A 56,737-nucleotide genomic window follows, 5' to 3' on the forward strand; every position below is an offset into this window, starting at 1 on the left:
CCCCCCCCCCCCCCGCCCCGCCCCGCCCCGCCCGCCCACGATCGCGACGATCTTGCGTGGGTTGTGGGTACGACACGCAGATATCGGGCGAAGCGGCAACAGTTCGCGCAAGATCGTCGCGATCATGGGTGGGGCGGGGCGGGGCGATGTGGCCTGGTGAGGTCGGGGCGGAACGTAGAGTGGCGGCGTGGGCCTGGTGCATACGGTGGGTCTGGTGCTGCATCCGCAGCGTGACTCCGTGCCCGCGATCGACACGATCATGGCGTGGGCGCGCCGCCGTGACGTGACCGTGCTCGGGCTGCCCGACGAGGTCGATCGCATCTTCTGCGGGGCGGTCGCCGTCGATCCGCACGAGCTGGCCGAACGCTCCAGCCTGCTGGTGAGTCTGGGCGGGGACGGCACGATGCTGCGCACCATGCGGCTGGGCGTGGGCCGGGCCACGCCGGTGCTCGGGGTGAACCTCGGGCGGCTCGGCTTCCTGCCCGAGATCGACGTCGACGGGCTGCCGGCGGCGCTGTCCGCGATCGACAATCAGCACTACTCGGTGGAGCCGCGCCTGGCGGTGCGCACCACGCTGCCCGGCGGCCACGAGGTGACCGCGTTCAACGACATCGCGCTGTGCCGCATCCCCGGCGACGGCCTGGCGGGAGTGGCCATCACCGTCGAGGGGCACGCGTTCGTACGGTATGCCGCCGACGCCGTCATCGTGGCCACGCCCACCGGCTCGACGGCGTACGCCTTCTCCAGCGGCGGCCCGATCGTCTCCCCCACCGTGAGCGCCGTGCTGGTGACGGCCGCCGCCGCGCACTCCAGCTTCAACCGCGCCCTGGTGCTCTCCGCCGACGAGGCGCTGGCGCTGCAGGTGCTGCCGAACAGCGGCCGGCTCGCGGTGGAGGTGGACGGCCGCGTCGACGGCCACGTCGAGCCGGGCGACCGGCTGGCGATCACCGCGCTCGCCGACGCCGCCCGGGTGGTCCGGCTGGGGCTGACCACGTTCTACGAGCGGGCCCGGCGCAAGCTGCAGGTACGCGGCAGCGCCGAGGTCGACGGGCCGGCCGGCGCGCCGCTGTCGCATACGGCACCATGAGCGGCGTGCTGATCCGCCGCGAGACACCCGCCGACGTCGACGCCATCCGCTCGGTCACCGAGGCCGCGTTCGGGCCGCAGTACGCGCCGGCGCCCGCACCCGAACCGGGGCTGGTCGACCAGTTGCGTGCCGACGCCGGGTGGCTGCCCGCGCTGTCGCTGGTCGCCGAGGTCGACGGCGAGGTCGTCGGGCACGTGGTGTGCACCCGGGGCCGCGTCGGCGACGCCCCGGCCCTGGGCCTCGGCCCGCTCAGCGTGCGCCCCGACCACCAGCGGTCCGGGGTCGGCAGCGCGCTGATGCACGCGGTGCTCGGTGCGGCCGACGCGCTCGGCGAGCCGGTGGTGGCGCTGCTCGGCGATCCCGGCTACTACCGCCGCTTCGGCTTCCGGCAGGCCGAGGAGTGCGGGGTGCTATCGCCCGAGGCCGAGTGGGGGGTGCACTTCCAGGCCCGGCCGCTGAGCGGGTACGACCCGGCGGTACGGGGAGTGTTCACTTACGCGGAACCGTTCCTTCGGCTGTAGGCGATTAAGATCGCCACGAGGGATGCGCCGGAGGTGACCGTGAGCGACGAGCAGCAGCAGGCAGGCGTCGCCTGGGCGTGGACCGCGCCGCTGCGCAAGGCCGCCTCCCGGATCCGGCCGACCGGCCCGGCGGGCCCCGCCGACGACGACGCCGCGACCGGCGGGACCGTCATCGACTGCGCGGTGTACGTCGACGGCCGTCGCCGGCCGGGCGCGTGCGATTACGACGACGCCCTGGCGACCGTGCGGCAGACCCCCGGCTCGTTCCTCTGGCTGGGCCTGCACGAGCCGAGCGAGGCCGACTTCGCCCCCGTCGCCAAGCGGTTCGGGCTGGACGAGCTGGCGGTGGAGGCGGCGACCACGCGCCGCCAGCGCCCCAAGATCGAGCACTTCGCGGACGTGACCCTGTTCGTGCTGCGCACCACCCGGTACGTGGAGCACTCGGTGCTGACCGAGAGCTGCGAGGTGGTGGAGACCGGCTCCGTGGTGCTGTTCATCGGCGCCGGCTACGTGATCACGGTGCGCCACGGTCCCGCTGGGCCGCTCGGGCCGGTGCGCGCCGACCTGGAACGGCGTCCGGACCGGATGGCGCAGGGCCCGTGGGCGGTGGCGCACGCGGTGGCCGACCGCATGGTCGACTCGTACCTAGAAGTGGCGGTGGCGTTCGAGAACGACATCGACGAGCTGGAGGACCACGTCTTCGCCCCGCAGTCGCAGAACCGGGCCGCGCAGATCTACCAGCTCAAGCGGGAGCTGATGGAGTTCAAGCGGGCGGTCGCCCCGCTGCAGCACCCGCTGGCGGCGCTGATCGACGACAAGGAAGGGCTGCCCAAGGAGATCCGGCGCTACTTCCGCGACGTCAACGACCATCTGCTGCGGACGGTGGAGCGCATCGTCGCGTACGACGACCTGCTCAACTCGATCCTGCAGGCGCGGCTGGCGCAGCTGTCCGTCGACCAGAACAACGACATGCGCAAGATCGCCGCCTGGGCCGCCATCGCCGCCGCGCAGACCGCCATCGCCGGCATCTACGGCATGAACTTCGACTACATGCCCGAGCTGCACTGGAAGTACGGCTACCTGATCGTGGTGGGGCTGATGTTCACGGTGGCGGCCCTGATGTACCGCGCCTTCCGCCGCTCCGGCTGGCTGTGAGACGACCGGGGCGGCGCGTGAACACGCACCGCCCCGCGGGAACCGCTCAGCCGACCCGGTAGGGCCGCATCATCTCGTTGTCCTCGTGCTCCAGCAGGTGGCAGTGCCACACGTACCGCCCGGCCAGGTCGAACGTGGCCTTCACCCGGGTGATCTCGCCCGGCAGCGCGATCACGGTGTCCTTGGTGCCGCGCTCGCCCGGCTCCGGCGGCCGCCTGCCGTCCACGCCCCGGCCCAGGATCTCGAACTGCACCAGGTGCAGGTGGATCGGGTGGGCGTCCTGGCTGAAGTTGTGCAGTTCCCAGATCTCGGTGGCGTTGAGCTCGGGGTTCTCGGTGATCGGGTGGTCCCAGTGCATCGGCATCGCGTGCCCGTCGGGGCCGACCGTGCCGAGCATCAGCTCGATGGACTGGTCGTGGCCCAACTCCTCGTCGAGGCTGAGCCTGCGGGTGTTGTCCGCGGGGCCGATCGGCTTGATCCAGGGCAGGTCCAGGTCCTCCGGCGGCGTGCTGCGGTCCTTGCCGGTCAGCCGGCCGACGACGAACCGCATCACCTGGCCGGTGGTCGCCGGGTCGGCCGGGTTGAAGGTGCCGTTGTAGGGCTCGTCCGGCCCCTCGTTGATGAGGTAGAACTCGCTGCCCTCGCGCTGCCCGGTGAAGTCGAGGATCACGTCGGCCCGCTCGGCGGGGCCCATCAGCAGCTGCTGGAGCTTCGCCGGCTTGGGCAGGAAGCCGCCGTCGTTGCCGATCTGCCAGATCGGCAGGGCGGCCGGGGCCGGGCGCGGCGCGAGCGGGTCGGTGGTCACCTTCATGATCAGTACGCGGCCGTTGCAGCCGTTGAGGAAGCGCAGCCGGTAGCGGCGCGGCTCGACCGCCAGCTCCGGCCAGGTGTTGCCGTTGACCATGATGGTGTTGGCGAAGAACTCCGGGTTCCAGATCGGCGGGAACGGGCCCTCTGGGATGTACGGGCCCGCGTCGTCGGCGAACGCGCGGCTGGCCGGGTAGAACAGCGAGCCGTCGGCGTTGAACGAGCGGTCCTGCACCACCACCGGGATCTCGTAGTAGCGGGTGCCCGGCTTGTCGCCGAGCTGCGGCGCGGGGCCGGGCAGCACGCCCCGGGGCAGGTCGCCCTTGCCGCCGCGCAGCAGGTAGAAGCCCGCGAGTCCGGCGTACACGTTGACGCGGGTCACGCCGAGCGTGTGGTCGTGGTACCACAGGGTCGAGGCGCGCTGGTCGTTGGTGTACTGGAAGGTCGCCGTGCCCGGCTTCCAGGCGGCAGCCCCGTAACGCTGCTCGAACTCCGCGCCGAACTCGTCGTAGAACGTGCCGACCGTCGCGTACCCGGCCGGGATGTTGCGCGCCTTCGGCAGGTACCACGCCTCCGGGTAGCCGTCGCTCTCCTCGTGGGAGTGGCCGCCGTGCAGGTGCGTGACGATCGGCACCGGCCCCCGGTACGGCCCCGGCGTCGAGGTGAACGTGGGCCGGGTGTCGCGCCCGGCGTCGCCGCCCGGCGGGTTCGCCCAGTGCAGGGTCGGGTCCACCGGCAGCAGGTGCGGGCGGAAGTCGCCGTACGAGTCGACCAGGTCGTTGACCCAGGTGACCCGCACCGGCCGGTCCACCCGGGCCTCGATGGTGTCCGACGGGCTGCGGAAGCTGCGCGGCTTGGAGACGTCGCCATAGCCCCAGACAGTGGTCTGCGGCAGGTTCGACGGCAGGATCTGCTGCCGGAACTGGCGCACCCCGATCAGGTAGCGGGCCAGGCCGCCCTCCTCGCGGTGTGCCGGCGGCATCACCGACGGCACCGCCAGCGGTGTCACGTACTTGCGGATCTTCGCCGGGTCGAGCGTGCCCGCCCGGCCCTGCCCCACCGCCCAGGCCCAGCCGGCACGCTGGGAGAGCACCGTGGCGGCACCCGCGGCCGCCGTCGCCTGAAGAATCCGCCTGCGGTCGACCATGTCGTACACCCTCCGCCGCCCCCGCGCGGCGTTCACGAAGCTGCGGCGGGGCGTCGGGCGCCCCGCGAGACGCCGCCCCCGTGCGGCGCCTGCCAGGAGGAACGACCCAATCGACCTTGGGACACGAGCCGGGCGGCGTCCCGGACCGGCGAGCGCACCGCCGGACCGGGACGCCGCACCGGTCAGCTGACCCGCAGGTCGTCGATCACCCAGTACCAGTTGTTGCTCGCGTTGTAGTAGCGGAACTTCACCGTCATCGAGGTCGCCCCGGCGGGCACGGTGACGGTCAGCGTCTCGGCCTTGGCCCGCGCGTCGGCCGAGTAGCGCTTGACCAGCTGGTTCGCGCCGCCGTTGAAGGAGACCAGCACGTCGCCGGTCTGCCCGCCCTCCTGCAGGTAGTGCGTGACGTAGCGCAGCGTCTTCACCGTCCCGGCGGTCACCGGGTACGCGGGCGAGACCAGTGTCGAGTCGAACGACGCGCCGCCGGAGCGGTCGTCGAACTCGTCGGAGTCGGCCACCGCGAACACCCCGCGCAGCCGCAGGCCGTTCTCCCGGTTCTGGCTCGACTGGGTACGGCTCCAGAACTCCTCGTTGGTGAACGACCAGCCGCGCCACTCGTTCACGCCGCCGGACGGCATCGCCGAGCGGTCCACCGACCAGCCCGCCGGGGCGGTGTGCGTCCAGCCCTTCACCGTGGCCGGGATGCCGGTCTCGTGCGAGCGGGCCTGCAGCGAGCCGTTGAGGGCGTCGAACGGGTCGGTGGCGCGGACGTTCAGCGGCTTGGCGTCGAGGTTCCAGGCCGGGTTGGCGGCCACGCCCAGGTGCGCGAACACGGTGCCGGCCACGTCGGACAGCCGGGTGTCGACCGGACGCAGCCCGGCGGCGTGACCGGTGCCCTTGGCCAGCACGAACGTGCGCCGCTCGGCGTCGACGCCGCAGCCGCCGTGCCCGCCGGACGGGTTGTTGTGGCCGTGGTCGGTGGTGACCACGACCAGCCAGTCCTCGCTCGCGTACGTCGGCCGCGCCGCGATCGCGTCGAGCATCCGGCCGAGCTGGGCGTCCTGGGTCTCGATCGCGGTCCGGTATGCCGTGCCGGTGCCGACCGAGTGCGCCACCACGTCGGTGTTGCCCAGGTAGACGAAGGCCGCGTCCGGGTCGTTGTTCCGCAGGTGGTTCACCGCGTCATTGGTGACCTTCACGTCCTCGCCGGCGTAGCCGTTGGCGTCGCCGTTGTAGGTGATCCGGGTGTCGATCGCGGAGCCGAACGTGCCCTGGGTGTGCAGCACCGCCCAGTCCAGGATGGACAGCGTCGAGTACGCCGGGTCGGCCTGCTCCAGCCGGGTCAGGAAGTCGGGGTAGGCGCCGTACTGCTTGCCACTGAACGTGTTGTCCTTGACGCCGTGCTTGTCGGGCATGACACCGGTGGCGATGGTGGACCAGCCGGGCCCGCTGGACGAGTTCGCCACCGGGTTGCAGTAGAGCAGGCTCTCGCCGAGCGTGCCGGCGGCGGCCAGCGCGTCGAGCCGCGGCGCGTTCGCGTCGACGACCTTGGCCCAGTTCAGCCCGTCCATGCCGACGACGAGCACCTTCGGGGTGAGCGCGGCGGCCTGGGCGGGCGGTGCGGTGAGGGTGAGCGCTGCCGTGGCGGCGGCTGCCGCGAGCGCTGCGACGGCTCGGGTGCGGGGGAACGGCGACACGGGTCGACCTCCGATCGGGACGGTATGTCCAGATCAGAGCGTCACCCGGTGAACGTTCGGCGACAAGGGCCGCCCGTTCGGACGACGCCGCCGTGAAAGGCCGACGCCGCCGCGAGTTCCGCCTGCTACCGGACCCTGAGCAGGTCGGGAAGCTTGCGCATGTCGTGGAACACCACGGTGTCCGGGCCGGTTAGCCAATCGGCCGGTGTCACTCCCCCGGCGTACGCCAGCACCCGCATGCCCGCCGCCCGCGCGGCCTGCACCCCGGGGCGGCTGTCCTCGACCACCACGCAGCGCGCCGGGTCCGCGCCCATGCGCGCTGCGGCGTGCAGGAACAGGTCCGGCGCGGGCTTGCCGTTGGCGACCTCGGTCGCGGAGAAGATGCGGCCCTCGAAGCGCTCGTAGAGGCCGGTGATGCCGAGCGTGTTGCGCATCTTGTCGTGCCGCCCGCTGGAGGCCACGCAGGTCGGCAGCGTGATCGCGTTGAGCGCCTCGACGATGCCGGGCACCGGCACCAGGCCCGCCTCGTGCGCGGCCAGCTGGCGCGCGACGAACATCTCCGGCCACTGCGGCAGCGGCCGGCCGAGCTTCTGCTCGATCACCGGCACCATCGAGGCCGCCGAGCGGCCCACGAAGTGCTCCAGGATCTCGTCGTCGGTCAGCGGCCAGCCGAGCTCGGCCAGCATCTGCGAGGCCACCCGGATGGCGATGGTCTCCGAGTCCACCAGCACGCCGTCGCAGTCGAAAATGACAAGATCCACCGAATCGATCACGGCTGGACCCTACCTCCCGGTTCAGCCGCGTCCCGCATCAGCAGTGCCCGGTCCCACCCCGTGCACGGCCGGGTTCGGCCGCCGACCGCACCCGCCAGGAGCGGAAGTCCGCGAAGCGGACGAGCGACCGGCGGGTAAGGGAGGCTGAGAGGCCGAACCCCGCGCCCGCGGAGGCGGGCGCCAGCAGCTAAGCCACGAAGTTGTTCTGGACGAAGACGATGACCATCGCGCCTTGCAGCGCCAGCATCACGGTGGTGTACACGCGGTCGAAGTGCACGTTTCGGCCCATTCTGGCCAGCACCATGAAGGCCACCGTGCACTCCAGGGCGTAGCGCCAGGTCGAGCTGAGCGGGTAGTGCATGTGGATGGGGTTCGACAGCGGCATCAGGATGATGATCGCCGCGAAGATCACCAGGTACGCGTGGTCCGCGCCGAGCTTCCACGGGCCGACCAGGGCCAGCACCAGCAGGACCAGCACGGCCAGGGCCGTGGTCAGGTTGACGATGTTGCGGACCGCGTCGGGGTGGTAGATCGAGTCGCTGCTGCCGATCAGCTCGACGACGTCGCCGATGACGGTCCACGGCGGCGTGAAGCCCGACCGGAACCACGCCTTCTGCGCGTCGAGGAACTGCAGCGCGTTGCCGAAGGTCTGGTGGCAGTACAGCATGTACGCGCCCAGCCCCGCCGGGATCAGCACCACGGCCAGGGCGTCGCGGTCGAGCCGGAACCCGGTCGGCCACGGCAGGACCAGCCCGAGGCGCTGCCGCATCCGGAACGAGAAGCCGCGCTGGCGCAGGTACTCGTAGACGAACGCCGCGCCGAGCATGACGCCCGCCATCCGGGTGGCGCTGGCGTACCCGGCGAACATCGCCGCCCACCACCAGCGCCCGCGGCGCATGTTGTACAGCGACGCCAGCGCCAGCGCCACGAACAGCGACTCGTTGTACGCCGCCACCAGGTAGAACGCCGTCGGGAAGGCGAGCAGGTAGACGGTGGTGCGCCGGGCGTCCTCGGCCCCGATCATCTCGGTGGCCAGCCGGTGCACCAGGATCAGCGCGACCAGGCAGGCCAGCGCGCTGACGATGAGGCCGGCCTCGAAGGCGCCTCCGGGCAGCAGCGGATTCGCCGCCCGCATCGCCATCGGGAAGAGCGGGAAGAACGCGGTGCTGCGCGAGTCGGCCTCGTACCCGGAGTCCGCGATGATCACATACCAGACGGTGTCCCAGTGGTTCCACGACTGGAGCAGCTGGCCGAACGTCGACGGGACCGGGCCGGCCTTGCTCTCCAGCCCCTCGGTGGGCAGCCAGGCCACCGCGGTGACCAGGAAGTACGCCAGCAGCCCGGCGGCCCAGGCCACGAACCCGGTGACGACCGAGGGCCGCCACCGCAGCCAGACGGCCTGGCGGCCCGGCTGCTCCGCCGCGTCCGCCCCGTCGTCCGATGACGAAGCGGGCGAAACGGTCAGGTCGTCGGCAGGGGGAGCCGTGTCGCCGAGTGCGTCCGCGGGGCGGCGGCGCACCGGAACGAGCCCAGGTCCGGGGGAGTCAGACATAGGCAGGAATAGTAGTCGCGGGCGACGGAACTCACGTGGCCCCGCGTTCGGTGTCACCGGCAGCTGAGACACGGTACGGTTGTCCACCATGTCCGCCTTCACCCCCGGTCTGAAGTTGCACGACCGCTACCTGCTGGACCGCCGCATCGGCAGCGGCGGCATGGCGGAGGTCTGGCAGGCCCATGACCTCGTGCTGGGCCGCCCTGTGGCGGTGAAGGTGCTCGCCGGCCCGACCGCCGCCGACCCGGCCCTGCGCGCCGGGGCGCTGCGCGAGGCCCGCTCGGCGGCGCAGCTCACCCACCCGCACATCACCGCCGTGCACGACTTCGGCGAGGTCACCTTCCCCGACGGCCACGTCGAGCCGTACCTGGTGATGGAGCTGCTGACCGGCGAGTCGCTGGCCGAGCTGATGGCCCGCGGGCCGCTGGGCTGGGCGCGGGTCGCCACGATCGGCGCACAGGTCGCCGGGGCGCTGGCCGCCGCGCACGCCCGGGACGTGGTGCACCGCGACGTGAAGCCGGGCAACATCATGATCACCCCGACCGGCGCGAAGGTGCTCGACTTCGGCATCTCGGCGATGACCGGCCTGCCCGACGCGACCGGCGTGCTCGTCATCGGCACCCCCGCGTACGCGGCCCCGGAGCGGCTGCGCCAGAAGGCCGCCGACCCGGCCGCCGACGTGTACGCCCTCGGGGTCCTGCTCATCGAGATGGTGACCGGCCGCCGCCGCAACGCCATCGAGTCCTGGGAGCAGTTCGAGGCCGAGCACGCCCGCGCGCGGCCGCTGCCGGCCCTGCCCGGGGTGCCACCGGCGATCACCGCACTGATCGCGGCCGCGGTGGACCCCTCCCCCGCGCGCCGTCCACGCGCCGCGGACCTGGCCCACGCCCTGGGCGGTCTGTCGGTGCCGACCGCGTCCGCCCCGGCAACCGCTGTGGCCGGGCCCAGCCCGACGCTGCTCGCCCCGACCGGCGGCGCGATCGCCGGTGCGGCCCGGGTGCCCGCTCCGGCGACCCGGGTGCAGGCCGCGCCGAAGGTCAGGTCCGCGCCCCCGGTGCGGGTGAAGCGCAGCCGCAAACCCCTGCTCGCCGTGATGCTGGTGATGGCAATCATCCTGGTCAGCGGCGTACTCATGATCATGTCGGCGCTGCGCGAGCCGCTCGATGCGACCGCCACCCCGACCAAGTCGCCGAACCGGCCCGCCCGGACCACCGGCGCGCCCAAGCCCAGCCCGACCCCCGAGCGGGGCGGCCCGTTCCAGGCGGTGCAGCTGCTGTCGGACCTCAACGACGCCGTGCAGAAGCTGCGCGACGCCGAGGTGATCACCCCGAAGCAGCGGACGGAGCTGACGAACGGGCTCAAGAACATCTCCACGAAGATGCTCCAGGGCGATTGGGAAGAGGCGCGCAAGCGGGCCGAGAACCTGCAGAAGAAGGTCGAGGGCTGGGCCGCCGACGCCGAGGACGACGCCAAGGAGGCGTACGAGCCGGTGCAGAAGCTGCTCGACGAGCTGGAGAAGCTGGCCAAGCGCAACAGCTGACGCGGCCGCCCCGGCTCAGCGCGGCAGCGCGCGCTGCAGCTCGGCCCGCAGCGCCGGGGTGAGGATCTCCCCGGTCTGCTTGGCCAGCCGTGCCATCTCGAAGCCGACCACGCCCAAGTCGGCGTCACCGTCGGCGACCACCGCCAGCACCGAGCCGTCCCGGATCGCCATGGTCAGGTAGTAGCCCCGCCCCATCTCGATCACCGTCTGGCGCACCTCGTCGCCGTCGGACAGCTGCGCCACGCACCCGGCGATGCCGATCAGCCCCGAGGTGACCGCGGCCAGCTGGTCGGCGGTGGCCCGGTCGAGGTCCGCGGAGACCGCGACCACCAGCCCGTCCGAGGACGCCACGACGGCGTGGCGGGCCCCCGGCACCCGGTCGGCGAATCCGGCGACCAGCCAGTTGAGGTCCTGGGCCGGTTTGCTGAGCGTCGCAGTGGTCATGGCTCCCCCTTGATGTCGTCCGGTGGCGCCGCCGCGCCGTCTCCGGCCTGGCCTCGCCGTACGCCCTCGTACAGCCGGGTCAGCGTGGCGGCCGTGGCCGCCGGGTCGGGCTCGGACCGGCGCTGCGGAACGCGCGGCGGTTCAGCGGTGGCCGGCACCGCGGCGGGCGGCTCCGGCGGGTCCGCGGGCTCGGCGAGCAGCGCGGCCGGCAGCTCGACAGCCGCGCGCACGCCGCCGTTCGGGCACAGCTCCAGCCCCACCCGCACGCCGTGGCGCGCCGCGAGGTGGCTCACCACCACCAGGCCCATCCGCTCGCTGACCGCCACGTCGACCTCGGCGGGCACGGCCAGCAGCGCGTTCGCCTGGGCCAGCGCCCGCTCGCTGAGGCCGATGCCCTCGTCGACGATCTCGACCAGCGCCCCGTCCGGCCGGGCCTGCGCGCTCACCCGCACCGCCGTGTGCGGGGCGGAGAAGGCGGCGGCGTTGTCCAGCAGCTCGGCCAGCAGGTGGCCGATGTCGGCGGCGGCGTGCCCGGCGATGTGCAGCGAGTCGTCGACGTCGGCGCGGACCCGCTCGTACTGCTCGATCTCGGAGAGCGCGGCCAGCACCAGCGCCGCGAGCGGCACGCCCTCGCGCCACCGCCGGCGCGGCTCGGCCCCGGCGAGCACCAGCAGGTTCTCGTCGTTGCGGCGCAGCCGGGCGGCGAGATGGTCCAGTTTGAACAGTGCCGCCAGCCGGTCGGGATCGCGCTCGTCGCGCTCCATCTCGTCGAGCAGTCGCAACTGCCGCTCCACCAGGATCTGCGAGCGCCGGGCCAGATTCGTGAAGATGCCGTTGACGGCACGCCGGGAGCGGGCCTGCCGCAGCGCGAGCGCGACGACGCTGCGGCGCGCCTGCGCCAGAGCCGCGCCCGCCGCGACGAACCCGTCCGCGTCACCGGCCGCGGCCGGTGGCGCGGCCGCGTCCTCGTCGATGTCTTCGCCGTCACCGGCGCGCAGCCGCTCGAAGGTCACCGGCACGTCCTCGGCCAGGGCGAGCGCGTCCCGCCGCAGCCGGTCGACAGCGGCCGCCAGCTCCCGGCGGGCGGCGAGCGCGCCCCGGATCAGCGCTGCCAGGATCAGCACCGCGCCGACCCCGATCACGCCCACCCAGCGCCAGGCGACGTCCTCGCCGTGCGCGGCGCCGTCGATCCGGAGCTCCACCAGCTCCTGCCAGCTCAGCGCATCGGCCACGGCCCAGGCCAGCAGCGCGCCGGCAGCGACGGCGAAGGCTGCCACCGGCAGGGTGACCGCGGCCGCGAGACCGGAACCGGCCTGCCTCTCGCGCGTGTCGTCCGCCACCGGCCCCTCCCCTGCCTCGGCTGAACCACCGCCACCGTTGGTGACTCGCGGTATGTTACCCGTCACACAACGAAAAGTGGATAGGTGAGCGCGAATGTGACACCCCGGCTGGTGAGGCTTCTGGACAGTCGCGCGCGACGCCGGTACGGTTACCGCCATGACTTCCAACCGCAACCTGTGGTGGCGCGCCCGACCGGCGGCCATCGACACACGCGGGTAGGCAAACCCACACCGCGGCCGCCTCGACGAGGCGGCCTTTGTTTTATCGGTCGCCCGGCGCACGGCCACCCGAACCGGGAGACCATCGATGAACCTGCTCCACGATCTGCTCGGCGCGCCCGACCCGGGCCCGTTCGCGCTGCTCCGACGCGAAGGTTCCGAGCACCTCGAGGTGCTGCGAGGTCCGCTGTCCACCGTGGCACGGCTGGCCGACATCCCCCTGCCCGAGCACGCGGACGGCGACGAGGCCGGCCCGCGCACCCTCGCCCTGGTGCCCTACCGGCAACTCGCCGAGCGCGGTTTCGACCGCATCGACGACGGCACCCCGCTGGCCTGCCTGACCGTCGAGTCGTACGACCGCATCCCGCTCGACGAGGCCCTCGCGGCGCTCCCGGACACCGTGCCGGACGTCACCGACCTGGGCTTCGACATCGACGACGCCGCCTACCGGGAACTGGTCTCCACGGTGCTGCGCGACGAGATCGGCCACGGCGCCGGGTCCAACTTCGTCATCCACCGCACCGCCCGCGCCCACACCGACGCCGACCCGCGCCTGCTCGCCGGGGCCGCGCTGCGCCGCCTGATCTCCGGCGAGCGCGGCGTGTACTGGTCGTTCCTGGTGCACATCCCCGGCGAGGGCGGCCGCACGCTGGTCGGCGCGTCACCGGAACGGCACGTCAGCGTCGACGACGGCCTGGTGATGATGAACCCGATCTCCGGCACGCTGCGCCATCGCGACCTCGCGCCCGGCCCGGACGGGCGGGAGACGCTGCTGAGCTTCCTCAGCGACCGCAAGGAGATCAACGAGCTGTCCATGGTGCTCGACGAGGAGCTCAAGATGATGGCCGTGGTCGCCCAGCGGGGCGGCCAGGTGCTCGGGCCCTACCTCAAGCACATGACCCACCTCACCCACACCGAGTACCTGCTCGCCGGCCGCACCGACCTGGACGTGCGCGACGTGCTGCGGGAGACGATGTTCGCCCCGACGCTGACCGGCAGCCCGATCGAGAACGCCGCCCGCGTCATCGCCCGCTACGAGACCACCGGCCGCGCCTACTACGCCGGGGTGCTGGCACTGCTGGGCCGCGACGCCGACGGCAGGCAGACCCTCGACGCGCCGATCCTGTTCCGCTGCGCCGACATCGCCGCCGACGGGACCATCGCCGTCAAGGCGGGCGCGACGCTGGTACGCGACTCCACCCCCGACGGCGAGGTCGCCGAGACCCACGCCAAGGCGGGCGGCGTGCTCACCGCGCTCGGCCTGCGCACCGCGCCGGCCGCGCACTCCGCCGCCGACATCAAGGAACTGGCCGCCGACCCGGCGGTACGCGCCACGCTGCTGGCCCGTAACGAGCGGCTGTCCCGGTTCTGGCTGACCGAACGCGCCCCCGAGCCGGTGACCGGCCTGCTGGTGGGCCGCACCGCGCTGATCGTCGACGCGGAGGACACCTTCACCGGCATGCTCGGGCACGTGCTGCGCTCGCTGGGCATGCGGGTCACCGTCCAGCCCACCACGGCCCTGGGCGGGCTCAGCTCGTACGACCTCGTGGTGGCCGGGCCGGGCCCCGGCGACCCGGGCGACGACACCGACCCGCGCGTCGCGGCGCTGGGCCGGGTCGTCGAGGAGCGGCTGTCGCGCCGCGCGCCGCTGCTCGGCGTGTGCCTGGGCCACCAGGTGCTCAGCCGCCGCCTCGGCCTGCCGATGCACCGCCGCGACGTGCCCTACCAGGGCCTGCCGTGCGACATCGACCTGTTCGGGGTGACCCGCCGGGTGGGCTTCTACTCCACCTTCACCGCGGTCGCCACCGCCCGCACCCTTCCCACCGCGTACGGCGAGCTGCAACTGTCCATCGAGGACGGCACCGGATTCGTGCACGCGCTGCGCGGGCCGGGCTTCGCCGGCGTGCAGTTCCACCCTGAGTCGGTGCTCACCGAGCACGGTCCGGAGCTGCTCACCGAACTGGTGACCGGCATCTTCACCCCGGCGGCGGTCGCCTGAGGCAGAGTTATCCACAGATCGCGTGAGGGGCGTTGTGCCGCCCCTCACGCGCTGCCACTCTCGAAGCCGTGACACAGCTGACGAGCGATCCCGCGCGGACCCTGCGATTGGCGGCGGACCTGGAGTCCCTGGCCACAGCCTTGCACCGAACGGACACGCCACCACTGAACCGTCCGTCCGGAATGGATGCCGACGTCGCCGCGGCCCATCTGGTCACGGTGCGCGCGGCCGCCGACGCGCTCGCGGCGCTCGCAGACGGCCTGCTCACCGACGCCGACCGGCTGCTGCTCGTCGCGGCGACCCACCGGCGCGCCGAGGAGCAGTCCACCGCGACCCTCGACCGCCTCCGGGAGCCCGCGCGCCCGAGGGGCATCTGGTGACCCGCCGCACGCCCTCCCGGCGTGTCCGGTGAAGCCCGACGCGTCGGCGGATTCGCCGTCGGTGCTGGTGATGGCGTTGCCGCCGCTGTGGTCGCTGCCCGTGCACCAGACGCCGCTGCTGGCCGCCGCGGCACGCTGGCGCTCCTGCGCGGCGACGGCCGGGCAGACCGCCGACGGACTGGCCGGAGCCACCGCCGCGAGCGCCGGTTGGAGCGGCACGGACGCCGTGGCCTACGAGGACCGCCGCAGGCAGCTGGCTGACGGGGCCGCGCTCGCGGCAGAGCTGGCGCTGCGCTCGGCCATCGCGCTGGAGACGCTGGCCGGGCGGGTGTCATCGGTGCAACGCCACCTGGACGAGTCCCTGGCCCGGGTCGCCGCGACGGTGCCGTGCCAGGGCGGCGCGGAGCGAGTCCTGTTCTTCGCACACGGACCGGCACATGCCGCGCGGGTCGACACGGCCGCAGGCGAGGCCGCCGACCTGCGCGGAGACCTCGCCATGGCGACCCGCCAGGCCGAAGCCTCGCTGGCCGCCGCCACGGCGGGCTGGCAGCGGCTGGCCGCCATGTTTCCGCCCACCACCGAGACGCCGACTCCCGAGCCGTCGGAGACGGTCGTGGTGCGCGCCGACGGGGTGACGCTGGTGAACACCGGCGCGAACGACGACGACGTGCTGGTCACCGTCGACGCCGCCGGGAGGCCGCTGGTGCTGGTCGGCGGCGAGACGGTGGCCGCGGTGCCGGACGGGCGGCTGGTGGTGCGCACCGGGGCCGGGGACGACCTCGTGCGGGTCGAGCCCGCGGTCGCGGCGGCGGTGACGGTGCTGGCCGGGGCGGGCGACGACCGGGTCGACGGTGGGGACCTGCTGCACGGCGCGGGCGGCGCGGACACCCTGCTCGGCCGAGAAGGCGACGATCTGCTGGTGGGTGGCGACGGCCGGGACTACCTCGACGCCGGGGCCGGAGCCGACACGGCCGACGGCGGGCGCGGCGACGACACCGTGTACGGCCTGGGCGGCGACGACACGCTGCGCGGCGGCGCGGGCCGCGACCACCTGTCCGGCGGGCGCGGCGACGACCTGGTGATCGGCGGCGACGGAGACGACGTGCTGGTCGGCGGCGCGGGCACGGACCGGCTCGACGGCGCGGCCGGGGTCGACCGCGCCTACCGCGACCTGACCGACCCGGCGGGCGACGCCGAGTTCTGGCACGTCGCACCGCAGGTGACGCCCGGCGGCGGGATCACGGTCACCGGCTCGCCCGAGTTCGTCGAGCGCGTCGAGTCCGATCTCGACCTGCTGCGTGCCTCGCCGGCCGGCCGCCGCATGCTGGCCGAGCTGGACACGGCCCTGGCCGCCGGTGACGGCTGGCTGCCCGGCGACGGGCCGGACACGCTGGAGGTCAGGGAGCTGCCGTCCGGCACGGGCAACGGTTTCGCGGGCGTCGCGCCCGGCGACGCCGACCGGCACGTCATCGAGTACGAGCCGGGTTTCCAGGGGCTGCCCGGCGACGCGCCGCCCGTCGTGGTGCTGTACCACGAGCTGGCGCACGTCTGGAGCGACCTGGCCGGCCACGAGCGCACCGGGGCGCACTCCCGCGACGACGTGATGTGGGACGGTTCGCGCTGGGTGCCGGTGCCCGACCGGGAACGGGTGGCCGTCGGCCTGCCGATCGACGATGACGGGGATCCGACAACACCCGAACGGCTGGATCCGCATCACCCGTACCCGCTGACGGAGAACGCGCTGCGCGATGAGCTGGGCGTATCCGGCAGGCAAACATACGGCACGCCACGCCGCCCTGCGTGACCCGGCCGCCACCGTCTGCTATGGAGGTCCAGCCGATTGCATCCGGACGCCATAGTTTGACACAGTGTGCGCGCGTTGATCGCAACGCGACGTTGTGGTGGTCAGGGGAGGAACAAACATCATGATGGGTCCACAGCACGCGCTGTCCGGCGCGGCCACGTGGCTGGCCGGGTCCTGGGTGGCCGCGCAGTTCTTCGACTACCCCCAGTCGGCCACCACGATCGCCGTCGGCGCCGCGGTGTGCGCGGGCGGGGCGCTGCTGCCTGATCTGGACATGTCCGGCAAGGTGACCAAGGGCCAGGGCGGCTCGACCGTCTCCCGCAGCTTCGGCGTGGCCTCGCTTTTCGTCGCCGAGGTCATCGAGAAGATCTCGGTCGGCGTGTACACGGCCACCAAGCTGAGCAAGGATCCCGACCGGCACAACGGCCACCGCACGCTGACCCACACGCTGCCGTTCGCGGCGCTGATGGGCTTCGGCTCGATCTGGCTGTGCACCCGGTACGGCCGGTGGGCCGTGATCGGCATCCTGTTCTTCATGTTCGGCTTCGCGCTGCGCGGCCTGTTCGACAAGTGGGCCGACCGGGCCGGCTGGGTCATCGTGACGATCACCTCGGGGGCCGCGGCCTACTTCGCGTTCAATTTCCTGCCCAGCGAGAACCGCGGGTATCCGATGATCGGCCTGGCGGTGGGGGTCGGCTGCATCGTGCACCTGATGGGCGACATCGTGACCCGGGCCGGCGTGCCGATCCTGTGGCCGATCCCGACCGGGCGGCGCATGTGGCGCATGATCGGCCTGCCGGACACCTTCGCGATCGAGGCCGGCAGCAAGGTGGAGACCACCGTGCTGCGCACCGTCTTCACGGTCGTCTCGCTGGTCGCGGGCGCCGGCCTGCTGGCCCCCGCGCTGCTCAAGCGCTTCGACATCGAGATCTGACCCTCACTTCGCGTCGCCGTAGGAGTCCACGACGGCGACGGTGAGCGGGAACCGCACGGGCGAGCTGCCGAACAGCAGCTCGCCCGTCGCTTTGGCACCGGCCTCCAGGGCGGCCACGACGAGGTCGGCCTCCTCGTCCGGGCAGTGCACGATGACCTCGTCGTGCTGGAAGAAGACCAGCTCGGCCCGGCGGTCCCAGAGCCGGGCGCGCAGCGTGGCCAGCAGCGACGCGGCCCACTCGGCGGCGGTGGCCTGGATGACGAAGTTGCGGGTGAACCGGCCCCGCGAGCGGCCCGACGCGCCCTCGTCGGCCCACGACGACTCCAGCGCCGACGGCGGGCAGGTGCGGCCCAGCCAGGAGCGCACCAGGCCGCCGGTCTCCCCGGTGCGCGCCGCCGCCTCGACGTACGCCCAGGCCTTCGGGTAGCTGCCGCGCAGCGCCGCGATCGCCGGGGCGGCCGCGCCGCCGGTCTGCCCGTACATCGCGCCCAGCAGGGCCAGCTTCGCGGCGGCACGGTCGCCCTTGAACGCCTCGGCGGCCAGCACGGCGTAGAGGTCCCCGGCCGCCGCGGCGCGGGCCAGCCCGGCGTCACCGGACACGGCGGCGAGGATGCGCGGTTCGAGCTGCCCCGCGTCGGCGACGACGAGCCGCCAGCCGGGATCGGCGCGGGCCGCGCCGCGTACCGCCTTGGGGATCTGCAGCGCTCCCCCGCCCCGGGTCGCCCAGCGCCCGGTGACCACCCCGCCCGGCACGTACGCGGGCCGGAAGCGCCCCTGCCGCACCCACTGCTCCCGCCAGCTCCAGCCGTGCGCGGTCCAGATCCGGTAGAGCTCCTTGTACTCCAGCAGCACCTCGATGACCGGGTGGTCGACCGCCTTCAGCACCCAGGACCGGGTGTTGGGCACCTCGATGCCCGCCCGGCGCAGCGCCTTGCGCAGCTCGGCGGGCGAGTCCGGGTGCAGGCCGGGGGCGTTCAGCAGCTCGGCGATCCGGCCCGACAGCTCGGCCAGCCGCCGCGGCGGCCCACCCACCGGCGACGGCTCCCCCAGCAGCCCGACCAGGATCTCGTCGTGGGCGCGGGCCTGCCACGGCATACCGGTGTGTCCCATCTCCGCAGCGATCAGCGCGCTCGCCGACTCGGCCGCGACGAGCAGCCGCATCCGCGCCGGCTGCTCGACGGCCGCGATCCGGGCGAGCTGGTCGCGGTACACGGCCGCCAGCGCGTCCAGCGGGTCCACGCCGTCCGGCACCGCCGCCGGGGCGGGGGTGTCCCCGAACAGGGTGCCCTGCAGATCACCCGGCGGCTGGGCCGGACGGGCCGCCTGATCTGCGGGCACCGGCGCCCCGACCAGCCGCGCGTACGCCGCCGCGGCCGACCGCGGCTCGCCGTACCGCCCGGCGTACCCCAGCAGCAGCGTCTCGGCCAGCTCCATGTCATGGCACCGCCGGACCCGCACCCCCGCCGCCAGCAGCGGACCGTAGATCTGTTCCGTCGACCCCCACAACCACCGCGGCGCGCTCCCCCGCTCCCGATCCGCGACAGCGGCGGCGAGGTCGTCCACGGCTTCGACGGGCCCGCTCGGTGCGCCCGCGGCGTCCAGCGACCGCAGCAGCCCCCCGCCGCTGCCGTCCGCCACCACCGCGATCACCGTCACGCCGCCCATTCTGCTGCCGCCGCCCGACATCCCGAGCGAAGGAAGGGCACCTTCACATCGCCATACGTTGTAGAAGGTGCCCTTCCCAACCAGCCTTCCCACCTGCCGCCGCGGCCGCCCGTCGAAGATCGCCGTTTCAGGTCATGATCCGCGGCCGAACGCCAGATCATGACCTGAAACAGCGATCACGGCCAGCCGCAACCCGCGCCGGCGAGCACGGCGAGCACGGCCAACCCCGTGGCCGTGACAGGCGTAGCGATTGCGGCTGGGCGCGGCGGGCCTCAGCACCCGGGGACCGGGATTCGCCCCCGAAGGCGGCTCAACGCGGATATATAGGACGTATGACCGCATCGGAGCCCGTGTTCGACCGGATCGGCGCGACCTACAGCGAGGCCTTCGCGGACCGGCCCGGCCAGCTCGCCGCGGGCCGGTGGCTGCTCGACCGCCTGTCCGACCGGCAGCACCCGCTGGTCCTCGACGTCGGCTGCGGCTCGGGCACCCCCACCGCCCGCCAGCTCATCGACGGCGGCTGCCACGTCGTCGGCATCGACACCTCACCGGTCATGCTCGAACTGGCCCGCCACACCGTCCCCGAAGCGATCTTCGTCGAACGCGACCTGTTCGACCTCGACGGCCTCCACCCCACCCAGCAGCGCTTCGACGCCGTGGTCGCCTTCTTCTCCCTGCTCATGCTCTCCCGAGCAGACATCGACAAAGCACTCGAGGACATCCACCACGTCCTCGACCACACCGGCTACTTCGCCCTGGGCATGGTCGAAGGCGACTCCGACCACCTCATGAGGGACTTCCTGGGCACCCGGGTCCCCCTCACCGCCTACCCCCGCGAAGACCTGAGACACCTCCTCAACCGCCACGGCTTCACCGTCGAAGACCTCGTCACCGACCTCTGGGAACCCGCCCTCCCCACCGTCGACGCCCAACCCCAAACCCACCTCTACGCCTACTGCACCGTCGCCCGCCCCTACTGAAAGATCGCGACGATCTTGCGTGAGCTGTGGGTGATCCGCCCGGAATGAGCGTGTCGTACCCACAGCTCAAGCAAGATCGTCGCGATCTTGAGCGAGCGGGCGAGCGGGGGTGCGGGGGGTGCGGGGGTTACTTTACGGCGCCGGCGGTTAGGCCGGACTGGATCTGGCGCTGGAAAATGGTGTAGACGATGATCATCGGGATGATGGCGATCGACAGGGCCGCGAAGAGGGCGGGCCAGTCGGCCTGGTAGCCGGCGGCGGTGGAGATGTTGGCGATGCCCTGGGTGAGGAGCCATTTCTCCTGGCCCTCGGCGCCGCCGGGGAGCAGGGAGACCGGTAGGACGTACTGGTTCCACTGGCCGATGATGTTGAAGATGGTGATGCTGATGAGGCCGGGCTTGGCCATGGGCATCATGACGCGGAAGAAGAGCTTGGTGTGGGAGGCGCCGTCGATCATCGCTGCTTCGGCGACCGCGTTGGGGAGGGTCTTGAAGAAGGCGGCGAGGAAGAAGACGGTGAAGGGCAGCGAGTAGGCGATGTACACCAGGATCAGGCCGGTGTGCGTGCCGAGCAGGCCCAGCTCCTGCACCACGATGTAGAGCGGGGTGAGGGCCAGGTAGACCGGGAAGGCCAGGCCCGCGATGAACAGGAAGTAGATGAACCTGTTGCCGACGAACTCGTAGCGGGCCAGCACGTAGGCGGCCATCGCGCCCAGCAGCATGGTGCCGAACGTCGAGACCGACACCACGATCAGGCTGTTCAGGAAGTACGTGCCGACCTTCGCCTCGGTCCAGGCCCGGCCGAACGACTCGAAGTCCCAGTGGCTCGGCAGCGCGAACGGGTTGCCGATGAAGATCTCGGTGTTGTTCTTGAACGCGGCCAGGAACGTGAAGATCAGCGGGTAGATGATCAGGATGGCCCAGACGGCGAGCGCGACGTGGGACAGCTTGTTCAGGACGCCGGCGCCGGAGCGCTTCTCAGACTTGTTTGCCACGACAGACCCCGCTCAGTGCTCGACCGCGTTGCGCTTGCCGCCACGCAGGGACAGCACCGCGAAGATGATGGTGAAGACGGCCAGCGCCACGCCGAGCGCCGACGCGTAGCCGTAGTCCGACTCCCGGATTCCGGACTTGTAGATCTGCACCGGCAGCACGGTGGTGGCCCCGTCCGGGCCGCCCTCGTCGATGGAGAGCACCATCACCAGCGCGAACGCGTCCATGGCCAGGATGCCCAGGTACACCCAGGCGACCTTCACGGTCTCCATGAGCAGCGGGATGGTGACCCGGAAGAAGATGGTGACCCGGCTCGCGCCGTCCATCACGGCCGCCTCGTAGATCTCGGCCGGGATGCTCGACATGCCCGCGGCGAACAGCACCACGTAGAAGCCGACCGCCTGCCAGACCAGCACGCCGAGGATCGACCAGAGGCCGTACTCGGCCATGAACGGCACCGGGTCCACGCCGAACAGTTCGAGGAACCGGTTCAGGACGCCGCTGCCGTCCGGGGCGTACACCCGGCCGAAGATGACGCCGACGATCACGACGGCCAGGACCTGGGGGAGGAAGAACACCACGCGGTAGAACTTCGACCCCCAGACCCCGGTCATCATGCCGCCGCGGGTGCCCCCGCCCATGTTCAACAGGAACGCGAAGAACAGGGCGAGGGCGATCGTGATCACCGGCAAGGTGACCAGCAGGAAGACGTGGTGTCTCGCCGCCAGCCATACCTTGTCGTCGTCGAGGAGCTTCTGGAAGTTCTCCAGGCCGACGAAATCGAAATTCGGGGACAGGCCGCTCCAGTTCGTCATGGACACCTGGACCGCCGCGGCGATCGGGCGCAGGACGAACATGCCGTAAAGGGCGAGTGGGGCGATCAGGAACCCGATGACGAACGGGTATTTACCTTGCCGCATGATCAACTACTCCGGCTTCGGGGGGATTAGCGGGAGAACTTCTTCTCGGTCTTGTCAGCCGCAGCCTGCATACGGTCGCAGAACTTGTCGGCGGTGCCACCCTGGAACATCAGCTCGTTGGTGGCGGCGCGGCACTCGTCGTCCAGGTTCTTGTACCAGGCGTCCCAGCGGAAGCTGAAGTTGGCCGCACCGGCCGCGGTCAGCGCCGCGTTGGCCGAGGTCAGACCGGGCGAGAGGGTCAGGCCCTCGGCCGCGCCGGTGACGACGGTCAGCGACTTGGTGAGCTCGGTGAAGCCCTTCGCGCCCGCCTTGGACAGCATGTGGCGCAGGTACTCCTTGCCGCCCTGGACGTTGCCGCCCTTGCTGGCGACGAAGTACATCTCGCCCGCGGCGGCGTAGAGGCCCGTGGCCGGGAGCTTGTCCGACGCGGTCGCGCCCGGGATGGCGGCGACCTGGTAGTCGAAGCCGGCCGGGGTGTCCTTGGACTGCTCGTTCTCCAGCCAGGAACCCGACGGGTAGAAGCCCACCTTGTACTGGTTCTGCTGCAGCTGCACCTCGGTGTGCTTCAGGCCCAGGTGCGCCTTGTTGCCGTACTTGGCGCCGATCTCGCCCCACAGGGTGGCGGCCTGCTTGACGGCGTCGTTCTTCCACGCGTTCGGCTCGAGGTTGTCGATCGCCTTGAGCACGTCCGCGCCACCGATCTTGGCGGCGGTGGTCAGGATGACCAGGTACTGGTAGTAGGCCGCGTTGGCGCCCGCGTACGAGTACGGGGTGATGCCCTTGGCCTTCATCTTCTCCAGCAGCGCGGTGAAGTCCGCCCAGGTGGTCGGCGCGGTCCAGCCGTTGTCCTTGAACAGCTTGCCGGAGTACCACAGGCCGAACACGGTGTAGGCGTAGTTCAGCACGTACGGCTTGCCGTTGAAGGTGCCCTGCTCGATGGTGCCCGGGATCAGGGTCTCACCGACGGTCTTGCCGGCGATGTCCAGCGACGGGGCGGCGAACAGGTCGCTCAGGTCGGCGACCTGGCCGGCCTCGACGAGCTTGCCCTGGTCCATCAGCTTCGAGCCGGCGTTGTTCACCATGTCCGGCGGGGTGTTGCTCGCGAAGCGCGGCTGCAGAGCGGTGGAGACCTCCTGCGTCGAGGAGTACTTCACCTCCGACTTCGGGAACTTCGCCTTGTACGACGGGATGTGCACGTCCGTGGCGTACTTGGTGCCCAGACCGCCATCGAAGATCACAACCTCGACCGGAGTCTCGGTCGCGACACCCAGGGGGTTCTCCGCGGACTTCGTGCCGGTCGCCGAGGTGGAAGGCTCCTCGGTGCCGCCGCCGACACAGGCGGAGAGCAGACCGGCGGCGGGGGTGGCCAGCAGGCCGACGGCCGCAGTCCGGCGCAGCACGCTGCGACGGCTCAGCTCCGACGGGCTGTCGGTGTGGTTGGACATCATTGTCTCCTCAGATTCGGGTCGCTGAGATAGTGACTCGAGGGTGTGGTGAGGCGGTGCCTGTAGCAGTCGCGGTCACGGGCGAACCCGTGGCCACGGCGGACCCGGCCGCACCGGGGATCAGTGCGGCACCACACCGGGCGGCGTTGCCCGATGTGGTGTCGGCCCAGTGCTCGATCGGGTCGAGCACGGTCAGCGGCAGCACGGCGCAGGCGGGGGCGGTCACAGCTCGCCCTCCTTGCTCTGGCCGTTGCTGAAACGGTGCGCGTCCACCGCACGGGCGGTGCGCTGGAACGCGGCGTGGGAGCGGTCGTGGGTGCGCTGGGCTACCGCGATGTAGAGCAGGTCGAGCACCACCAGCTGCGGGTGGCGCGCCGACAGCGCGTCCGGGCGGAACGAGGTGGCCTGGCTCGCGGTGAGCAGCACGATGTCGGCCAGCTCGGCCAGCGGCGAGCGAGGGAAGCCGGTCAGCGCGATGGTGACCGCGCCGTGCGAGCCGGCCTCGGCCAGCATCTCGACCGTCTCGCGGGTCTGCCCGGTGTGCGAGATGCCCAGCGCGACGTCGCCCTCGCGCAGCAGCGCGGCGCTGGCCAGGCCGTTGTGCACGTCCGGCCAGGTCCACGCGGCGATGCCGATGCGGTGCAGCGAGAACTGCATCTCGGCGCCGACCAGGGCGGACCCGGACGCGCCGTAGATGTCGACGCGGTTGGCCGAGGAGATCGCGGCCGCGGCCCGCTCGACCTCGGCTAGGTCGAGCATCGCGGCGGTGTCGCGCATGGCCTGGGTGTCGGCCGCCATGATCTGCGCGAGTACGCGCTCCAGCGGGTCGCCCGGCTCGATGGCCCGGCCGATGTCCTCGGCCCAGCCGGCAGATCGGGCGGCGCGGCCGGTCTCGCCGGCGATGGCCAGGCGCAGATCGGCGTAGCCCTCGAAGCCCAGCGCGCGGCAGAAGCGGGTGATCGAGGCGGGCGAGGTGCCGGAGCGCTCGGCCAGCTCGACGATGGTGGCGCGGGCGGCGCCGGCGGGATCGGTCAGCACCTGCTCGGCGACGCGCTGCAGTGCCCCGGTGAACTCGGGCAGCTGCGCGCGTACCCGCACCAGCACGCTGTCCGGCCGGTCCAGGCCGAGCCGGGCGTGCGGGATCTCCAGCGGGGCGGACTGTGCCGCCGCGACCGGTTCCACGCGCTCCACCACTGACTTCTCCTACTGACCAGGTCCCGAACAGTTAACCGAAAGGAAGTTAACTGTTAGTGGTAAAAGTTCTTACTGACGACCCCCTCTTGTCAAGTCCACGGGCAAACTTTTTAAAGCTGTTACCTGGCGATGCTGCCCGGCCCTTGCTCACGGCGGCCACTACAGGGAGCATGAATGCCGCGAAGGCCACACCAGCGTTGACCGTTTGGATGAGGTAAGAGGTGACATGTCGGACAAGCTGGTACTCGGGCTCGACGTCGGCGGAACGAGCACCCGCGCCGTGCTGGCCACCGCGGACGGGCAGCGGCTGGGGGCCGGGCGGGCCGGCGGCGGCAATCCCACCACCCACGGGGCCGCCGCACTGACCGAGCTGACGGCCGCGATCCGGGCCGCGCTGGGCGACACCGCCCCCGAGTCCGTCGCCGGAGCCGTGCTCGGCATGGCCGGGTACACCAAGCTCGGCGCCTCCCCCGCGCTGCGGTCCGCGTTCGACCAGGCCTGGACCGGCCTCGGCCTGCGCTGCGAACCCCAGCTGGTCAGCGACGTGCTGGCGGCGTACGCGGCAGGCACCCCGGAGCCCGACGGCACCGTGATCGTGGCCGGCACCGGCGCGGTCGCCGCCCGGGTCCGCGACCACCGGCTCGACCACGTCGCCGACGGCCACGGCTGGCTGCTCGGCGACCTCGGCTCGGGCTACTGGCTGGGCCGCGAGGCCGTCCGCGGCGCCCTGCGCGACCTGGACAAGGAACGCCCGCTGGGCGCGCTGGCCGCGGGCGTGCTGACCGAGCTGCTCGGCACCGACACCATCGCGCCGCGCCGCCGTGACACCGCCGCCGGCCTGGTCCAGGCCGTCGTGGCCGAGTCCCCGATCGCGCTGGCCCGGCTCGCGCCCCTGGTGCTGCGCTACTACGACGCCGACGACCCGGCCGCCGTGGACGTGGTCCAGCGCGGCGCGGCCCACCTGGCCGACACGGTGGCCATGGTGCGCGCGCCCGGCGAGACCACCGTCCTGGTCCGCGGCGGCGGCCTGCTCACCAACGACACCCCGCTGGCCGCCGAACTGGCCGCCGCGATCTCCGTGAGCTGGCCCGCCACCACGCTGCGCCCCGCCGGCGACGCCGCCGCCGCGGCCGCCTGGCTCGCCGCCCTGCCCACCGCCCCCGACCCCCGCACCCTCCACTCCCGCCTGCTCACCTCCGCCTGACCGGACCGCGGCTCGCAAGATCGCCCGACTTGCCGGGCAGGTGGTCGACAGGCCGGTCAAGATACGCACGGGTGCCGGGCAAGCCGAACGATCACGACCGGGCGCGACGCGAACGCGGGACGGACACGGGGCACGCGGCGAGCGGGCGGGTGCGCCCGGTAACCTGCTCCGGTGCAGGTCTGCCAGTTCGCCCCCGAGTCGTCGCGATGACGGACGTGAAGGTCCGGGCCGCCGGCGGCTCCCGCTGCGGCAGCTGCGCCGAAGCGCTGTACCTGACCGCCCAGGTGCCGTTGCCCCGCTCCAGCCGCACCCGCACCGTCGGGCTCTGCCCGCAGTGCGACGCCGGCCGCCCCGAGACCCAGGGCCTGCTGGCGTACTTCGCCGAGCACCCGCAGGTGCGCCCCGAGGACCTGCACCGGGTCTCCGAGCTGGTCGGACGCTGGCTGGAGGCGCTCACCGAACGCGCCGACCGGGACAGCTCGCTGGCCGCCGACGTCGAGGCGTGGTGGGCCGGCCGCGCCGGCTGACCCGCCCGCGACGCGCGAGCCCGGCGGCCGGGTCCGCCACACCGGCGAATACGGTTGCCGTGGCCGCGGCCGCGGGTTAAGAACCTCCTATGGTGACTTTGCGAACCGGCGTCGAGGGTGACTACGACGAGGTCAACCAACTGGTCCAGCGTGCCTTCCTCAACGACACCGCCGGGCGGGAGTGGGACGAGGAGCGGGCTCTGTTCGAGCCCGGCCGGTCCGTGCTCGCCGTGGACGGCGAGCGCGTCGTCGGCCACGTCGGCACGTACACCCGCAACCTGACCGTGCCCGGCGGCGTGCTGCCGGCCGGGTTCGTCACCGTCGTCGCCGTCGCCGGCACGCACCGCCGCCGCGGCCTCGCCTCGGCGATGCTCACCCGCCAGCTCGGCGAGATCCGCGACCGCGGCGAGGCGCTGGCGTTGCTGTGGGCCAGCGAGGCGGGCATCTACGGCCGGTACGGGTACGGCCTGGCCAGCCGCCGCCTCAGCTTCGAGATCGACCGCCGCGAGGTGCGCGTCGACGGCTCCCGCTTCGACAAGTCCCGCCTGGACGGGCTGCGCCTGCAGGCCGGACCCGCCGCCGCGCACCGAGCCCAGGTCGCCGACCTCTACGAGCAGGCCCGCCCGGCCCGGCCCGGCTTCGCGAGCCGCGACCCGCGCTGGTGGGACTACCGGCTCGCCGACCAGGCCTGGCATCGCGGCGGGGCCGGCCCGCTGCAGGCCGTCGTCTGCCTCGACGGCGACACCCCGGTCGGGTACGCCCTCTATCGCTTCCGCTCCAGCTGGAACGACAGCGGGCCGAACGGCGAGGTCGGCGTCATGGAGACGGTGGCGGCCACCCCGGCGGCGTACACGCTGCTGTGGGACTACCTGCTCAACGTCGACCTGACCCGCACGGTCGGGCTCTGGCTCGGCGCCCTCGACGAGCCCTTGCAGTACCTGGTCAACGACCCGCGCCGGCTCGGCATGCGGATGGGCGACGGCCTGTGGGCGCGGCTGCTGGACGTGCCCGCCGCGCTGCGCGCCCGGCGCTACGCGGCGGAGGTCGACGTGGTGCTGGAGGTCGTCGACGAGGTGCTGCCCGGCAGCGGCGGCGTGTTCCGGCTGCGCGGCGGCCCCGACCACGCCGCCTGCGAACCCACCGCCGACCAGCCCGACCTGCGCCTGGACACGGCCACCCTGGCCGCGGCCTACCTGGGCGGCAACAGCCTCGGCGCGCTCGCCGCGGCCGGCCGCGTCGACGAGCTGCACCCCGGCGCCGTCGCCACCACCGCCCCCGCCTTCACCTGGACCCGCGCCCCACACGGCATGGAGATCTTCTAACCCCTCCCTCCCCGCCCCGCCCGCCCGCCCCACCCCGCCTTCAATAGACGTTGGCCTATCTCATCGAATCCGGGTGCCGGATTTTCGCTGTAATAGGCCAACGTCTATGCAAAACGGGGCGGGTGGACGGGAGGCGGGTCGGGGCGGAACGTCGGTGGGTGTCGGGGTGGGCTGCCAGGATGGGGGCATGCTGTTCGCCGGGATCGCCGCGACGTCGGCCGCCGTGACCGCCACCTCGGGCCGCAAGGCGAAGGTGGAACTGCTCGCCGGGGCGTTACGGGAGCTGGCGGCGGGCGGTGACCCGGTCGAGATCGCGGCCGGCGCGGCCTACCTGAGCGGTGAGCTGCGGCAGCGGCAGATCGGGGTGGGCTGGGCGGGGCTGCGCGAGCTGCCCCCACCCGCCGAGTCGGCGACCCTCGACGTGCGAGCGGTCGACGCAGCCCTGGAGTCGATGGGGCTGATCAGCGGCCAGGGTTCGCAGGCGCGGCGGCGCGCGGCGGTGGGCGCGCTGTTCGGCGCGGCCACGGCCGACGAGCAGCGGCTGCTGACCGCGCTGATCGGCGGCGAACTGCGCCAGGGCGCGCAGGCCGGGCTGCTGGCCGACGCGGTCGCGCTGGCCGCCGGGGTGCCCGCCGCGGTCGTGCGAAGGGCGCTGCTGCTGTCGGGGGACCTGAAGGCGGTGGCGGCGACCGCGCTGGCCGAGGGCGAGGCGGGGCTGTCGGCGCTGCGGTTGTCGGTCGGCACGGCGCTCGCGCCGATGCTGGCCCAGTCCGCGCCCGACCCGGAGCAGGCCCTCGCGGCGACCGGGGCGCCCGCGGCGGTGGACGCGAAACTGGACGGCATCCGCATCCAGGCGCACCGCGACGGCGACGAGGTCGCCGTGTTCAGCCGCAGCCTGGACGACATCACGGCCCGGGTGCCCGAGATCGTGGCCGCGGTGCGGGCGCTGCCGGTGCGCGCGGTCGTGCTGGACGGGGAGGCGATCGCGGTCGACGAGCGCGGGCGGCCGCGCCCGTTCCAGGAGACGTCGGGCCGGGCCGCGCAGCGGGCCTCGGGGGCGCTGACCTCGTACTTCTTCGATCTTTTGCACCTGGATGGCACGGACTGGATCGACGAGCCGGGCACGGCGCGCTGGGCCGCGCTGGACGCGATGCTGCCCGCCGCGATGCGGGTCGAGCGCACCCTCGCCGAGACGCCCGAGCAGGCGCGGCAGGCGTTCGCCGCGGCGCTGGCGGCCGGGCACGAGGGCGTGGTGGTGAAGGCCGCGCAGGCGGCGTACGAGGTGGGGCGGCGCGGCGCGGGCTGGGTGAAGGTGAAGCCCCGGCACACGCTCGACCTGGTGATCCTTGCCGCCGAGTGGGGCAACGGGCGGCGGCGCGGCTGGCTGTCCAACCTGCACCTGGGGGCCCGGGATCCGAACGGCGGCTTCGTGATGCTCGGCAAGACGTTCAAGGGTCTGACCGACGCGATGCTGGCCTGGCAGACCGAGCGGCTGCTGGAGCTGGCGGTCGAGCGCGACGACTTCCAGGTCACGGTGCGGCCGGAGCTGGTCGTCGAGATCGCGTTCGACGGGGTGCAGCGCAGCACCCGCTACCCGGGCGGGGTGACCCTGCGCTTCGCGCGGGTGCTCGGCTACCGCGAGGACAAGAGCGCGGCCGAGGCCGACACCCTGGATGCGGTACGCGCGCTCGGCGCCGCCGAAGCCGACGCCTGACCTGGCACGAGGGCCGTGCCGGAGGCCCCCGGCACCGCCCTCGTTGATCATCCGACGCGGACGCCCCGCGCTCACTCCTCGGGAACGATCACCCACATCGCGATGTAGACGATGAACTGGGGTCCCGGTAGCAGGCACGACAGCAGGAACAGCAGTCGGACCAGCCAGGCCGGCAGGTTGAAGCGCAACGCCAGACCGGCGCAGACACCCGCGATCCAGCGTCCGTGGCGGGGCCGGTACAGCCGCCGAGCCGTTGAGGCCATCTTGGTCAACTCCCCGAAGAGCGGTGCGGCGTGTTCGCCGCGGCTGTCTTCGACGGTAGAGGGCGGGGTCACCCCCGCCCTCGGTCCGCAGATGGATTCACGCTGGTCGTGGCCCGTACGGGCGTCCCCTATGGCGCGGCTGTGCTAGGACTCACTTCATCTGGCCGGCGGTCAGGCCGGACTGCACCTGGCGCTGGAAGACCGCGTACACCACCAGGACCGGCAGCATGGCCAGGGTGAGGCCGGCGAACAGCCGGGAGTAGTCGCCGCGGTAGCCCTCGCTGATGGCCAGGTTGGCCAGGCCCTGGGCGAGCACCTGCTTCTCGTCCGAGGTGATCAGGACGACCGGCAGCAGGTACTGGTTCCAGTGGCCGAGGAAGTTGAAGATGCCGACGCTGATCAGGCCGGGTTTGGCCATCGGCAGCATGACCCGGAAGAAGGTCCGGAACGGCCCGCACCCGTCGATGTAGGCGGCCTCGGCCACCGCGTCGGGCAGGGTGCGGAAGAACGCGGTGAGAAAGAAGACCGTGAACGGCAGCGAGTACGCCGTGTAGATCAGCATCAGGCCGGGCAGGGTGTCCCGCAGCCCGACCCCACCGACGATCTTGAACAGCGGCACGAAGGCCAGCACGACGGGGAACATCATGCCGCCGACGAACACGAAGTACACCAGCCGGCTGCCCAGGAACTTGTAGCGGGCCAGGGCGTACGCCGCGGTCGCGCCGAGCAGCATGGTCAGCGTCAGCGACCCGAGCAGCACGATGCCGGTGTTCACGAAGTACTGCCCGATGTGCCCGTGCGTCCAGGCGCGGGCGAAGTTGTCGAAGCGCAGCGCGCTGGGCAGCCCCCACGGGTCGCCGAGGATCTCGGCGTCGTCCTTGAACGAGCTGAGCACCACCCACAGCAGCGGCAGGGCCGTCAGCAGCCCCCACACCACCAGGAAGGCGTGCGAGAACACGTTGAGCGTGCCGTCGAGCGCCTTGCGGCCCCGGCCGGGCTCCCCGGTGACGTTCTGGCCTGGGCGGTCCACCTGGGCCGCCTGCGGCCCGCGCTCGGCAACGGCAGTCTGCTCGCTCATGAAAGCTCGATCCTCTCGCGGCGGGTCAGGCGCAGGGACAGCACGGTGACGCTGAGGGTCACGAAGAACATCACGACGCCGATGGCCGACGCGTAGCCCCACTTGTAGTCGCCGAACGCCTCGGTGTAGAGCCGCAGGCCGACCACGTCGGTGGAGAAGTTCGGGCCGCCGCGGGTCATCACGTGGATCAGCGCGAAGCCGTCCAGCGCCAGGATGGCCAGGTACACCCAGGCGACCTGGATGGTGTCCCAGAGCAGCGGAATGGTGATCCGCACCAGGGTGTTGAGCCGGCTCGACCCGTCGAGGGCGGCGGCCTCGTAGATGTCGCGCGGCACGGACTGCATGGCCGCGCCGAACAGCACCACGTAGAAGCCGACATTCGCCCAGACCATGACCGCGAGCACGGCCCAGAAGGCGTACGCCGGGTCGCCGAGCCAGACCTTGGCCAGCCCGTCCAGGCCGACCGCGCGCAGCGCGGAGTTGACCAGGCCGCTGCGCGGGTTGTAGACCTCGGCCCAGAGCACGCCGACGATCGACACCGACAGCATCTGCGGCGCGAAGTAGATGACCTTGTAGAGCCCCGAGCCGCGGACGCCGGTGACCGTGCTGCGCCCGCCCCGCCCCCCGACGTTGAGCATCGTGGCCAGGAACAGGCCGAGCGCGATGGTCAGCAGCGGCAGCAGCACCAGCAGCCACAGGTTGTTGAGCAGGGCGTTCCAGACGTACTCGTCGCCGACCATGCGCTTGAAGTTGTCGAATCCGACGAACTCGTACGCCGGCGACAGCCCCTGCCAGTCCGTCATCGCGATCAGGAACGACTGGGCGTACGGGGACACCACGAAGTAGCCGTACAACGCCAGCGGCGGCAACAAGAACGCTGCCAGCAGCGGATACTTCCCGTGTCTCACGTCGTGCCCTCCTCGTCGAGTGCGGTTCGGCGCCCGCCACGCCCGTGGTGCGCGTGGCGGACGCCGAGGTCAGCGCGTCAGGCGCTGCGCTTGTACTTCTTGAAGGTGGTGTCGGCGGCGATCAGGTCGGCGCCCTTCTGGCAGGCCGCGAGGAACTCGGCGGGCGTGGTGCGCCCGGAGAAGAACTCGCCGCAGGCCGCGTCGACCAGCTCGCGCTCCAGCTTGCGGTAGTACACGTTGTAGACCCAGTTGAAGCCGTTGCTGCCCGAGTCGGCCAGCGCCTTGACGGCGGTGGTCAGACCGAACGGCAGGGTGGCCCCTTCGGCCGCCCCGGCCACCACGGACAGGCTGGAGACCTTGCCGGTGAAGTCCTTGGCGCCCTTCATGGACAGCATGTGCCGCATGAGCTCCATGCCGCCGCGCTCGTTCTTCGCCTTGGCGGGCACCACGAACGGCTCGCCGGCGGTGCCGCGGATGGCGGCGAACGGCAGCTTGTCGGCCGAGCCGAGGCTCGGGGTCGGGGCGACGGCCATGTTGAAGCCCTCGGGGGTGACCGCCTTCTGCTCGCTCTCCAGCCAGGAACCGCAGGAGATGAACGCCGCGTTGCCCTTGCACCACTCGGTCTGCGACTGCTTGTGGTCCAGGCCCGGGGAGCCTTCGAGGATGTACTTGTCCTTGACGATCTGGTGCCACGCCTCGGCGGCGGCCTTCATCGCGTCGGAGGTCCACGCGCCCGGCTCCAGGTTGTCGATCGCCATGGCGACCTGCGGCCCGCCGAACTTGATCGCCGTGGAGATCACCGGCCAGGACATGTACCGCGGGTGCTTGCCCTGGTAGGTCCACGGCGCGATGCCGGCGGCCTTGATCTTCTTGCACAGGGCGATGTGCTCGTCCCAGGTCTTGGCGTACTCCCAGCCCTTCTCGGTGAAGAGCTTGCTGGAGTACCAGATGCCGTAGACGGTGTACGCGTAGTTCAGGACGTACGTCTTGCCGTCGAAGCTGCCGCTCTCGACCGTGCCGGGCAGCAGGGTCTCCCGCACCTTCTTGCCGGGCACGTCCAGGCTCGGCGCGTCCAGCAGCGGGGTGAGGTCGGCGAGCGCACCCTGGGCGACCAGGCCGCCGAGGTCGATCTGGCCGGCGCCGGAGTTGTTCACGAAGTCCGGCGGGGTGCCGTCGACGAAGCGCGGCTGCAGCTCCTTGTTGATCTCCACCACGGCCGAGTGCTTGACCTCGGCCTTGGGGTAGGTCTCCTTGTACATCGCCTGGTGCGCCTTGGCGTAGTCCTCGCCGAAGCCGCCGTTGAAGATGACGACGTCGAGCGGGGCGTCTTCCTTCACGCCCAGCGGGTTCTTGTCGCTCTTGGTGCCCTCGTATTTGCCGGACGTGTCGCCGGAGGTGTCGTCGCCGAGCGCGCAGCTGCTGAGCAGCCCCGCGGCCGGACCGGCGAGGACGCCCGCCGCGGCAGCACGCCGCAGCACCGTACGCCGGGTCAGGTCGGACTGTGCCATTCCCACTCCTTGCCAGAGACGGTCTGGTATTTCCCTACAAGTTTCGGCCGTGTTCTGAAGGATTCTTACGGCCACCGTCGTCACTAGGCAAGATGTCGCCGCAGAAACGTTACGCAGACTTTCTACAGAACCCCCATAATTCGCCCCCAGGCGTTCATGACCCGGAGATCATCCGTTCACACACCCCGGGGCGGTGAAAGTTTTCACCACTCCCGCCACCCGTACATGGCAGAAGCTCCGACCGTCTCGCCGGAGCGGCACGATCGGAGCCGCGGGGGCAGATCCTCTCACATACACGTAGCCCCGTCCATGCAGCTCAGGCGGCATGGACGGGGCTACAGCCCGAACGTCAGTGCTGGGTCGGGAAGCCCAGGTTGATTCCGCCGTGGCGCGGATCGAGCCAGCGGCTGGTGACCACCTTGCCCCGGGTGAAGAAGTGCACCCCCTCCGCGCCGTGCGCGTGGGTGTCGCCGAACAGCGAGGACTTCCAGCCGCCGAAGGAGTAGTACGCCATCGGCACCGGGATCGGCACGTTCACGCCGATCATGCCGACCTCCACCTCGTGCTGGAACCGCCGGGCGGCCCCGCCGTCGTTGGTGAAGATCGCCGTGCCGTTGCCGTACGGGTTGCCGTTGACCAGCGCCAGCGCCTCGTCGTACGAGCCGACCCGGACCACGCTGAGCACCGGCCCGAAGATCTCGTCCGTGTAGATCGACATCTGCGGCGTTACCTGGTCGAACAGCGTGGGTCCGAGGAAGAACCCGGATCCGTCGGCATCGGGCCGCACGGCGCGCCCGTCCACGACCAGCTTCGCGCCGGCCCGCTCGCCCGCGTCGACGTACGACGCGACCTTGTCCCGGTGCACCTTGGTGACCAGCGGACCCATGTCGCAACCCCGGCGGCCGTCGCCGGTGCGGATGCCCGCCACCCGCTCGGAGATCTTGCCGACCAGCTCGTCGCCGACCGGATCGACGGCCACGACGACCGAGATCGCCATGCAGCGCTCGCCCGCCGAGCCGAAGCCCGCGTTGACCGCCGCGTCGGCGGCCAGGTCGAGGTCGGCGTCCGGCAGCACCACCATGTGGTTCTTCGCGCCGCCGAGCGCCTGCACCCGCTTGCCGTGCGCGGTGCCCGTCTCGTACACGTAGCGCGCGATCGGGGTCGAGCCGACGAACGACACCGCCTTCACCTGCGGATGGGTCAGCAGCGCGTCCACGGCCTCCTTGTCGCCGTGCACCACGTTGAACACGCCGTCGGGCAGGCCCGCCTCGGCGAACCACGACGCCAGCAGCACCGACGCGCTCGGGTCCTTCTCGCTCGGCTTGAGCACCACCGCGTTGCCACAGGCGATCGCGATCGGCGCGAACCACAGCGGCACCATCGCCGGGAAGTTGAACGGCGTGATCACCGCGACCACGCCCAGCGGCTGCCGGATCGAGTACGAGTCCACCTCGGTCGACACGTTCTCGCTGAAGAAGCCGCGCTGCGCCGACGGGATGCCGCAGGCGAACTCGACCACCTCCAGGCCGCGCTGCACCTCCCCCGCCGCGTCGGAGAGCACCTTGCCGTGCTCGGCCGTGATCGCCGCGGCCAGCTCGTCCCGCCGCTCGTGGATGAGCTGCCGGAACGCGAACAGCACCGCGCTCCGCTTGGCCAGCGACGCGTCCCGCCAGGCCCGCGCCGCCCGGTCCGCGGCGCTCACCACGACACCGACGTCGGAGGTCGACGCGAAGTCCACCAGCGCCGCCACCTGGCCGGTCGCCGGGTCGTACACCTCGCCCTGCCGGGTCGCCCCGTGCTCCCAAGGCTTGCCGTCCACGAAGTGGGTGATGTAACCAGTCATGCCCGCTCCTCGCTGCGCTCGTCTCCGGCATCGCCGAAGCAGCCGATTCGCTCGACAAGCTCGCTCATGCTGTCACCGCCTGCTGATGTGCCGCCGCCAGTGCCGCGGCGAGGATGTCCAGGCCCTCCTTGGCCTCGGCCTCGGTGAGGGTCAGCGGCGGGCCCATCCGGATCACGTTGCCGTACAGGCCGCCCTTGCCGACCAGCAGGCCGTTGGCCTTGGTCTCCTCCAGCACCCGCAGCGCCAGCTCGGGCGCCGGGTCCAGGGTGCCCGGCCGGACCAGCTCGAACGCCAGCATCAGGCCCTTGCCGCGCACCTCCGCCACGATCGGGGAGTTCAGCCCGCGTACGCCCGCGTGCAGCACCTCGCCCACCCGGGCCGCGTTGGACTGCAGGTCGTGGTTGAGCAGGTAGTCGAGCACCGCCTGCCCGGCCGAGGCGCTGATCGGGTTGCCGCCGAACGTGTTGAACGAGATAGCGGACAGGCAGTCCATGATCTCGCCGCGGGCCACCACGCCGCCCAGCGTGAAGCCGTTGCCGATGCCCTTGGCGAAGGTCAGCATGTCCGGCACCGCGTCGTGGGCCTGGTAGCCCCAGAAGTGCTCGCCGGTGCGGCCCCAGCCGGTCTGCACCTCGTCGGAGACCCACAGGATGCCGTGCTCGTCGAGCACCTCCTTGATGGCCTTGAAGTAGCCGTCGGGCGGCGCGACGAAGCCGCCGACGCCCTGGATCGGCTCGGCGATCAGGCACGCGACGTCGCCGGCGGTGGTGGTGGCCAGCACCTCGCGCAGGTCGGCCACGGAGCGCTCGATGTACTCGGCGTCGGGCAGGCCCGCGAACACCCCGCGCAGCCGGTCGCCGGAGTGCAGGTAGCTGACGTTCACCGGGGACAGCGAGGTCGCCGACCAGCTGCGCTGGCCCGTGACGGCGAGCGCGGCGAAGCTGCGGCCGTGGTAGCTGTTGCGCATCGCCAGGATCTGGTTGCTGCGCCGGTACTGGGTGGCCAGCAGCAGGGCGGTGTCGTTGGCCTCGGTGCCGGAGTTGGCCAGGAACACCTTCGGGTTCGGGATGCCGGACACCTTGGCGATCTTCTCGGCCAGCTCGACCTGCTTGCGGATCAGGTACAGCGTCGAGGAGTGCGCGATGCCCTTGTCGAGCTGCCGCCGCACCGCGTCGGAGATCTCCGGGACGTCGTATCCGATCATCGTGGTGAGCACGCCGCCGAAGAAATCAAGGTACGTGCGCCCCGACGCGTCGGTGACCCGGCAGCCGGAGCCGGAGACCAGCTCGATCGGGTCGGCGTACAGCGGATTGATCCAGTTGGGCATGACGGCGCGGTGGCGGTTGAGCAGTTCGTCGGTGCTCATGGGCTAACACGTCCTTCGGCGGGCGGTATCGGCTGTGTGTGAGATCACCCTGGACGCTCCCAGCTCCGGGAGCCCTGGGCAAGCTACATCGTGCCAGCCGCCGCCGTGTCGACCTGACAGATCGTCAAGCCGGGAGGGTACGCGCAGTGCTGCTCGCCTAAGAATCGAAGGTTTGGTGTCAGCCCCGCAACGCGTCCCTCGCCAGCAGCGCCACGTGCAACGACAGGCACACCTGCACCGAGTCCAGGTCCACTCCCAGAATGCGCTCGATCCGGGCCAGCCGCTCGTAGAAGGCGGGCCGGGACAGGTGCGCCGCGCCCGCGGCGATCGACTTGTTGCGCCCGTGCTCCAGGAACACCCGCAGCGTCGGCAGCAGCGCGTCCCTCGGATGCTCGGCGTCGTACGCCAGCAGCGCCCCGAGCTGTCGCTCCACGAACGTCTGCAGCCGCGGCTCGTCCCGCAGCAGGTGCAGCAGCCCCGGCAGGCCCACGTTGGGCAGCCGGTGCACGTCCGGGCCGGCCGGGTCGTGCCGGGCGGCCTCGGCCACCTGGCGCGCCTCCACCAGCGAGCGCCGGGCCTCGCGCAGGCTGTCCACGCCCGAGCCGGCCGCGATCAGCAGCGTGTCCGCCCGTCCCCGGCGCAGCGCGGCGGCGAAGGCCTCCAGCGCGGGCTCCTCCTCCCCGCGTACCGCCAGCAGCGCGCCTACCGCCCGGTCGTCGACGGCGCTGGTCAACCCGGTCTGCTTGGCCTCGCGCAGCGCCTGCGAGGCGGCGTCGGCCAGGTCGCGCAGCGCCGCCTGGCCCGCCTCGGTGCCCGCGGCCAGCGACTCGTCCCGGTGCCGCACCACCACCCCGACCAGGCGGCGGCGCTCCAGCTGGATGCCCAGCGCGGCGGCCCGCAGCGCCACCTCCGACACCGGCAGGCTGTGATCCAGCAGCGCCGACAGCAGGGTGCCGTGCAGCTGCCGCTCCAGCCCCTCGGCGTCACGCCGGATCAAGCGGCCCAGCGCGAGCGTCGAGGCCGCCCGCTCCAGCAGGATGATCAGGCGTGTCGGAGGCGTCGCCGAGGGCGCGGCCAGCCCGGCATCAGGCTCGTCCCACGAGCCGTCCGGCCCCTGCGCCGTGGCGAGCGGGGCGTCCACCGGGCGGCCCGCGGCCGTCCCCGAGGCGGGCCAGCGCAGCAGCAGCCGCCCCCAGTCCTGCCCACGCGCCCCGACCGGGGTGACCAGCCAGCCCGTGTCCGGGTCGTACCCGGTGCGCCCGCTGCCCGACGGCTGCGCCTTGACCCGCCGGGAATGCTGCTCCCAGCCGTCCAGGAGCATCTCCGCGCGGTCTCCGGCCGCGTCGTAGGCCAGAACCTGGCGGGCCAGGTTCTCCAGCACCACGGGGCAGCCGGCGAGCTGCGCCGCCTGGTGCACCACCTCGGCGGGCTCCGCGCCCTCCACGCTCAGCTCGGTGAACCGCTGGTGGATCTGCTCGGTGGCGCGCAGTTCGGCGAGTTGCGCGTCCACGATCAGCGCGTGCACGGCCTCGGTGATCTGCACGAACGGGGTCGGCCGGCGCAGCTCGACGAGCGGCAGGCCGGCCTTCTGCGCGGCGGCCGCCATCACCCGCGGCACGCTCGCCGTGTACCGCCGCCCCAGCTCCACGATCAGCCCGGACACGCCCACCTCGGCCAGGTCGTTGACGAACGCCCGTACGCCCGCGTCGTCGGCGGGCAGGCCGATGCCGGTGGTCAGCACCAGCTCGCCGCCGCGCAGCAGGGTCGCGATGTCGGGCACCTCCGCCGAGTGCACCCAGCGCACCGGCCGGTCGAGCCCCGACTCCCCCGCGACCAGCCGCGGCGCGCCGATCCGCACCGGGTCCAGCGCGATCACCTCACGCACCGTCGGGAACACCGCGGTCACCGCGGTCCCGCCGCGGCGTCACGCCCGGCACGTCTGCAACAGCTGGCCATTCCCCGACCTCGACAGCCCTATGGTCCGTTCAGCCTAACCACGCCGCCGAGCCGCACCGGCCACCCGGTCACGAAGCCGCGGTCTCCGCCTGCTCGTATCGGCCGGCCAGGTGGCGCAGCAGCACCAACGGGAACACCCCCAGCGCGGTCAGCGGGACCGCGCACCAGAGCCCCAGGCCGCCCTGGTACACCGACAGCCCCGATGCGGCGACGGTGGCCGACCACCACACGTCGGCGATCGCGATGCCCAGTAGCAGCCGGCGCGGCGCACGAGCACGCCACGCCGGCTCGTCCTCCTGGCCGCCTCGGCGCCGATCCCACCAGGCCGACGCCGTCCCGACCGCCGCGAAGAAGACCCAGACGGAGAGGAACATCCGCCAGCTGAAGGGGCCCGGCTCCGAGCCGAGAACGGCGATCAGCGCCACGAGCGACAGCTGAATCACCCCGACCAGGGCGAGCACTTCCACCGGCACCGCCCACCAGCCGATACGCCGCCTGAGCCGGGTCAGCACAGCGTCGTCCCGCTTCGGAAGATCATGGCGCGCAGTGTAGGCGCCGACCAAAACAGATCTTGCGCGGAACGGGCGGCAGCCGGGGTCAGGCGGGGTCGTCGCGGGTGAGTTCCCAGCAGGCGACGGCCGTCGCGGCGGCGACGTTGAGGGAGTCGACGCCCCGGCGCATGGGCAGGCGCACCCGTACGTCGCTGGCCTCCAGGGCGTGCCGGGACAGGCCCGGCCCCTCCGCCCCCAGCAGCAGCGCCGGGCGCAGCCGCTGGGTGTCGGTGAGCCGCTGCATCGGCACCGCGTCGGCCGCGGGGGTCATCGCGAGGATCGTGTACCCCGCGTCGCGCACCTCCGACAGCGCCTGCGGCCACGGATCGAGCTTCGCGTACGGGATCGCGAACACCTCGCCCATGCTCACCCGCACGCTGCGCCGGTAGAGCGGATCCGCGCAGGTCGGCGACAGCAGCACCGCGTCCACCCCCAGCGCCGCCACACCCCTGAAGATCGCCCCGATGTTCGTATGGTTGTTGATGTCTTCCAATATGACCACGCGCCGGGCCGCGGCCAGCACCTCCGAGGCCGCGAGCGCGGGCTGCCGGTGGAAACTCGCCAGCACGCCCCGGTGCACGTGGAACCCGGTGACCTGCTCCAGCACCTCCGGCTCGGCCCCGTACACCGGCGCGCCGTCGAGATCGGCGACCTGCCCCGCCCGCTTGGCCTCGACCAGGAACGAGCGCGGCCGGTAGCCGGCCCGCAGCGCGCGGCGCAGCACCAGCTCGCCCTCGGCGATGAACAGCCCGTGCGGCGGCTCCCAGCGGGTACGCAGCTCGACGTCGGTCAGCGCCCGGTAGTCCGCGATGCGTTCGTCGCCCGGATCGGTGATCAGTTCCACGTCCCGATTCTGCCGTCCGGGGCGGCACGGCCCGGCGGCGACACCGCGCTTGGGGCGATCAGGCCCGCCGGAAGGTAGGATCGGCCACCGCCGCCCGTCCATCGGCCGTCTGCCCTGACTCGCTCAGCCGGTCGGACGTCCCCAATCCTGAGGTATCGATGAAGAGCACCGCTCCGAAGATCACCGTGGTCGTGCCCACGTACAACGAGCGCGACAACCTGCCGAAGCTCGTCGACCTGCTGGCTGCCCTGCCGGTGGCGAACCTGCACGTGCTGGTGGTCGACGACAACTCGCCGGACGGCACGGGCGAGGTCGCCGACAAGCTGGCCGTCGACGGGCCCGTCCCGGTCACGGTGCTGCACCGCACGGCCAAGGACGGGCTGGGCCGGGCCTACGTGGCGGGCATGACCCAGGCGCTGGACGAGGGCGCGGACATCGTCATCCAGATGGACGCCGACCTGTCCCACCCGACCACCGCGATCCCCGCCATGCTGCAGACGCTGGCGGACACCGACGCGGCCGTGGTGCTCGGCTCGCGCTACGTCACCGGCGGCGCGGTCGCCAGCGACTGGCCGTGGCACCGCAAGGCCCTGTCGGCCTGGGCCAACTTCTACGTCAACGCCATCCTGCGGCTCCGGGTCAAGGACGCCACCGCCGGCTTCAAGGCCTGGCGATCCCAGACCCTGCGCGCGATCGACGTCGCCTCGGTCCAGAGCAACGGCTACGCCTTCCAGGTCGAGATGAACCACCGCGTGGTCCGCCAGGGCCTGCGCATCGCCGAGGTCCCGATCCGCTTCGAGGAACGCGAGGAAGGCGTCTCCAAGATGAGCCTCGGCGTACAGATCGAGTCCGCCCTGGTCCCCTGGAAACTCCTCCTGGGCCGCAACCCGCACTGATCCCCGTGACACCAGAAGGGCCGGCAGCCTTCGCTGCCGGCCCTTCTGCGTCACTCCAAGATCCCGACGATCTTGCGTGAACTGTTGGGAGTTTGTCCGGTTCGCCCGTGTCGTACCCACAGTTCGCGCAAGATCGTCGCCGCGTGGGGGCGGCGAGGGCCGTTACTCCTTGGGGAGGCGGCTGGTTTCGATTTCGATCTCCTTGACGGCGGCGGCGGCCGCCTCGGCTACGCGCTGGGCCTCGGCCTCGGCTTCGGCGCCCGACTCGCGGGCCGCCTCGGCGGCGGCGGGGTCGGGGCGCAGGCCGCCGAAGGTGGCGGCGATGCCGTCGAGGGCCTTGGTGAGCTCGACCGGGACGATCCAGAGCTTGTTCGAGGCGCCGGCCGCGATCTGCGGGAGGGCCTGCAGGTACTGCCAGGCCATCACCTTGTTGTCGGGCGAGGACACGTGGATGGCGTCGACGACCAGCTTGATCGCCTTGGCCTGGCCCTCGGCCTGCAGGATGCGGGCCTGCCGCTCACCGTCGGCGCGCAGCACCGCCGCCTGCTTCTCACCCTCGGCGGTGAGGATCTGCGACTGCTTGTGGCCTTCGGCGTTGAGGATCGCGGCGCGGCGGTCACGCTCGGCGCGCATCTGCTTCTCCATGGAGTCGCGGATGCTCGGCGGCGGCTCGATCGCCTTGATCTCGACGCGGGTCACCTTGACGCCCCAGCGGCCGGTGTTCTCGTCGAGCACCGCCGACAGCTGCCGGTTGACCTCCTCGCGGCTGGTCAGCGAGCGCTCGAGGTCCATCGAGCCGATGACGTTACGCAGGGTGGTGACGGTCAGCTGCTCGATCGCCTGCAGGAAGTTGGCGATCTCGTAGGTGGCCCGCACCGGGTCGATGACCTTGAAGTACAGCACGGTGTCGATGGAGACCACCAGGTTGTCCGACGTGATCACCGGCTGCGGCGGGAAGCTGACCACCTGCTCGCGCAGGTCGACCTTGGTCCGCACGGCGTCGATGAACGGCACCAGGATGTTCAGACCGGGGGTCAGCGTGCGGTTGTACTTGCCGAGGCGCTCGACCACGTCGTTGCGCTGCTGCGGCACGATCTTGACCATCTTGATCAGCGTGATCAGGACGATCAGCGCGATGATGGCCACCAGCGCGGTGATAAAAGTCTCCATCAATCCCTCCAGACCAGCGCGGTCGCGCCGTCCACTTTCACTACCCGGACCCGGTCACCCGGGACATATGTCTTCGTGGCGTCGTACGGCCGAGCCCGCCAGAGCTCGCCGCCGATCTTGACCAGGCCGTTGTCGGCGTCGACCCGCTCCACCACGAGCGCGTCCGCGCCCTCGGTGACCGCGAGCCCCATCGAGGCGGCATCGGCATCCTGCCGGAACCAGCGGTGCTTCATCCAGGGGCGCACCACCGCCAGCGAGAGGACCGACACCCCGATGAACACGATGCCCTGGATCCAGCCGGGTGCCCCGCCCAGACCCACCAGCGAGGCGACCAGCGCGCCGGCGCCCAGCATCAGCAGCACGAACGTGCCGGTGAAAAGCTCCGCGATCACCGCCACCGCTGCGAGGAGTAGCCACCACATCCAATCTTCCACGTGCTGATCGTGTCACGCGCACGCCAGTGTTGGGGGGTGTGGATCTCCTCGTCCGTTCGGACAGATCCGGAGGTACGCCCAGCCAGCCGGGGTAACGCCTTGGCCTGGACGCCGTTGTCCGCATAGGTTGTCCAGCGCAGTTGGCAGCGTTCGGGGTGCGGCGGCACCGGCGGGCGCACAGGGTGGAGAGACGATGACGCTGAACACGCAGACCGCGGCCCGCTTCGACGAGCTGGTCGCCGGCGCGCAGGCGCAGGGGCGTACCCCCTGCCTGGTGGCGGCCGTGGTGCGCGACGGGCGACCGGCCCACCTCGCCGTGGCCGGGACCGATCCGGCGACCGGGGCGGCGCCCACCGGCGACACCCAGTTCCGCATCGGCTCGATCAGCAAGACGCTGACCGCCGTGCTGCTGATGCAGCTGCGCGACGAGGGCGCGCTCGCCCTGGACGACCTGCTCTACCGGCACCTGCCCGGCACCCCGGTCGGCAGCGCCATCACCATCCGCCAGCTGCTCGGCCACATCTCCGGCCTGCAGCGCGAGCCCGACGGCCTCTGGTGGGAGCGGCACGACGGCCCCGACCTGGACACCTTCCTCGCCGCGCTGACGCCGGACAAGCTCGCCTACCCGCCGCACCGCGCCTACCACTACTCCAATCTGGCGTACGGGCTGCTCGGCGCGGTCGCGCACCGGCTCACCGGTCTGCACTGGACGGAGCTGGTCACCAAACGCCTGCTGGAGCCGCTGGGCATGACCCGCACCAGCTACACCGAGGTCGAGCCGTTCGCCCGCGGCTACGTGGTGCACCCGTGGCACGGCACGCTGAACGAGGAGCCGCGCACCGACGCCGGTGCGATGGCCCCCGCCGGGCAGCTCTGGTCCACCGCCGACGACCTGCTCAAGTGGGCCGCGTTCCTGGCCGAGCCGGACCCGGCGGTGCTCGCCCCGGCGACGCTGGCCGAGATGTGCGCCCCGGTCGTGATGACCGACCTGGACGCCTGGACCGCCGGCCACGGGCTCGGCCTCGAAGTGACCCGCAGCGGCGAGCGCATCTTCGCCGGGCACGGCGGGTCCATGCCCGGCTACCTGGCGCACCTGTGGACGCACCGGCCCAGCCGGACCGGCGTGGTCACCTTCGCCAACGCGTACACCCTGCACGGGCAGCGCATGGCCGACCTGAGCCGGCAGCTGCTGACCGAGGTCCTCGACGCCGAACCGGAGCGCCCGGCGCCGTGGCAGCCGCAGCCCGCCGGGCAGCCGCACGAGCTGGAGGGCACGTGGTGGTGGATGGGGCGGGAGTTCGCCGCCCGCTTCGACGCCGACGCGGGCGAGCTGGTCTTCACCCCGGTCACCGTGCCCGGCACCCCGTGGCGGTTCACCACCGAGGGCGCGGACGTGTGGCGCTGCCACAGCGGCAGCAACGACGGCGAGGTGATGCGGGTCCGCCGCGACGCCGAGCGCACCCCGGTGGAGCTGGACATCGCCACGTTCCTGCACACCCGGCAGCCGTGAGCGGCTACTCCGGCGCGGTCACGAAGTCGATGAGCCGCTCGACCGAGTTGACCAGGGGCGTCTCCAGGTCGTGGTAGCTGTCCACGCGCGACAGCAGCCGCCGCCAGAACAGCGCGGGCTCCTTCACACCGAGCGCGGCGCAGATGCCCTCCTTCCACGGGTGCCCGTACGGCACCACCGGCCACTCCTCCATGCCCAGCCGCGACGGCTTCACCGCCTGCCACACGTCCACGTACGGGTGTCCGGCGATCAGGCAGTGCGGGCTGTCCACCGCCTGCGCGAGCCGGGCCTCCTTGGTGCCCGTGACCAGGTGGTCCACCAGCACGCCCAGCCGCCGTCCCGGGCCGGGCGCGAACTCGCGCACCGCGGCGGGCAGGTCGTCGACGCCGTGCAGCGGCTCCACCACGACCGCCTCGGCGCGCAGGTCGTCGCCCCAGATGCGCTCCAGCAGCTCGGCGTCGTGCAGGCCCTCGACCCAGATCCGGCCGGCGCGGGCCACCTGGGCGCGGGCCGGCCCGGCGGCGACCGAACCGGACGCGGTACGGCGCGGCTGCGCGGGCGCCGCGGAGGCCTGCGGGCGGCGCAGCGTCACCACCGTCCCATCCAGTAGGAAGGCGGCGGGTTCCAGTGGGAAGTGCCTGCGGCGGCCGTGGCGGTCCTCCAGGGTCACCGCGCCGTACTCGAAACCCACGATCTCCCCGCAGAACCCGCTGCCCGCGTCCTCCACGACCATGCCCAGCTCAGCGTCGTGTTCGGGGGTCACCCGGCGAGGCTTGCGGCGGTCGAAGGAATCGAGCACATCATCGCTGTAGCGCATGCGACGGCACCCTAGTCCCCGCGCGCGTCGCGCGCTCAATGACGCGCCGGTCCGGGACAAACCCCAGGAACAGCACGTACCCTGGTCGGCATGTCCCCCGCAGCGCAGGTGACCCTGACCACGCGCCGGTCCGCCCGCTTCGTCGCGTGGACCCGGGCCTGGCGCGCCGGACTGGTGTCCTTCGACGAGATCCTCGACGACCTGACCGCCGAGGAGGAGCAGCACGTGCGCGACCTGCCCGGCCAGTGGCGCGAGGAGGTCGAGCTGCGCGAGGCCCTGCCCGCGCTGGCCAAGCTGCACCCCGACGAGATCCGGCTGGTGCTGCCGGTGCCCGGCGACCCGCGCGGGCTGCCCGGCCCCGGCCCGTTCACCAGCCACGCCCTGGTCAACGGCGAGGGTGTCATCGCGAGCCGGCTCGGCCTGGTGCCCGAGACGCGGCAGCACACGTCCGGGTCGGGCGTCACCTTCACCACCGTGCTGTGGCGGGCGTTCGAGCTGCCCGAGGCCCCGAGCGCGCACCTGCCGGGCGTACGCGAAGCCGACGGCGCGCTGAGCCTGGCGCTGACCGAGACCACCACCCGGCTGGTCCGCCTGGACGTGGCGCAGTGGCGGCCCGAGCTGGCCGGGGCGCTGCAGGCGCTGCGCAAGCCCGACGCCGAGACCGACCTGCCCCCGGGCTACGACCCGCGGGCCCGGCGGCTCTACGCCCGCGCCTGCGTCGTGGACCGGGTGCTGACCCTGGCCGGCCAGGCCGCCCCGGGCGGGGCGCTGAACAGCTTCGAGGCCCAGCAACGCGACGAAGCCCTGCGCCCCCTGGCCGCCGCCTGCCGCGCCGCCATGGTCGCCGCCTGCAACGCCCCCTTCGAGGCGTGACCCGACCCCGATTTCAATAGACGTTGGCCTATCACATCGAAAATGATCGCCGATTATTCAGCGTGATAGGCCAGCGTCTATGCAAGGCCGGGCGTGTGGACGGTCAGCGGGCCGGGGTGTCGGGCGCGTCGGCGGGGACCGGGGTGAGCGGCTCGACCTCGTCGATCAGGTCGGCGACGGAGCTGATGACCCGCGACGGCCGGTACGGGTACCGCTCCATGTCGGCCTTGGTGGCGATGCCGGTGAGCACGAGGATGGTGTGCAGCCCGGCCTCCAGGCCGCACAGCACGTCGGTGTCCATCCGGTCTCCGATCATCGCGGCCGACTCCGAGTGCGCGCCGATCTTGTTGAGCGCCGAGCGCATCATCATCGGGTTCGGCTTGCCCACGAAGTACGGCTCGATGCCGGTGGCCTTCGTGATCAGCGCGGCGACCGAGCCCGCGGCCGGCAGCGCGCCCTCGTTCGACGGCCCGGTGGCGTCCGGATTGGTGCAGATGAAGCGGGCGCCCTTGTTGATCAGCCGGATCGCCGTGGTGATCGCCTCGAAGCTGTAGTTGCGGGTCTCCCCCAGCACCACGTAGTCGGGCTCGTAGTCGGTCATGATGTAGCCCGCCGCGTGCAGCGCCGTGGTCAGGCCCGCCTCGCCGATGACATACGCCGTGCCGCCCGGCCGCTGGTCGGCCAGGAACTGCGCGGTGGCCAGCGCCGACGTCCAGATCGCCGACTCCGGCAGGTCGAAGCCCAGCCGGGTGAGGCGGGCGTGCAGGTCACGCGGGGTGTAGATGGAGTTGTTGGTGAGGACCAGGAACGGCATGCCCGACGCCCGCAGCCGCCCGATGAACTCCGGCGCGCCCGGCACCGGCTCACCCTCGTGGACCAGTACGCCGTCCATGTCGGTCAACCAGGCGGCGATCGGCTTGCGGTCGGTCATCGGGTTCCCTCTCTGTTGCTGCGCGCCGGCGGCGGGCAGCAGTTGCTCGCGCAGACATCCCAGTGCCCGAGCCTACCGAGCGCGGCCCGGGAGCGGTCCCCCGGCGGCGTCATCCGCTCCAGCACGAGGTCGCGCACCATCGCCACGAACCGCGGGTCGGCGCCGGGCGTGCCCGCCCGCACGAACCCCAGGCCCAGCCGGCGCGCCGTCGCCGCGGCCTCCTCGTCGAGGTCCCACAGCACCTCCAGGTGGTCGGACACGAAACCGATCGGGCTCACCACGACCTGGGTGACACCCTCCTTGGCCAGCACCTCGAGGTGGTCGTTGACGTCCGGTTCCAGCCACGGGATGTGCGGCGCGCCGGACCGGCTCTGCCAGACCAGGTCCCAGGACAGGCCGGGCGCGCCCCGCTCGGCGACCAGCCGGGCGGTCTCGCGCAGCTGGGCCTCGTAGCGGCCGCCGGACGGGCCGCTGGACTCCGCCATGGACACCGGGATCGAGTGCGCGGTGAACACCAGCCGGGTGCTCGCGTGCTGGGACGCGTCGAGCGTCGACAGCGCCGCGGCGACCGCGTCGGCGAACGGCTCGACGAAACCGGGGTGGTCGTGGAAGTGGCGCAGCTTGTCGACGACCGGGGCGCGCGGCCCGACCGCGGCCCGCGCCGAGGCGATGTCCTGCAGGTACTGCCGGCACGACGAGTACGACCCGTAGGCGCTGGTCGCCAGCGCCACCGCGTGGCCGATGCCGTGGTCGCGCATCTGCGCCAGGGTGTCGGCCAGCATCGGCCGCCAGTTCCGGTTGCCCCAGTACACGGGCAGGTCCACCGCGTTGGCCGCGAAGTCGGCCCGGATCGCGGCGACCAGCTCGCGGCACTGCTCGTTGATCGGCGACACCCCGCCGAAGCGCAGGTAGTGCTCGGCGACCTCGGCCAGCCGTTCGGGGGGTACGCCGCGGCCCCGCGTCACGTTGTGCAGGAACGGCAGCACCTCGTCGGGGTGTTCCGGACCGCCGAACGACAACAGCAGGAAGGCGTCGTACATGCGTAAAAGGCTAGATCCCCACCCGGACCGCCCACACATCACCCACCCGCCATCCCACCCACGTCACAGAACGCGGGCCGCCAGGACCTGGGCCGAGGCCCAGACGCCCCAGGCCGCAACTCTTAAAGAGCTGCGGCCTGGGTGACGTCCGGAAAGCGCAACTCTTGAAGAGTCGCGACAGCAGTTACGCGCCGAGGGCGTGGTAGCCGCCGTCGACGTGGATGATCTCGCCGGTGGTGGCGGGGAACCAGTCGGAGAGGAGGGCGCAGACGGCCTTGGCGGTGGGCTCGGTGTCGGTGAGGTTCCAGCCCAGCGGGGCGCGCTCGGTCCAGGACTCCTCGAACTTCTCGAAGCCGGGAATCGACTTGGCGGCCATCGTGCGCAGCGGGCCGGCCGACACCAGGTTGCTGCGGATGCCCTGGTCACCGAGGTAGTTGGCCAGGTAGCGGGAGGCGGACTCGAGGCCGGCCTTTGCCACGCCCATCCAGTCGTACACCGGCCAGGCGACGGTGGCGTCGAAGGTCAGGCCGACGATCGAGCCGCCGTTGGGCATCAGCGGCAGGGTGGCCATGGCCAGCGCCTTGTACGAGTACGTCGACACGTGCACCGCGGTGGCCACGTCCTCCCACGGCGTCTGCAGGAACGTGCCGCCGAGCGCGGTGGACGGCGCGAAGCCGATCGAGTGGACCACGCCGTCGAGCCCGTCGACGTACCCGCGCACGTTGTCGGCCAGGGCCGCCAGCTGCTCCGGGTTGGTCGCGTCCAGCTCGATGACCGGCGCGGTGACGGGCAGCCGCTTGGCGATCCGCTCCACCAGCGACAGGCGGCCGTAGCCGGTCAGCACCACGGTCGCGCCCTGCTCCTGGGCGATCTTCGCGACGTTGAACGCGATCGACTGCTCCGTGATCACGCCGGTGACCAGGATGCGCTTACCTTCGAGCAGCACGTCTACTCCTCATTCGAAATCTTGTCGAGCACGGTGGTGAAGGGCGGTCAGTGGCCCATGCCGAGGCCGCCGTCGACGGGGATGACCGCGCCGGAGATGTAGCCGGCGGTGTCGCCGGCGAGCCAGGTGACGACGCCAGCGATCTCGTCGACCGCGGCGATGCGGCCGGCCGGGATGGCCTTGCGGATCTCGGCCTTGCGCTCGTCGGTGAGCTTGTCGGTCATGTCGGTCTCGATGAAGCCGGGGGCGACCACGTTCGCGGTGATGTTGCGGGTGCCCAGCTCGCGGGTGATCGAGCGGGCCATGCCGACCAGGCCGGCCTTGCTCGCCGCGTAGTTGACCTGGCCCGCGCCGCCGTACAGGCCGACCACCGAGGAGATGAAGATCATGCGGCCCCAGCGTCCGCGGACCATCTTGGTCGAGGCGCGGCGGGCGCAGCGCCACGCGCCGCTCAGGTTGGTGTCCAGCACCCGGCCGAACTGCTCCTCGGACATGCGCATCAGCAGCGTGTCGTCGGTGATGCCGGCGTTGGCGACCAGCACCTCGACCGGGCCCAGCTCGTTCTCCACGGTGGTGAACGCAGCGTCGACCGCCGCGGGGTCGGTGACGTCGCAGGTGACGCCCAGGATCTCCGGGGCCAGCGACTGGTCGAAGGTGCCCCGGTGGGTGATCGCCACACGGTCGCCCTGCTTGGCGAACGCCTGCGCGATCGCCAGGCCGATACCGCGGTTGCCGCCGGTGACGAGGACGGTACGAGACACGGTCACTCCTTCGCGATCAGGTTGTTCCGCCTGAGCCTAGGACGCCGCGCGGAAGGCGGCCGGTACGGGGCCGTGACTAAATCCGACTATAATCTTTGTGGGATTCCCACAGACTGCTCCGTCCGGGTGGACACGGAAACCCTGCCGGTACGGCTGATGCGGATCACGATCGCCCATACGGTATGATCACGACGTTTGCGAGCTGGATTTCGGCCTAAGGAGGTGATCGCTATGCGAGATAGCGATCCTCCGAGTCATGGCCGGGTCCTGCGAGCCGCAGTGCGCTGACCGCGCCAGAGCTCTCGCATCCCCACGCGCTCTCCTTCCCACCGAGCCGGTGTCCGCCACCGGCTGGGAGGCCTGCGCCGTGACCTGGTCATGACTCACACCCGCGTGTCCCTGTAGTTGCCTGCACAACACAGTCACCGGAGTACGTCATGAGCCGTTACCTCGCCCCACTGGGCTTCACCCTCGCCGCGACCTGGGTGGTGGCCATCTTCGTGCTGGTCGGCGCTCGCTGAGCGCCACCGGCCCGCGCCCGCGACGAGGCGGGCGCACCCGGACCCCGGCTGCCCGTCAGGGCAGCCGTGACGTCCAGAGCAGGCTGAGCGCGCCCGCGCCGAGGCCGAGCAGCAGCGCCGCCCCGGCGAACCACTGCGAGACCTCCTTGGGCACCGTCTTGTGGCCGATCGACGAGCCCATGTCCTGGTACACCTGGGTCAGCTCGGCCGCCGACGCCGCCTCGTAGAAGAAGCCGCCGGTCGTCTCGGCCAGCTCGGCCAGCGCCTGCCGGTCCACCGGCACCCGCTGCAACTGCCCGGCGATGTCCACCATGCCGGCGTCCGTGCCGAAGGCGATCGTGGTCACCGGCACGTTCGCCTCGACCGCCGCGACGGCCGCGTCCTCGATCGCCCGGCCGTAGGTGCGGTAGCCGTCGGACAGCAGCACGATCCGCGCCGGTGGCGGCCCCTCGGCCCCGGCCCCGGGCACCGCCTTGATCGCGTCCAGCGAGGTGTACACGGCCTCGCCGGTCGCGGTGGCCTCGGCCAGCTCCAGCGCGTCGATCGCGTCGGTCACCGCCGCGCGGTCCTTGCCCGGCGAGACCAGCACGTTGGCCGACTTCGCGAACGACACCAGCCCCAGGTTGTACGAGCCGGGCAGCTCCTGCACGAACTGCTTGGCGGCCTCCTGCGCCGCCTCGATCCGGGTCGGGGTCACGTCGTCGGCCTGCATCGACAGCGACACGTCGATGGCCAGGATGATGGTCGCCCGCTCCAGCGGCTCGTCGACCTCCACCGAGGGCCGTGCCAGCGCCGTCACCAGCGAGAACAGGCCGGCCAGGAACAGGCCGGCGGCCACGTGCCGCCGCCAGCCCAGCCCTCGGGGGGCCAGCGAGCGCAGCAGCTCCAGGTTGCTGAACGGCAGCGCGGTGTCCCGCCGGAACCGCCGCAGCAGGTGCCGGGCGGCGTACGCCCCGGCCAGGGCCAGCACCGGGATCAACCCGAGCAGCCACATCGGATCCAGGAAACGGATCATCGGCTCCCCCCGCGGGTACGGCGGTGTCGTTGCGCGGCCACGAACCGCACCAGGTCGAGCAGCCAGTCGGAGTCGGTGCGCAGCCGCACCTGCCGCGCCCCGGCGGTGCGCACCGCGTCGGCGATCAGCTCTCGCTGCCGCGCCGCGGCCTGGGCATAACGGCGGCGCAGGTCGCGGTCGCCGGTCTGCACCTCGTGCACCGCGCCGGTCTCCGGGTCGCGCAGCTCCAGCACCCCGGCCGCGGGCAGTTCCAGCTCGCACGGGTCGAGCACCTCGACGGCCAGCACCTCGTGCCGGGCGGCGAGCTTGCGCAGCGGCCAGGCCCAGCGCTCGGGCGGGTCCAGGAAGTCCGAGATCACCACGGCCAGCCCGCGCCGGCGCGGCGGGCTGTTCAGCGCCTCGATCAGCGGCGCGAGGCTGTCGGCAGGATGCTGCGGGACACCACGCTGCCTGCCACGCCACCGCGCGCCCGGCGGGCGTCCGGGTGCCGTGGCCCGTGCCGCGCCGCCCTCGTCGATCAGGCGCGCCACCGTACGCAGCAGCCCCTGGGCCTCCCGGCGGCCGGGCCGCGCGGGCCGGCGGACCAGCTCGGGGCCGCCCGCGTTGATCACCGCGCCGACCCGGTTGCCGCCGCGTACGGTCAGGTGGGTCATCGCCGCGGTCGCCGCGAGCACCAGGTCGCGCTTGAGCATCCGGGCGGTGCCGAAGTCGAGGCTGGGCGACAGGTCCACGGCCAGCCAGGTCTCGAGCTCCCGGTCGGCCACGGTCAGCCGCACGTGCGGGACCGTGGTGCGGGCGGTGACCGGCCAGTCCATCCGCCGTACGTCGTCGCCCGCCCGGTATTCCCGCGACTCACCCGCCTCGCTGCCGGGCCCGGGCAGCAGGCCCAGGTAGTCGCCCTGCAGCAGGCCGTCGAGGCGTCGGTTGACCAGCAGTTGCAGCCGCCGCAGCGCCGCCTCGCCGCCGGCCCGTTCCGGCGCGGTCGCGGTCATGGCCGCGCCCCGCCTGCGCCGCGACCGCTCATGTTGCCTGCTGCCGCGGGGCGACCGAGGGCAGCGGCACCGCGGCCAGCACCCGGGCGACGACGTGGTCGGCGGGGATCTCGTCGGCGAGCGCGTCGTAGCTGAGCACCAGCCGGTGGCGCAGCACGTCCGGGGCGATGTCGAGCACGTCCTGCGGCAGCGCGTAGTCGCGCCCGCGCAGCAGGGCCAGCGCCCGGGTGGCCCGCACCAGGCCGAGCGAGGCGCGCGGGCTGGCGCCGTACTGGATGAGGCGGGCGACGTCGGGCAGCCCGTGCTCGGCCGGGGCGCGGGTGGCCAGCACCAGGCGCACCGAGTAGTCGACCAGTGCATTGTGGACGAACACCTGGTCGGCGCGTTCCTGCAGGCCGAGCAGCGCCTCGGTGGTGAGCACCGGCACCGCGCGCGGCGGCGCCACGCCCATCCGGTACACGATCTCGCGTTCCTCGGTGTCGGTCGGGTAGCCCACCAGCACCTTCAGCAGGAAGCGGTCGCGCTGCGCCTCGGGCAGCGGGTACACGCCCTCCTGCTCGATCGGGTTCTGGGTGGCCATGACCAGGAACGGATCCGGCACGGTATGGGTCACCCCGCCCAGCGACACGTGCCGCTCGGCCATGACCTCCAGCAGCGCCGACTGCACCTTGGCCGGGGCCCGGTTGATCTCGTCGGCGAGCAGGAAGTTGACGAAGACCGGGCCCAGCTCGACGTCGAAGCGCTCGCTGCCGGTGCGGTAGATGCGCGTGCCGACGATGTCGGCGGGCACCAGGTCCGGCGTGAACTGCACCCGCGCGAACGTGCCGCCGACGACCGTCGCCAGGGTCTCCACGGCCAGGGTCTTGGCCACCCCGGGCACGCCCTCCAGCAGGCAGTGCCCGCGGGCCAGCAGGGCCGTGAACATGCGCTCGATCAGCCGGTCCTGGCCGACGATCACCTTCTTGACCTCGAACAGGGCGCGTTCCAGCAGCGTCGCGTCCTGCGCGGGCGTGGCGGGCGCGGCGGGCACGGCTTCGGCGCTGCCGACGAGCGCGGGGCCGGTGGCGTTGTCGTAGGCGATGGGCTGCACCACGGCTCCTCGTTACCGACGGGTTGCTGACCTGCCCCAGCCTCGCACGAACAGCCGACTTATGCGGCATAGTGCCGTTATTACGGCGAAACCATCAGTGGTCAGCGCCCGCCGGTGTCGGCTTTTCATTTCATCCGAACGGATGCCCCGCCACTCTTCCCTCCGCGCCCGGCGCGTGGTTAATATTCGTGCGTTGCCGGGCGGCTTCCCCCGTGGCCGCCCGGCACGCCAAACACAGTCCGAGCCCCGCTCGGGCTTTTTTGTTGCGCGGGTAGGCTCCACGACGTGATCGAGGCCGAGGCTCCCCTGATCTGCTCGCGCAAGGGCTGCCGCGCCGCAGCCGCCTGGGAGCTGCGCTGGAACAACCCGAAGCTGCACGATCCGCAGCGGCGCAAGACCTGGCTCGCCTGCGACGAGCACCGGCAGACCCTGGCCGACTTCCTGTCCGCGCGGGGCTTCCTGCGCGAGACGCTGCCCCTGACCTGATCGTCTATCGTCGAAACGTGACCGAGCCGCGGCTGGAAGCACCACGACACACCGCGGCGCGCAGCGCCCTCGACCCGTGGCCGGGCGAGGTCACCTGGCGTCCCGTCTCACCGCGGCTGGTCGCGCTGGAACTCACCCGGGTGTCGATCAGCACCGCGATCATGCTGGCGGTGTGCGGCGTGATCTGGGCCTTCACCGGTTCGAGCTGGGCGCTGGTCGCCGCCGTCGCGGTGCTGGTGCTCACCGTCGTGCGGGGCGTGGTGGCGGTGCGCGCCGCCCGCTCCTACGGCTACGCCGAGCGCGAGCGCGACCTGCTGGTCCGGCACGGCCGTATGGTCCGGCACCTGTCCATCGTCCCGTACGCCCGCATGCAGTACGTCGACGTCGTCGCCGGCCCGCTGGAGCGCTCGTTCGGCCTGGCCACGGTGCAGCTGCACACCGCCGCGGCGGCCTCCGACGCGACCATCCCCGGCCTCGAACCCGCCGAGGCCGCCCGCCTGCGCGACCGGCTCGCCGCACTCGGCGAGGACGCCGGTGAGGGCCTGTGACCGCACCCGCCGGCCCGCCGGAGCAACCCTTGCCCGCCGCCGTCGAGCGGCCGCAGGCGATCGCCCGGCAGCGGTTGCATCCGCTCAGCCCGGTGCTCAAGAGCGTGCGCACCCTGTTCCTGGTGGTCGCCGCCGTGTCCTGGCGCGGCCTGCAGAACCTCGGCCCCGACCTTTACGCCCTGGTCCTGCTCGGCCTGCTGGTGCTGGTGCTGCTCTACTCCGCCGTCGCGTGGCGCTTCACCGGCTATGAAGTGGTCGGCCGGGAGCTGCGCATCCACGAGGGGGTGCTGTTCCGGCGCACCCGCGCGGTGCCGCTGGAACGGCTCCAGGCGATCGAGGTGGTGCAGCCGGTGCTGGCCCGCCTGGCCGGGCTCGCCGAACTGAAGCTGGACGTGGCGGGATCGGGCAAGGCCGAGGCGCCGCTGGCCTTCCTGCCCCTGGCCGAGGCCGACGTGCTGCGCACCCGCCTGCTGGCGCTGGCCAGCCGGACGTCGGCGGCGACCGCCGAGACGGCCCCCGCCGCGACCGAGCCGGACGCGGCGCAGCCCGAGCAGGCCGACCTCTACCGGGTCGACAACAACGAGGTGATGGTCAGCCAGTTCCTGACCCCGCCGGTGATGTTCACCCCGCTGGCCATCCTGTACATCATCGGCCAGCTGGCCTTCAACAGCGACTTCGGCGTCTTCGCGGTCGCCAGCATGGTCACCGCCGTGGCGGGAACCATCGGTGCTCCAGTGATGCGCATCCTCAACTTCTGGAACTTCCGGATCGGCCGGGCCGCCGACGAGCGCCTGCGCATCCGGCACGGCCTGCTGGAGACCCGCAGCCAGGTGGTCGCCCCGCAGCGCATCCAGTCGCTGACGGTGACCTGGCCGCTGCTGTGGCGTGGCAAGGGCTGGCTGCGGGTCACCCTCGCCGTCGCCGGGCAGAGTTCGGTCAACGCCGACGGCCGGCAGAGCCGGGCCGAGACCGACCGGCTGCTCCCCGTGGCGACCGTGGACACCGCGCGGGCCCTGGTGCCGCTGGCGCTGCCCGGCCTGGACATCAACGCCCTGCCGCTGTCACCCGTGCCGCACCGGGCCCGCTGGCTGGCCCCGCTGCGCCGCCGGGTGCTGGCCGCGGGCCTGACCGAGCACGCGTTCGCCACCGTCGACGGGCTGACGACCCGGCAGCTGACCGTCGTGCCGTACGCCCGGATCCAGAGCGTGCGCGTCACCGAGGGCCCCTGGCAGCGCCGCCTCGGCCTGGCCACGGTGTACGTCGACGTCGCGGGCGCGACTCCCGCCGCGGCCGTGCACCGGCCGCTGGCCGAGGCCTTCGCCTGGGCGGACGACCTGACCACCCGCGCCCGCGCGGCCCGCGCAGAAGTGTAAGTCGACTTACTATAAATCGAGTTATACTTCCTTCCGTGCCGACGAAGCCCGCCGTGGCGAAACCCCGCGAACTCTTCGACCGTGTTCACGAGTGGGACGCGCTCAGCGGGTTCGTCAGCCAAAAACGGCCCGGAGCGGCCTTGGGACTGGTCTACGGCCGCCGCCGGCAGGGAAAGACGTTCCTGCTGTCGCAGCTCGCCCGCGCCACCGGCGGCTTCATGTTCACCGCCGCGCAGCAGGCGGCCGAGCAGAACCTTACCGATCTCAGTGCCGCCTACCACCAGTTCACCGGCGGTACGCCGGCTCAGTTCACCGGCTGGCCCGACGCGATCGACGCCCTGCTGCGCCTGGGCGAGCGTGGCCCGGCCACGGTGGTGCTCGACGAGTTCTCGTACCTGCTCGACAGCGTCGACGGCATCGCTTCGCACCTGCAGATCGCCTTGGAGCCGCACCACCGCGGCGGCCGCAGTCAGGCCCGCCTGATCCTGTGCGGCAGCGCCATGACCACCATGCGCAACGTGCTCGGCGGCACCGCGCCACTGCGTGGGAGGGCCTCGCTGGAACTCCTGGTCCACCCGCTCGGCTACCGCGAGGCCGCCGCCTTCTGGGGAGCGCGCGACCCGGAGCTCGCGTTTCGTATCAACGCGCTGGTCGGCGGCACCCCCGCTTATCCGGCCATGTCGGAGACCGCGCCGCACACGCTGGCCGAGTTCGACGACTGGGTGGTCGATCGGCTGCTCAATCCCGCTTCGGTCATGTTCCACGAGGGTGACGTCCTGCTCCGCCAGCAGACCGAGATCGCCGACCCCGCCCTGTACTTCTCGGTGCTCGCCGCGATCAGCCGCGGGGCCCACCGCCGGTCGGAGATCGCCAACGCCCTCGGCCGCCCGGACAGCGCACTCGGCCATCCGCTCGCCGTGCTGGAAAGTGTGCGCCTGATCGACCGGGACGACGACGCATTCCGCCAGCAGCGCCCCTCCTACCGGATCGCCGAGCCGCTGATCCGGTTCCATCAGCTCGTCATCGTCGGCAACGACGCGGCGTTCGCCCTCCGCCAGGGTCGGCGGGTCTGGGAGAGCAAGGACGACACGGTCAGTTCCAAGATCTACGGTCCGCACCTGGAGCAACTCGCCCGGGAGTGGACCCAGGCCCATGCGGCCGAACAGACCCTCGGCGGCTGGCCCAACCAGGTCCGCTCCGCCGTCGTCGCCTGCCGCGAGCACGGCCGGGGTCACGAGATCGACGTGGTGGCGATGCGGGAGGAGCCGTTCGAGCCGCGCCGGGTGCTGGCCATCGGCGAGGTGAAGGCCACCGCGAAGCAGGTCGGCGAGACCGAACTGCACCGCCTGCAGCACGTACGCGATCTGCTTCCCAGCACCGTCACCCCGGAGCCGGTCCGGCTGCTGCTGTTCAGCCGCGCGGGATTCACGCCCACACTGCACCGGCTGGCCAACGAGGACGCCGGCCTGGAGCTGGTCGACCTCGACCGGCTCTACCGCGGAGAATGATGACGACGCGGGCAGAGGAGGCGTATGCACCCCGAGGACGGTTCACGGCGCTGGGTGGTGTGGCGGCAGGACGACAACGGCAACCGGTACGAGGTGCGCCGGTGCGACAGCCGCGAGCAGGCCGAGGCGCTGGCCGCCGAGATGGAG

General features: G+C 72.1%; 51 protein-coding genes (1 of these 51 cut by a window edge). 20 read left to right on the forward strand and 31 right to left on the reverse strand.

Annotated features, from left to right (window positions below; genetic code table 11):
* Positions 1-187: 187 nt before the first annotated feature.
* From Cco03nite_RS24300 to Cco03nite_RS24310, 3 genes are read left to right on the forward strand one after another with little or no spacing between them, the layout of a single operon-like run.
* A complete protein-coding gene (locus Cco03nite_RS24300) occupies positions 188-1,087 on the forward strand; it encodes an NAD(+)/NADH kinase (protein ID WP_203694507.1) in 900 nt (299 codons plus the stop codon).
* Positions 1,084-1,608 carry a GNAT family N-acetyltransferase gene (locus Cco03nite_RS24305; protein ID WP_239167615.1) on the forward strand — a complete coding sequence of 175 codons (525 nt, stop codon included), beginning with the start codon at positions 1,084-1,086 and terminating at the stop codon, positions 1,606-1,608. Before Cco03nite_RS24300 ends, Cco03nite_RS24305 begins: the two co-directional genes overlap by 4 nt.
* Before the next feature lie 39 nt (positions 1,609-1,647).
* Entirely contained in the window at positions 1,648-2,763 is a 1,116-nt protein-coding gene (locus Cco03nite_RS24310; RefSeq protein ID WP_239167616.1) for a magnesium and cobalt transport protein CorA, read from the forward strand.
* A 46-nt stretch (positions 2,764-2,809) separates the two neighbouring features.
* Here Cco03nite_RS24310 and Cco03nite_RS24315 read toward each other — a convergent pair whose 3' ends face one another.
* From Cco03nite_RS24315 to Cco03nite_RS24330, 4 genes are all read right to left on the reverse strand, one after another.
* The gene (locus tag Cco03nite_RS24315) at positions 2,810-4,717 is read right to left on the reverse strand and encodes a multicopper oxidase family protein (RefSeq protein WP_203694509.1); all 1,908 of its coding nucleotides are present in this window, start codon (positions 4,715-4,717) and stop codon (positions 2,810-2,812) included.
* A 182-nt stretch (positions 4,718-4,899) separates the two neighbouring features.
* Positions 4,900-6,414 carry an alkaline phosphatase family protein gene (locus tag Cco03nite_RS24320; protein WP_203694510.1) on the reverse strand — a complete coding sequence of 505 codons (1,515 nt, stop codon included), beginning with the start codon at positions 6,412-6,414 and terminating at the stop codon, positions 4,900-4,902.
* Positions 6,415-6,539: 125 nt separating this feature from the next.
* Positions 6,540-7,187, reverse strand: a complete 648-nt coding sequence (locus Cco03nite_RS24325; RefSeq protein WP_203694511.1) for an HAD family hydrolase — start codon at positions 7,185-7,187, stop codon at positions 6,540-6,542.
* Between the two features lie 187 nt (positions 7,188-7,374).
* On the reverse strand, positions 7,375-8,739 hold the full coding sequence (locus tag Cco03nite_RS24330) for a mannosyltransferase family protein (RefSeq protein WP_203694512.1): 1,365 nt from the start codon (positions 8,737-8,739) through the stop codon (positions 7,375-7,377).
* Positions 8,740-8,827: 88 nt separating this feature from the next.
* On the opposite strand from Cco03nite_RS24330, the gene Cco03nite_RS24335 reads away from it, so the two are divergent.
* On the forward strand, positions 8,828-10,279 hold the full coding sequence (locus Cco03nite_RS24335; protein ID WP_203694513.1) for a serine/threonine-protein kinase: 1,452 nt from the start codon (positions 8,828-8,830) through the stop codon (positions 10,277-10,279).
* A 15-nt stretch (positions 10,280-10,294) separates the two neighbouring features.
* On the opposite strand, the gene Cco03nite_RS24340 is transcribed toward Cco03nite_RS24335, so the two are convergent.
* Positions 10,295-10,723 (reverse strand): roadblock/LC7 domain-containing protein, encoded by a 429-nt coding sequence (locus Cco03nite_RS24340; RefSeq protein WP_203694514.1) that lies wholly within the window; start codon positions 10,721-10,723, stop codon positions 10,295-10,297.
* Positions 10,720-12,063: an ATP-binding protein gene (locus tag Cco03nite_RS24345; protein WP_203694515.1), complete on the reverse strand. Its 1,344-nt coding sequence runs from the start codon at positions 12,061-12,063 to the stop codon at positions 10,720-10,722. Before Cco03nite_RS24345 ends, Cco03nite_RS24340 begins: the two co-directional genes overlap by 4 nt.
* 307 nt (positions 12,064-12,370) lie before the next feature.
* Between Cco03nite_RS24345 and Cco03nite_RS24350 the strand changes: the two genes are divergently transcribed.
* The 4 genes from Cco03nite_RS24350 to Cco03nite_RS24365 all read left to right on the forward strand — a co-directional run bounded on the left by Cco03nite_RS24350 (position 12,371) and on the right by Cco03nite_RS24365 (position 17,399).
* Complete coding sequence (locus Cco03nite_RS24350) at positions 12,371-14,281, forward strand: chorismate-binding protein (protein WP_203694516.1); 1,911 nt, start codon at positions 12,371-12,373, stop codon at positions 14,279-14,281.
* Positions 14,282-14,463: 182 nt separating this feature from the next.
* Entirely contained in the window at positions 14,464-14,661 is a 198-nt protein-coding gene (locus Cco03nite_RS24355) for a hypothetical protein (RefSeq protein WP_203694517.1), read from the forward strand.
* 28 nt (positions 14,662-14,689) lie between these two features.
* Complete coding sequence (locus tag Cco03nite_RS42930) at positions 14,690-16,465, forward strand: M91 family zinc metallopeptidase (RefSeq protein ID WP_203694518.1); 1,776 nt, start codon at positions 14,690-14,692, stop codon at positions 16,463-16,465.
* A 121-nt stretch (positions 16,466-16,586) separates the two neighbouring features.
* The gene (locus Cco03nite_RS24365; RefSeq protein ID WP_203694519.1) at positions 16,587-17,399 is read left to right on the forward strand and encodes a metal-dependent hydrolase; all 813 of its coding nucleotides are present in this window, start codon (positions 16,587-16,589) and stop codon (positions 17,397-17,399) included.
* 3 nt (positions 17,400-17,402) lie between these two features.
* On the opposite strand, the gene Cco03nite_RS24370 is transcribed toward Cco03nite_RS24365, so the two are convergent.
* Entirely contained in the window at positions 17,403-19,064 is a 1,662-nt protein-coding gene (locus Cco03nite_RS24370) for a bifunctional 3'-5' exonuclease/DNA polymerase (protein ID WP_239167617.1), read from the reverse strand.
* Between the two features lie 332 nt (positions 19,065-19,396).
* Here Cco03nite_RS24370 and Cco03nite_RS24375 point away from each other — a divergent pair, with 332 nt between their 5' ends.
* On the forward strand, positions 19,397-20,044 hold the full coding sequence (locus Cco03nite_RS24375) for a class I SAM-dependent DNA methyltransferase (RefSeq protein WP_203694521.1): 648 nt from the start codon (positions 19,397-19,399) through the stop codon (positions 20,042-20,044).
* Positions 20,045-20,171: 127 nt separating this feature from the next.
* On the opposite strand, the gene Cco03nite_RS24380 is transcribed toward Cco03nite_RS24375, so the two are convergent.
* The 4 genes from Cco03nite_RS24380 to Cco03nite_RS24395 form a co-directional block, all read right to left on the reverse strand.
* Positions 20,172-21,038 carry a carbohydrate ABC transporter permease gene (locus Cco03nite_RS24380; RefSeq protein WP_203694522.1) on the reverse strand — a complete coding sequence of 289 codons (867 nt, stop codon included), beginning with the start codon at positions 21,036-21,038 and terminating at the stop codon, positions 20,172-20,174.
* A 12-nt stretch (positions 21,039-21,050) separates the two neighbouring features.
* Positions 21,051-21,956, reverse strand: coding sequence for a carbohydrate ABC transporter permease (locus Cco03nite_RS24385; protein WP_203694523.1), 906 nt, complete (start codon positions 21,954-21,956; stop codon positions 21,051-21,053).
* 26 nt (positions 21,957-21,982) lie between these two features.
* Positions 21,983-23,401, reverse strand: a complete 1,419-nt coding sequence (gene ngcE, locus Cco03nite_RS24390; RefSeq protein WP_203694524.1) for an N-acetylglucosamine/diacetylchitobiose ABC transporter substrate-binding protein — start codon at positions 23,399-23,401, stop codon at positions 21,983-21,985.
* 222 nt (positions 23,402-23,623) lie between these two features.
* Complete coding sequence (locus tag Cco03nite_RS24395) at positions 23,624-24,550, reverse strand: MurR/RpiR family transcriptional regulator (protein WP_239167626.1); 927 nt, start codon at positions 24,548-24,550, stop codon at positions 23,624-23,626.
* A gap of 271 nt (positions 24,551-24,821) precedes the next feature.
* Between Cco03nite_RS24395 and Cco03nite_RS24400 the strand changes: the two genes are divergently transcribed.
* The 4 genes from Cco03nite_RS24400 to Cco03nite_RS24415 all read left to right on the forward strand — a co-directional run bounded on the left by Cco03nite_RS24400 (position 24,822) and on the right by Cco03nite_RS24415 (position 29,362).
* The gene (locus tag Cco03nite_RS24400; protein WP_203694525.1) at positions 24,822-25,799 is read left to right on the forward strand and encodes an N-acetylglucosamine kinase; all 978 of its coding nucleotides are present in this window, start codon (positions 24,822-24,824) and stop codon (positions 25,797-25,799) included.
* 206 nt (positions 25,800-26,005) lie between these two features.
* Positions 26,006-26,326: a DUF6300 family protein gene (locus tag Cco03nite_RS24405; RefSeq protein WP_203694526.1), complete on the forward strand. Its 321-nt coding sequence runs from the start codon at positions 26,006-26,008 to the stop codon at positions 26,324-26,326.
* A gap of 89 nt (positions 26,327-26,415) precedes the next feature.
* Positions 26,416-27,648 (forward strand): GNAT family N-acetyltransferase, encoded by a 1,233-nt coding sequence (locus tag Cco03nite_RS24410; protein WP_203694527.1) that lies wholly within the window; start codon positions 26,416-26,418, stop codon positions 27,646-27,648.
* 187 nt (positions 27,649-27,835) lie between these two features.
* Complete coding sequence (locus Cco03nite_RS24415; RefSeq protein ID WP_203694528.1) at positions 27,836-29,362, forward strand: ATP-dependent DNA ligase; 1,527 nt, start codon at positions 27,836-27,838, stop codon at positions 29,360-29,362.
* Between the two features lie 71 nt (positions 29,363-29,433).
* On the opposite strand, the gene Cco03nite_RS24420 is transcribed toward Cco03nite_RS24415, so the two are convergent.
* From Cco03nite_RS24420 to Cco03nite_RS24460, 9 genes are all read right to left on the reverse strand, one after another.
* Positions 29,434-29,625 (reverse strand): PspC domain-containing protein, encoded by a 192-nt coding sequence (locus tag Cco03nite_RS24420; RefSeq protein ID WP_203694529.1) that lies wholly within the window; start codon positions 29,623-29,625, stop codon positions 29,434-29,436.
* Positions 29,626-29,776: 151 nt separating this feature from the next.
* On the reverse strand, positions 29,777-30,703 hold the full coding sequence (locus Cco03nite_RS24425; protein ID WP_203694530.1) for a carbohydrate ABC transporter permease: 927 nt from the start codon (positions 30,701-30,703) through the stop codon (positions 29,777-29,779).
* Entirely contained in the window at positions 30,700-31,611 is a 912-nt protein-coding gene (locus Cco03nite_RS24430; RefSeq protein ID WP_203694531.1) for a carbohydrate ABC transporter permease, read from the reverse strand. Before Cco03nite_RS24430 ends, Cco03nite_RS24425 begins: the two co-directional genes overlap by 4 nt.
* Before the next feature lie 77 nt (positions 31,612-31,688).
* Positions 31,689-33,119, reverse strand: coding sequence for an N-acetylglucosamine/diacetylchitobiose ABC transporter substrate-binding protein (gene ngcE / locus Cco03nite_RS24435; protein WP_203694532.1), 1,431 nt, complete (start codon positions 33,117-33,119; stop codon positions 31,689-31,691).
* Between the two features lie 349 nt (positions 33,120-33,468).
* Positions 33,469-34,962 carry a CoA-acylating methylmalonate-semialdehyde dehydrogenase gene (locus Cco03nite_RS24440; RefSeq protein ID WP_203694533.1) on the reverse strand — a complete coding sequence of 498 codons (1,494 nt, stop codon included), beginning with the start codon at positions 34,960-34,962 and terminating at the stop codon, positions 33,469-33,471.
* A 64-nt stretch (positions 34,963-35,026) separates the two neighbouring features.
* Positions 35,027-36,328, reverse strand: a complete 1,302-nt coding sequence (locus Cco03nite_RS24445; RefSeq protein WP_203694534.1) for an aspartate aminotransferase family protein — start codon at positions 36,326-36,328, stop codon at positions 35,027-35,029.
* Positions 36,329-36,506: 178 nt separating this feature from the next.
* Positions 36,507-38,225 carry a PucR family transcriptional regulator gene (locus Cco03nite_RS24450; protein WP_444546531.1) on the reverse strand — a complete coding sequence of 573 codons (1,719 nt, stop codon included), beginning with the start codon at positions 38,223-38,225 and terminating at the stop codon, positions 36,507-36,509.
* Between the two features lie 127 nt (positions 38,226-38,352).
* Entirely contained in the window at positions 38,353-38,796 is a 444-nt protein-coding gene (locus Cco03nite_RS24455) for a hypothetical protein (protein WP_203694536.1), read from the reverse strand.
* Positions 38,797-38,881: 85 nt separating this feature from the next.
* The gene (locus Cco03nite_RS24460; protein WP_203694537.1) at positions 38,882-39,781 is read right to left on the reverse strand and encodes a TrmH family RNA methyltransferase; all 900 of its coding nucleotides are present in this window, start codon (positions 39,779-39,781) and stop codon (positions 38,882-38,884) included.
* Positions 39,782-39,837: 56 nt separating this feature from the next.
* Between Cco03nite_RS24460 and Cco03nite_RS24465 the strand changes: the two genes are divergently transcribed.
* Positions 39,838-40,575: a polyprenol monophosphomannose synthase gene (locus Cco03nite_RS24465; RefSeq protein ID WP_203694538.1), complete on the forward strand. Its 738-nt coding sequence runs from the start codon at positions 39,838-39,840 to the stop codon at positions 40,573-40,575.
* A 162-nt stretch (positions 40,576-40,737) separates the two neighbouring features.
* Here the strand turns inward: Cco03nite_RS24465 and Cco03nite_RS24470 are convergent, their stop codons facing one another.
* Complete coding sequence (locus Cco03nite_RS24470; protein ID WP_203694539.1) at positions 40,738-41,745, reverse strand: SPFH domain-containing protein; 1,008 nt, start codon at positions 41,743-41,745, stop codon at positions 40,738-40,740.
* Positions 41,745-42,179, reverse strand: coding sequence for an NfeD family protein (locus tag Cco03nite_RS24475; RefSeq protein WP_239167619.1), 435 nt, complete (start codon positions 42,177-42,179; stop codon positions 41,745-41,747). Before Cco03nite_RS24475 ends, Cco03nite_RS24470 begins: the two co-directional genes overlap by 1 nt.
* Before the next feature lie 193 nt (positions 42,180-42,372).
* Between Cco03nite_RS24475 and Cco03nite_RS24480 the strand changes: the two genes are divergently transcribed.
* Positions 42,373-43,689, forward strand: a complete 1,317-nt coding sequence (locus tag Cco03nite_RS24480; RefSeq protein WP_203694540.1) for a serine hydrolase domain-containing protein — start codon at positions 42,373-42,375, stop codon at positions 43,687-43,689.
* 4 nt (positions 43,690-43,693) lie between these two features.
* Here the strand turns inward: Cco03nite_RS24480 and Cco03nite_RS24485 are convergent, their stop codons facing one another.
* Positions 43,694-44,506 (reverse strand): DUF3097 domain-containing protein, encoded by an 813-nt coding sequence (locus Cco03nite_RS24485; RefSeq protein ID WP_203694541.1) that lies wholly within the window; start codon positions 44,504-44,506, stop codon positions 43,694-43,696.
* 90 nt (positions 44,507-44,596) lie between these two features.
* On the opposite strand from Cco03nite_RS24485, the gene Cco03nite_RS24490 reads away from it, so the two are divergent.
* Entirely contained in the window at positions 44,597-45,379 is a 783-nt protein-coding gene (locus Cco03nite_RS24490; RefSeq protein ID WP_203694542.1) for an Rv1486c family protein, read from the forward strand.
* A gap of 103 nt (positions 45,380-45,482) precedes the next feature.
* Here Cco03nite_RS24490 and Cco03nite_RS24495 read toward each other — a convergent pair whose 3' ends face one another.
* The 7 genes from Cco03nite_RS24495 to Cco03nite_RS24525 all read right to left on the reverse strand — a co-directional run bounded on the left by Cco03nite_RS24495 (position 45,483) and on the right by Cco03nite_RS24525 (position 52,615).
* Entirely contained in the window at positions 45,483-46,310 is an 828-nt protein-coding gene (locus tag Cco03nite_RS24495; RefSeq protein ID WP_203694543.1) for an HAD-IIA family hydrolase, read from the reverse strand.
* The gene (locus Cco03nite_RS24500) at positions 46,307-47,350 is read right to left on the reverse strand and encodes a ferrochelatase (RefSeq protein WP_203694544.1); all 1,044 of its coding nucleotides are present in this window, start codon (positions 47,348-47,350) and stop codon (positions 46,307-46,309) included. The genes Cco03nite_RS24495 and Cco03nite_RS24500 overlap by 4 nt, the downstream gene beginning before the upstream one ends.
* Before the next feature lie 184 nt (positions 47,351-47,534).
* Positions 47,535-48,296 (reverse strand): enoyl-ACP reductase FabI, encoded by a 762-nt coding sequence (gene fabI, locus Cco03nite_RS24505; protein ID WP_203694545.1) that lies wholly within the window; start codon positions 48,294-48,296, stop codon positions 47,535-47,537.
* Positions 48,297-48,343: 47 nt separating this feature from the next.
* Entirely contained in the window at positions 48,344-49,057 is a 714-nt protein-coding gene (fabG, locus tag Cco03nite_RS24510) for a 3-oxoacyl-ACP reductase FabG (RefSeq protein WP_120315934.1), read from the reverse strand.
* Between the two features lie 576 nt (positions 49,058-49,633).
* Positions 49,634-50,593 carry a VWA domain-containing protein gene (locus Cco03nite_RS24515; RefSeq protein WP_203694546.1) on the reverse strand — a complete coding sequence of 320 codons (960 nt, stop codon included), beginning with the start codon at positions 50,591-50,593 and terminating at the stop codon, positions 49,634-49,636.
* Entirely contained in the window at positions 50,590-51,585 is a 996-nt protein-coding gene (locus Cco03nite_RS24520; RefSeq protein ID WP_203694547.1) for a DUF58 domain-containing protein, read from the reverse strand. Before Cco03nite_RS24520 ends, Cco03nite_RS24515 begins: the two co-directional genes overlap by 4 nt.
* 28 nt (positions 51,586-51,613) lie before the next feature.
* Positions 51,614-52,615, reverse strand: a complete 1,002-nt coding sequence (locus Cco03nite_RS24525) for an AAA family ATPase (protein WP_203694568.1) — start codon at positions 52,613-52,615, stop codon at positions 51,614-51,616.
* A 345-nt stretch (positions 52,616-52,960) separates the two neighbouring features.
* Between Cco03nite_RS24525 and Cco03nite_RS24530 the strand changes: the two genes are divergently transcribed.
* Genes Cco03nite_RS24530 through Cco03nite_RS24545 form a run of 4 tightly spaced genes read left to right on the forward strand, consistent with a single transcriptional unit; the run spans position 52,961 to position 56,590 of the window.
* Positions 52,961-53,161 carry an acetone carboxylase gene (locus Cco03nite_RS24530; RefSeq protein ID WP_239167620.1) on the forward strand — a complete coding sequence of 67 codons (201 nt, stop codon included), beginning with the start codon at positions 52,961-52,963 and terminating at the stop codon, positions 53,159-53,161.
* A gap of 17 nt (positions 53,162-53,178) precedes the next feature.
* Positions 53,179-53,709 carry a PH domain-containing protein gene (locus Cco03nite_RS24535; RefSeq protein WP_239167621.1) on the forward strand — a complete coding sequence of 177 codons (531 nt, stop codon included), beginning with the start codon at positions 53,179-53,181 and terminating at the stop codon, positions 53,707-53,709.
* On the forward strand, positions 53,706-55,082 hold the full coding sequence (locus Cco03nite_RS24540; RefSeq protein ID WP_344350281.1) for a PH domain-containing protein: 1,377 nt from the start codon (positions 53,706-53,708) through the stop codon (positions 55,080-55,082). Before Cco03nite_RS24535 ends, Cco03nite_RS24540 begins: the two co-directional genes overlap by 4 nt.
* 35 nt (positions 55,083-55,117) lie before the next feature.
* Complete coding sequence (locus tag Cco03nite_RS24545; RefSeq protein WP_239167622.1) at positions 55,118-56,590, forward strand: AAA family ATPase; 1,473 nt, start codon at positions 55,118-55,120, stop codon at positions 56,588-56,590.
* On the opposite strand, the gene Cco03nite_RS24550 is transcribed toward Cco03nite_RS24545, so the two are convergent.
* Positions 56,575-56,737, reverse strand: the final stretch of a protein-coding gene (locus Cco03nite_RS24550) for a hypothetical protein (RefSeq protein WP_203694548.1). Its footprint extends 293 nt past the window's final position; 163 of the gene's 456 nt are visible here — the last part of the coding sequence; its start codon lies beyond the right edge, outside the window — the gene reads right to left on this strand; the stop codon is at positions 56,575-56,577. The genes Cco03nite_RS24545 and Cco03nite_RS24550 overlap by 16 nt on opposite strands.

The sequence above is a fragment of the Catellatospora coxensis genome (genome assembly GCF_016862635.1).
Classification (GTDB): Bacteria; Actinomycetota; Actinomycetes; order Mycobacteriales; family Micromonosporaceae; genus Catellatospora; species Catellatospora coxensis.

Excerpts from the sequence above, each read along its gene's own strand:
- Cco03nite_RS24440 (WP_203694533.1), bottom strand. The coding sequence starts at position 34,962 with ATGACTGGTTACATCACCCACTTCGTGGACGGCAAGCCTTGGGAGCAC.
- Cco03nite_RS24420 (WP_203694529.1), bottom strand. The coding sequence starts at position 29,625 with ATGGCCTCAACGGCTCGGCGGCTGTACCGGCCCCGCCACGGACGCTGG.
- Cco03nite_RS24495 (WP_203694543.1), bottom strand. The coding sequence starts at position 46,310 with ATGACCGACCGCAAGCCGATCGCCGCCTGGTTGACCGACATGGACGGC.
- Cco03nite_RS24370 (WP_239167617.1), bottom strand. The coding sequence starts at position 19,064 with ATGGGCGGCGTGACGGTGATCGCGGTGGTGGCGGACGGCAGCGGCGGG.
- Cco03nite_RS24490 (WP_203694542.1), top strand. The coding sequence starts at position 44,597 with ATGTCCCCCGCAGCGCAGGTGACCCTGACCACGCGCCGGTCCGCCCGC.
- Cco03nite_RS24405 (WP_203694526.1), top strand. The coding sequence starts at position 26,006 with ATGACGGACGTGAAGGTCCGGGCCGCCGGCGGCTCCCGCTGCGGCAGC.
- Cco03nite_RS24330 (WP_203694512.1), bottom strand. The coding sequence starts at position 8,739 with ATGTCTGACTCCCCCGGACCTGGGCTCGTTCCGGTGCGCCGCCGCCCC.
- Cco03nite_RS24520 (WP_203694547.1), bottom strand. The coding sequence starts at position 51,585 with ATGACCGCGACCGCGCCGGAACGGGCCGGCGGCGAGGCGGCGCTGCGG.
- Cco03nite_RS24425 (WP_203694530.1), bottom strand. The coding sequence starts at position 30,703 with ATGAGCGAGCAGACTGCCGTTGCCGAGCGCGGGCCGCAGGCGGCCCAG.
- Cco03nite_RS24470 (WP_203694539.1), bottom strand. The coding sequence starts at position 41,745 with ATGGAGACTTTTATCACCGCGCTGGTGGCCATCATCGCGCTGATCGTC.
- Cco03nite_RS24515 (WP_203694546.1), bottom strand. The coding sequence starts at position 50,593 with ATGATCCGTTTCCTGGATCCGATGTGGCTGCTCGGGTTGATCCCGGTG.
- Cco03nite_RS24400 (WP_203694525.1), top strand. The coding sequence starts at position 24,822 with ATGTCGGACAAGCTGGTACTCGGGCTCGACGTCGGCGGAACGAGCACC.
- Cco03nite_RS24375 (WP_203694521.1), top strand. The coding sequence starts at position 19,397 with ATGACCGCATCGGAGCCCGTGTTCGACCGGATCGGCGCGACCTACAGC.
- Cco03nite_RS24480 (WP_203694540.1), top strand. The coding sequence starts at position 42,373 with ATGACGCTGAACACGCAGACCGCGGCCCGCTTCGACGAGCTGGTCGCC.
- Cco03nite_RS24465 (WP_203694538.1), top strand. The coding sequence starts at position 39,838 with ATGAAGAGCACCGCTCCGAAGATCACCGTGGTCGTGCCCACGTACAAC.
- Cco03nite_RS24445 (WP_203694534.1), bottom strand. The coding sequence starts at position 36,328 with ATGAGCACCGACGAACTGCTCAACCGCCACCGCGCCGTCATGCCCAAC.
- Cco03nite_RS24460 (WP_203694537.1), bottom strand. The coding sequence starts at position 39,781 with ATGGACGGGCGGCGGTGGCCGATCCTACCTTCCGGCGGGCCTGATCGC.
- Cco03nite_RS24500 (WP_203694544.1), bottom strand. The coding sequence starts at position 47,350 with ATGTACGACGCCTTCCTGCTGTTGTCGTTCGGCGGTCCGGAACACCCC.
- Cco03nite_RS24350 (WP_203694516.1), top strand. The coding sequence starts at position 12,371 with ATGAACCTGCTCCACGATCTGCTCGGCGCGCCCGACCCGGGCCCGTTC.
- Cco03nite_RS24385 (WP_203694523.1), bottom strand. The coding sequence starts at position 21,956 with ATGCGGCAAGGTAAATACCCGTTCGTCATCGGGTTCCTGATCGCCCCA.
- Cco03nite_RS24365 (WP_203694519.1), top strand. The coding sequence starts at position 16,587 with ATGATGGGTCCACAGCACGCGCTGTCCGGCGCGGCCACGTGGCTGGCC.
- Cco03nite_RS24415 (WP_203694528.1), top strand. The coding sequence starts at position 27,836 with ATGCTGTTCGCCGGGATCGCCGCGACGTCGGCCGCCGTGACCGCCACC.
- Cco03nite_RS24340 (WP_203694514.1), bottom strand. The coding sequence starts at position 10,723 with ATGACCACTGCGACGCTCAGCAAACCGGCCCAGGACCTCAACTGGCTG.
- ngcE (WP_203694532.1), bottom strand. The coding sequence starts at position 33,119 with ATGGCACAGTCCGACCTGACCCGGCGTACGGTGCTGCGGCGTGCTGCC.
- ngcE (WP_203694524.1), bottom strand. The coding sequence starts at position 23,401 with ATGTCCAACCACACCGACAGCCCGTCGGAGCTGAGCCGTCGCAGCGTG.
- Cco03nite_RS24485 (WP_203694541.1), bottom strand. The coding sequence starts at position 44,506 with ATGCGCTACAGCGATGATGTGCTCGATTCCTTCGACCGCCGCAAGCCT.
- Cco03nite_RS24355 (WP_203694517.1), top strand. The coding sequence starts at position 14,464 with ATGGATGCCGACGTCGCCGCGGCCCATCTGGTCACGGTGCGCGCGGCC.
- Cco03nite_RS24410 (WP_203694527.1), top strand. The coding sequence starts at position 26,416 with ATGGTGACTTTGCGAACCGGCGTCGAGGGTGACTACGACGAGGTCAAC.
- Cco03nite_RS24315 (WP_203694509.1), bottom strand. The coding sequence starts at position 4,717 with ATGGTCGACCGCAGGCGGATTCTTCAGGCGACGGCGGCCGCGGGTGCC.
- Cco03nite_RS24335 (WP_203694513.1), top strand. The coding sequence starts at position 8,828 with ATGTCCGCCTTCACCCCCGGTCTGAAGTTGCACGACCGCTACCTGCTG.
- Cco03nite_RS24305 (WP_239167615.1), top strand. The coding sequence starts at position 1,084 with ATGAGCGGCGTGCTGATCCGCCGCGAGACACCCGCCGACGTCGACGCC.